The organism is Ruegeria sp. CDSA236, assembly GCF_059611285.1.
In genome coordinates, this window is record NZ_JBXWPG010000015.1 from 57,672 (window position 1) to 113,231 (window position 55,560).

52 protein-coding genes, 1 tRNA gene and 1 pseudogene (1 of these 54 cut by a window edge) are annotated in these 55,560 nt (G+C 56.4%); 30 read left to right on the forward strand and 24 right to left on the reverse strand.

The annotated features are described in order from the left end of the window. The 5 genes from AC2FLB_RS18890 to AC2FLB_RS18910 form a co-directional block, all read right to left on the reverse strand. Nucleotides 1–1,531: the 5' portion of a relaxase family protein gene (locus AC2FLB_RS18890; RefSeq protein WP_496677021.1), read on the reverse strand. It extends 44 nt beyond the left edge of the window; the window shows 1,531 of its 1,575 coding nt (coding positions 1–1,531); it begins with the start codon at nucleotides 1,529–1,531; the stop codon falls past the left edge of the window. Next, on the reverse strand, nucleotides 1,525–1,953 hold the full coding sequence (locus AC2FLB_RS18895; RefSeq protein WP_082643591.1) for a plasmid mobilization protein: 429 nt from the start codon (nucleotides 1,951–1,953) through the stop codon (nucleotides 1,525–1,527). The genes AC2FLB_RS18890 and AC2FLB_RS18895 overlap by 7 nt, the downstream gene beginning before the upstream one ends. Nucleotides 1,954–1,972: 19 nt before the next feature. Continuing rightward, the gene (locus AC2FLB_RS18900; RefSeq protein WP_496677025.1) at nucleotides 1,973–2,893 is read right to left on the reverse strand and encodes a hypothetical protein; all 921 of its coding nucleotides are present in this window, start codon (nucleotides 2,891–2,893) and stop codon (nucleotides 1,973–1,975) included. Between the two features lie 24 nt (nucleotides 2,894–2,917). Then, nucleotides 2,918–2,994: transfer RNA gene (locus AC2FLB_RS18905), tRNA-Pro, on the reverse strand. 115 nt (nucleotides 2,995–3,109) lie between these two features. After that, on the reverse strand, nucleotides 3,110–4,225 hold the full coding sequence (locus AC2FLB_RS18910; protein ID WP_496709844.1) for a THUMP domain-containing class I SAM-dependent RNA methyltransferase: 1,116 nt from the start codon (nucleotides 4,223–4,225) through the stop codon (nucleotides 3,110–3,112). Between the two features lie 276 nt (nucleotides 4,226–4,501). Between AC2FLB_RS18910 and AC2FLB_RS18915 the strand changes: the two genes are divergently transcribed. Genes AC2FLB_RS18915 through nqrF form a run of 6 tightly spaced genes read left to right on the forward strand, consistent with a single transcriptional unit; the run spans nucleotide 4,502 to nucleotide 10,362 of the window. Further along, nucleotides 4,502–5,845: a Na(+)-translocating NADH-quinone reductase subunit A gene (locus AC2FLB_RS18915; RefSeq protein WP_496709845.1), complete on the forward strand. Its 1,344-nt coding sequence runs from the start codon at nucleotides 4,502–4,504 to the stop codon at nucleotides 5,843–5,845. A gap of 5 nt (nucleotides 5,846–5,850) precedes the next feature. Beyond that, nucleotides 5,851–7,059: an NADH:ubiquinone reductase (Na(+)-transporting) subunit B gene (locus AC2FLB_RS18920; protein WP_271948924.1), complete on the forward strand. Its 1,209-nt coding sequence runs from the start codon at nucleotides 5,851–5,853 to the stop codon at nucleotides 7,057–7,059. Further along, nucleotides 7,052–7,867, forward strand: coding sequence for a Na(+)-translocating NADH-quinone reductase subunit C (locus AC2FLB_RS18925; protein ID WP_496691579.1), 816 nt, complete (start codon nucleotides 7,052–7,054; stop codon nucleotides 7,865–7,867). The genes AC2FLB_RS18920 and AC2FLB_RS18925 overlap by 8 nt, the downstream gene beginning before the upstream one ends. After that, nucleotides 7,867–8,520, forward strand: coding sequence for an NADH:ubiquinone reductase (Na(+)-transporting) subunit D (locus AC2FLB_RS18930; RefSeq protein WP_142636378.1), 654 nt, complete (start codon nucleotides 7,867–7,869; stop codon nucleotides 8,518–8,520). The genes AC2FLB_RS18925 and AC2FLB_RS18930 overlap by 1 nt, the downstream gene beginning before the upstream one ends. Next, nucleotides 8,520–9,128: an NADH:ubiquinone reductase (Na(+)-transporting) subunit E gene (gene nqrE / locus AC2FLB_RS18935; protein WP_142636377.1), complete on the forward strand. Its 609-nt coding sequence runs from the start codon at nucleotides 8,520–8,522 to the stop codon at nucleotides 9,126–9,128. The genes AC2FLB_RS18930 and nqrE overlap by 1 nt, the downstream gene beginning before the upstream one ends. Nucleotides 9,129–9,138: 10 nt before the next feature. Next, nucleotides 9,139–10,362 carry an NADH:ubiquinone reductase (Na(+)-transporting) subunit F gene (nqrF, locus tag AC2FLB_RS18940; protein ID WP_282021772.1) on the forward strand — a complete coding sequence of 408 codons (1,224 nt, stop codon included), beginning with the start codon at nucleotides 9,139–9,141 and terminating at the stop codon, nucleotides 10,360–10,362. Nucleotides 10,363–10,415: 53 nt separating this feature from the next. Here the strand turns inward: nqrF and tviB are convergent, their stop codons facing one another. Together tviB and AC2FLB_RS18950 are read right to left on the reverse strand one after the other, a co-directional pair. Continuing rightward, nucleotides 10,416–11,699 carry a Vi polysaccharide biosynthesis UDP-N-acetylglucosamine C-6 dehydrogenase TviB gene (tviB, locus tag AC2FLB_RS18945; protein WP_496709846.1) on the reverse strand — a complete coding sequence of 428 codons (1,284 nt, stop codon included), beginning with the start codon at nucleotides 11,697–11,699 and terminating at the stop codon, nucleotides 10,416–10,418. Nucleotides 11,700–11,704: 5 nt separating this feature from the next. Beyond that, a complete protein-coding gene (locus AC2FLB_RS18950) occupies nucleotides 11,705–12,718 on the reverse strand; it encodes a GDP-mannose 4,6-dehydratase (protein ID WP_281995105.1) in 1,014 nt (337 codons plus the stop codon). Between the two features lie 159 nt (nucleotides 12,719–12,877). On the opposite strand from AC2FLB_RS18950, the gene AC2FLB_RS18955 reads away from it, so the two are divergent. Next, nucleotides 12,878–13,648, forward strand: a complete 771-nt coding sequence (locus AC2FLB_RS18955; RefSeq protein WP_496709847.1) for a metallophosphoesterase family protein — start codon at nucleotides 12,878–12,880, stop codon at nucleotides 13,646–13,648. 3 nt (nucleotides 13,649–13,651) lie between these two features. Here AC2FLB_RS18955 and AC2FLB_RS18960 read toward each other — a convergent pair whose 3' ends face one another. After that, complete coding sequence (locus AC2FLB_RS18960; protein WP_496709848.1) at nucleotides 13,652–14,176, reverse strand: CBS domain-containing protein; 525 nt, start codon at nucleotides 14,174–14,176, stop codon at nucleotides 13,652–13,654. 363 nt (nucleotides 14,177–14,539) lie between these two features. On the opposite strand from AC2FLB_RS18960, the gene AC2FLB_RS18965 reads away from it, so the two are divergent. The 6 genes from AC2FLB_RS18965 to AC2FLB_RS18990 all read left to right on the forward strand — a co-directional run bounded on the left by AC2FLB_RS18965 (nucleotide 14,540) and on the right by AC2FLB_RS18990 (nucleotide 21,652). Continuing rightward, complete coding sequence (locus AC2FLB_RS18965) at nucleotides 14,540–15,565, forward strand: FAD:protein FMN transferase (protein WP_496677047.1); 1,026 nt, start codon at nucleotides 14,540–14,542, stop codon at nucleotides 15,563–15,565. Nucleotides 15,566–15,579: 14 nt separating this feature from the next. Then, nucleotides 15,580–15,816, forward strand: a complete 237-nt coding sequence (gene nqrM, locus AC2FLB_RS18970) for a (Na+)-NQR maturation NqrM (protein ID WP_271948901.1) — start codon at nucleotides 15,580–15,582, stop codon at nucleotides 15,814–15,816. 66 nt (nucleotides 15,817–15,882) lie between these two features. Beyond that, nucleotides 15,883–17,556, forward strand: a complete 1,674-nt coding sequence (locus AC2FLB_RS18975; RefSeq protein ID WP_496709849.1) for a sulfatase-like hydrolase/transferase — start codon at nucleotides 15,883–15,885, stop codon at nucleotides 17,554–17,556. A 104-nt stretch (nucleotides 17,557–17,660) separates the two neighbouring features. Then, nucleotides 17,661–19,178, forward strand: a complete 1,518-nt coding sequence (gpmI, locus tag AC2FLB_RS18980; protein ID WP_496709850.1) for a 2,3-bisphosphoglycerate-independent phosphoglycerate mutase — start codon at nucleotides 17,661–17,663, stop codon at nucleotides 19,176–19,178. After that, a complete protein-coding gene (locus AC2FLB_RS18985; RefSeq protein ID WP_281995101.1) occupies nucleotides 19,175–20,305 on the forward strand; it encodes a murein hydrolase activator EnvC family protein in 1,131 nt (376 codons plus the stop codon). The genes gpmI and AC2FLB_RS18985 overlap by 4 nt, the downstream gene beginning before the upstream one ends. 6 nt (nucleotides 20,306–20,311) lie before the next feature. Then, nucleotides 20,312–21,652 (forward strand): S41 family peptidase, encoded by a 1,341-nt coding sequence (locus AC2FLB_RS18990; RefSeq protein ID WP_496709851.1) that lies wholly within the window; start codon nucleotides 20,312–20,314, stop codon nucleotides 21,650–21,652. A gap of 125 nt (nucleotides 21,653–21,777) precedes the next feature. Here AC2FLB_RS18990 and AC2FLB_RS18995 read toward each other — a convergent pair whose 3' ends face one another. Beyond that, entirely contained in the window at nucleotides 21,778–22,134 is a 357-nt protein-coding gene (locus tag AC2FLB_RS18995; RefSeq protein ID WP_271948890.1) for a VOC family protein, read from the reverse strand. A gap of 97 nt (nucleotides 22,135–22,231) precedes the next feature. Between AC2FLB_RS18995 and AC2FLB_RS19000 the strand changes: the two genes are divergently transcribed. Beyond that, nucleotides 22,232–22,966, forward strand: coding sequence for a helix-turn-helix transcriptional regulator (locus AC2FLB_RS19000; protein WP_496709852.1), 735 nt, complete (start codon nucleotides 22,232–22,234; stop codon nucleotides 22,964–22,966). A 74-nt stretch (nucleotides 22,967–23,040) separates the two neighbouring features. Here the strand turns inward: AC2FLB_RS19000 and AC2FLB_RS19005 are convergent, their stop codons facing one another. Continuing rightward, complete coding sequence (locus tag AC2FLB_RS19005) at nucleotides 23,041–23,388, reverse strand: hypothetical protein (protein WP_496709853.1); 348 nt, start codon at nucleotides 23,386–23,388, stop codon at nucleotides 23,041–23,043. 10 nt (nucleotides 23,389–23,398) lie between these two features. Next, nucleotides 23,399–24,160 carry a DUF6478 family protein gene (locus tag AC2FLB_RS19010; protein WP_496709854.1) on the reverse strand — a complete coding sequence of 254 codons (762 nt, stop codon included), beginning with the start codon at nucleotides 24,158–24,160 and terminating at the stop codon, nucleotides 23,399–23,401. A gap of 246 nt (nucleotides 24,161–24,406) precedes the next feature. Between AC2FLB_RS19010 and AC2FLB_RS19015 the strand changes: the two genes are divergently transcribed. Genes AC2FLB_RS19015 through AC2FLB_RS19030 form a run of 4 tightly spaced genes read left to right on the forward strand, consistent with a single transcriptional unit; the run spans nucleotide 24,407 to nucleotide 30,642 of the window. Next, nucleotides 24,407–27,505: an ABC transporter transmembrane domain-containing protein gene (locus AC2FLB_RS19015; protein ID WP_496709855.1), complete on the forward strand. Its 3,099-nt coding sequence runs from the start codon at nucleotides 24,407–24,409 to the stop codon at nucleotides 27,503–27,505. Further along, nucleotides 27,498–28,394, forward strand: a complete 897-nt coding sequence (locus tag AC2FLB_RS19020; protein ID WP_496703213.1) for a CPBP family intramembrane glutamic endopeptidase — start codon at nucleotides 27,498–27,500, stop codon at nucleotides 28,392–28,394. The genes AC2FLB_RS19015 and AC2FLB_RS19020 overlap by 8 nt, the downstream gene beginning before the upstream one ends. Before the next feature lie 59 nt (nucleotides 28,395–28,453). Continuing rightward, nucleotides 28,454–29,371, forward strand: coding sequence for an acetyl-CoA carboxylase, carboxyltransferase subunit beta (gene accD / locus AC2FLB_RS19025; protein ID WP_496689318.1), 918 nt, complete (start codon nucleotides 28,454–28,456; stop codon nucleotides 29,369–29,371). Beyond that, complete coding sequence (locus AC2FLB_RS19030; RefSeq protein ID WP_496705094.1) at nucleotides 29,368–30,642, forward strand: bifunctional folylpolyglutamate synthase/dihydrofolate synthase; 1,275 nt, start codon at nucleotides 29,368–29,370, stop codon at nucleotides 30,640–30,642. Before accD ends, AC2FLB_RS19030 begins: the two co-directional genes overlap by 4 nt. A gap of 59 nt (nucleotides 30,643–30,701) precedes the next feature. Here the strand turns inward: AC2FLB_RS19030 and zapE are convergent, their stop codons facing one another. Further along, on the reverse strand, nucleotides 30,702–31,760 hold the full coding sequence (gene zapE / locus AC2FLB_RS19035; RefSeq protein WP_496691592.1) for a cell division protein ZapE: 1,059 nt from the start codon (nucleotides 31,758–31,760) through the stop codon (nucleotides 30,702–30,704). 145 nt (nucleotides 31,761–31,905) lie between these two features. Between zapE and AC2FLB_RS19040 the strand changes: the two genes are divergently transcribed. Further along, nucleotides 31,906–33,144, forward strand: a complete 1,239-nt coding sequence (locus AC2FLB_RS19040) for an MFS transporter (protein WP_496709856.1) — start codon at nucleotides 31,906–31,908, stop codon at nucleotides 33,142–33,144. Nucleotide 33,145: 1 nt separating this feature from the next. Here AC2FLB_RS19040 and AC2FLB_RS19045 read toward each other — a convergent pair whose 3' ends face one another. The 5 genes from AC2FLB_RS19045 to AC2FLB_RS19065 all read right to left on the reverse strand — a co-directional run bounded on the left by AC2FLB_RS19045 (nucleotide 33,146) and on the right by AC2FLB_RS19065 (nucleotide 37,679). Further along, entirely contained in the window at nucleotides 33,146–33,766 is a 621-nt protein-coding gene (locus AC2FLB_RS19045; RefSeq protein ID WP_496709857.1) for an HAD family hydrolase, read from the reverse strand. A 142-nt stretch (nucleotides 33,767–33,908) separates the two neighbouring features. Further along, a complete protein-coding gene (locus AC2FLB_RS19050; RefSeq protein WP_281972917.1) occupies nucleotides 33,909–34,364 on the reverse strand; it encodes a YaiI/YqxD family protein in 456 nt (151 codons plus the stop codon). Then, nucleotides 34,361–35,809 (reverse strand): Si-specific NAD(P)(+) transhydrogenase, encoded by a 1,449-nt coding sequence (gene sthA / locus AC2FLB_RS19055; protein ID WP_496709858.1) that lies wholly within the window; start codon nucleotides 35,807–35,809, stop codon nucleotides 34,361–34,363. Before sthA ends, AC2FLB_RS19050 begins: the two co-directional genes overlap by 4 nt. A gap of 3 nt (nucleotides 35,810–35,812) precedes the next feature. After that, nucleotides 35,813–36,646, reverse strand: coding sequence for an S-formylglutathione hydrolase (gene fghA / locus AC2FLB_RS19060; RefSeq protein WP_496705098.1), 834 nt, complete (start codon nucleotides 36,644–36,646; stop codon nucleotides 35,813–35,815). A 103-nt stretch (nucleotides 36,647–36,749) separates the two neighbouring features. Beyond that, entirely contained in the window at nucleotides 36,750–37,679 is a 930-nt protein-coding gene (locus tag AC2FLB_RS19065) for an AEC family transporter (protein ID WP_142636323.1), read from the reverse strand. A gap of 193 nt (nucleotides 37,680–37,872) precedes the next feature. Here AC2FLB_RS19065 and AC2FLB_RS19070 point away from each other — a divergent pair, with 193 nt between their 5' ends. The 7 genes from AC2FLB_RS19070 to AC2FLB_RS19100 all read left to right on the forward strand — a co-directional run bounded on the left by AC2FLB_RS19070 (nucleotide 37,873) and on the right by AC2FLB_RS19100 (nucleotide 45,446). Then, nucleotides 37,873–38,490 carry a TetR/AcrR family transcriptional regulator gene (locus tag AC2FLB_RS19070; protein ID WP_142636321.1) on the forward strand — a complete coding sequence of 206 codons (618 nt, stop codon included), beginning with the start codon at nucleotides 37,873–37,875 and terminating at the stop codon, nucleotides 38,488–38,490. Nucleotides 38,491–38,858: 368 nt separating this feature from the next. Beyond that, on the forward strand, nucleotides 38,859–40,442 hold the full coding sequence (locus AC2FLB_RS19075) for an ABC transporter substrate-binding protein (RefSeq protein WP_496709859.1): 1,584 nt from the start codon (nucleotides 38,859–38,861) through the stop codon (nucleotides 40,440–40,442). A gap of 65 nt (nucleotides 40,443–40,507) precedes the next feature. Beyond that, the gene (locus AC2FLB_RS19080; RefSeq protein ID WP_496709860.1) at nucleotides 40,508–41,602 is read left to right on the forward strand and encodes a M24 family metallopeptidase; all 1,095 of its coding nucleotides are present in this window, start codon (nucleotides 40,508–40,510) and stop codon (nucleotides 41,600–41,602) included. Then, the gene (locus AC2FLB_RS19085) at nucleotides 41,602–42,609 is read left to right on the forward strand and encodes an ABC transporter permease subunit (protein WP_142636316.1); all 1,008 of its coding nucleotides are present in this window, start codon (nucleotides 41,602–41,604) and stop codon (nucleotides 42,607–42,609) included. The genes AC2FLB_RS19080 and AC2FLB_RS19085 overlap by 1 nt, the downstream gene beginning before the upstream one ends. After that, complete coding sequence (locus AC2FLB_RS19090) at nucleotides 42,609–43,511, forward strand: ABC transporter permease subunit (protein ID WP_185956667.1); 903 nt, start codon at nucleotides 42,609–42,611, stop codon at nucleotides 43,509–43,511. The genes AC2FLB_RS19085 and AC2FLB_RS19090 overlap by 1 nt, the downstream gene beginning before the upstream one ends. Before the next feature lie 4 nt (nucleotides 43,512–43,515). Next, nucleotides 43,516–44,493, forward strand: a complete 978-nt coding sequence (locus tag AC2FLB_RS19095; RefSeq protein ID WP_142636312.1) for an ABC transporter ATP-binding protein — start codon at nucleotides 43,516–43,518, stop codon at nucleotides 44,491–44,493. After that, nucleotides 44,490–45,446 carry an ABC transporter ATP-binding protein gene (locus AC2FLB_RS19100; RefSeq protein WP_496691600.1) on the forward strand — a complete coding sequence of 319 codons (957 nt, stop codon included), beginning with the start codon at nucleotides 44,490–44,492 and terminating at the stop codon, nucleotides 45,444–45,446. Before AC2FLB_RS19095 ends, AC2FLB_RS19100 begins: the two co-directional genes overlap by 4 nt. Before the next feature lies 1 nt (nucleotide 45,447). Here AC2FLB_RS19100 and AC2FLB_RS19105 read toward each other — a convergent pair whose 3' ends face one another. Beyond that, nucleotides 45,448–46,125, reverse strand: a complete 678-nt coding sequence (locus tag AC2FLB_RS19105) for a GntR family transcriptional regulator (RefSeq protein ID WP_496691601.1) — start codon at nucleotides 46,123–46,125, stop codon at nucleotides 45,448–45,450. A gap of 157 nt (nucleotides 46,126–46,282) precedes the next feature. Here AC2FLB_RS19105 and AC2FLB_RS19110 point away from each other — a divergent pair, with 157 nt between their 5' ends. Then, nucleotides 46,283–47,320 carry a GlxA family transcriptional regulator gene (locus AC2FLB_RS19110; RefSeq protein ID WP_246097212.1) on the forward strand — a complete coding sequence of 346 codons (1,038 nt, stop codon included), beginning with the start codon at nucleotides 46,283–46,285 and terminating at the stop codon, nucleotides 47,318–47,320. 32 nt (nucleotides 47,321–47,352) lie between these two features. On the opposite strand, the gene AC2FLB_RS19115 is transcribed toward AC2FLB_RS19110, so the two are convergent. The 6 genes from AC2FLB_RS19115 to AC2FLB_RS19140 form a co-directional block, all read right to left on the reverse strand. After that, on the reverse strand, nucleotides 47,353–48,195 hold the full coding sequence (locus AC2FLB_RS19115; protein WP_496691602.1) for a fumarylacetoacetate hydrolase family protein: 843 nt from the start codon (nucleotides 48,193–48,195) through the stop codon (nucleotides 47,353–47,355). A 19-nt stretch (nucleotides 48,196–48,214) separates the two neighbouring features. Continuing rightward, a complete protein-coding gene (locus AC2FLB_RS19120; protein ID WP_496709861.1) occupies nucleotides 48,215–48,970 on the reverse strand; it encodes an SDR family oxidoreductase in 756 nt (251 codons plus the stop codon). 86 nt (nucleotides 48,971–49,056) lie between these two features. Next, entirely contained in the window at nucleotides 49,057–49,887 is an 831-nt protein-coding gene (locus AC2FLB_RS19125) for an amidohydrolase family protein (RefSeq protein ID WP_496691604.1), read from the reverse strand. After that, nucleotides 49,884–50,312, reverse strand: a complete 429-nt coding sequence (locus AC2FLB_RS19130; RefSeq protein WP_496697009.1) for an RbsD/FucU family protein — start codon at nucleotides 50,310–50,312, stop codon at nucleotides 49,884–49,886. Before AC2FLB_RS19130 ends, AC2FLB_RS19125 begins: the two co-directional genes overlap by 4 nt. Then, complete coding sequence (locus tag AC2FLB_RS19135) at nucleotides 50,302–51,354, reverse strand: aldo/keto reductase (protein ID WP_496691606.1); 1,053 nt, start codon at nucleotides 51,352–51,354, stop codon at nucleotides 50,302–50,304. Before AC2FLB_RS19135 ends, AC2FLB_RS19130 begins: the two co-directional genes overlap by 11 nt. Continuing rightward, entirely contained in the window at nucleotides 51,351–52,088 is a 738-nt protein-coding gene (locus AC2FLB_RS19140; protein WP_281995093.1) for a GntR family transcriptional regulator, read from the reverse strand. The genes AC2FLB_RS19135 and AC2FLB_RS19140 overlap by 4 nt, the downstream gene beginning before the upstream one ends. An 83-nt stretch (nucleotides 52,089–52,171) precedes the next feature. Between AC2FLB_RS19140 and AC2FLB_RS19145 the strand changes: the two genes are divergently transcribed. The 3 genes and pseudogenes from AC2FLB_RS19145 to AC2FLB_RS19155 form a co-directional block, all read left to right on the forward strand. Next, complete coding sequence (locus tag AC2FLB_RS19145; RefSeq protein WP_496691634.1) at nucleotides 52,172–53,725, forward strand: UxaA family hydrolase; 1,554 nt, start codon at nucleotides 52,172–52,174, stop codon at nucleotides 53,723–53,725. 28 nt (nucleotides 53,726–53,753) lie between these two features. Next, nucleotides 53,754–55,292 (forward strand): sugar ABC transporter ATP-binding protein, encoded by a 1,539-nt coding sequence (locus tag AC2FLB_RS19150; protein ID WP_496691607.1) that lies wholly within the window; start codon nucleotides 53,754–53,756, stop codon nucleotides 55,290–55,292. Next, nucleotides 55,289–55,560, forward strand: a pseudogene (locus AC2FLB_RS19155) (ABC transporter permease); the annotation flags it as partial. The gene AC2FLB_RS19150 and the pseudogene AC2FLB_RS19155, both read left to right, overlap by 4 nt.

Genomic DNA, 55,560 nt, shown 5'->3' on the forward strand with positions numbered 1-55,560 from the left:
GATTCAGCTCTCTTGCAGCAGAGTTTCGGCGGCTCTCGCTAGCTTCAAACTCGTCTGCAAGTTCTCTTCCAGCGTGGTGTAGTTCTGTTCTTCGGTCAGCAAGTCGGCCAATGTAGCTACGGACTTGAGATGTGATTTCATCAGCAGCTCGATGCACTGCGTTAAGCCATTTAGCCTGGCCTCGATCCCGGTCGTCGAGCGTTCTTCCAAATTGCGCAATTCCGAGGCGGAGGTCTCGCAAGCCGTCACCAACTGCTCGACGCACGCGAGCAAATCTCGCTCCAAGGCTGTCAGGGATTGGTCCATCTAGTTTGGCTCCACTCTGATGCAAGAAACCAATCGGCTCGCCACCGAACAGGTGCGCATGCTTGATGTTTCTGGCGGCAGGATCAAATAAGTCGCTCCCTCGTGAAGTACCGCCTGGATGCCCAACCTCTCTAGCTGCGTCGAGGCGGCTATCGTTGAGAGTTTCCAGCTCCACAGAAAAGTCAGTCCTAAGGTTGCTGCGATCAACACCATACAGGCCGTTATCACCGCCCAAGGTGAGATCTGAATCAGGAATTTGATCTTGTCGATGTGACTCTGCCAGGTCGTCCCGCTCCAATCCAAAAACGTGCGGGTATCGGCTTCGATTGTATTCCGCGCGAGTGTTACACATGCTTGAATATCGCTCCTGAAGCTCTGCAATTGAGAATCCATCAAGGCGGCGTGCTCTTTTCGGATCTTGTCCAAGTCCGCGTTCAATTTCTCGCTCAGCCGGGTCGGCTTGCCAGTCGTCATGGAAAATCTCTCCTTTCAATCGCCAGCGTTCGCCTGTGTCGGGGTCTTTGGCCGTGATGTAATTTTTGCTTACGCGGGGGATATCGAAACCTGCGTCGGTCAGGGCATCGACCATGCTTGCGCGGTCGGTGATGGTGCCGATGCTGATCTGGTCTAAGATCCATTCGTGGAGTTCTTCGCGGCCCTGTGCCCTAGTTGGGGCCTCAACGGTGGCTTGAACCTCCTGTGTGCGTTCCAGATCCATCGGATCGGCCCAGTCGTGCGTCTTGTTCATTAAGTCGCGCAGACTGTCATAGGCTGTCCGATAGCCAGGTGGTGCGATGTTGAGGCTTTTACCGGTTGTCAGCTCCAAACGCGGTGTACAGAAATGCAGCTCAACTCGGTCTTCGTGGCTGTGCCGGACCCAGAGCAAGTCGAATTGCTCACTGTCCATACCAGCGAATGCCAGTGCCTCGAAGGCGTTCATGACTTCGACCTGCTGGGCTACGGTGGGTGCGTCCTCGCTGGCAAAGCTGATGACGCCCGCGCGGTAGGTCCACTGATTGCGACTGGCGTCGATCAGGGCCTCGGTGCGGGTGGAATCGCCGCGCAGCACTTCAGGCAAAGGATCGCGTATGACCGTCATGGGCTGGCCATCAGCATCGCGGATTAGATCGCGATTGGAGTCATAGGCCAAGACCTCACGCGTGACGAGATAGCCAACTGGACCAGCACCCGCGCCTTTGCCATTGGGAAAGAACTTGATCAGCATTGTCGTGCCTCATCAAGGATCTTGGTAAGCTGGCGTTCAATCACAACCAGTTGTCGGGCGACGGCCAGCGTATCCATGTCAACCCGACCAATCAGAAGCGCCCGATTCACAACCCGCGCAACCTGGTTGAGGTTACCGCCAATGCGCCCTAGTGCCAGGACCAGAGCGGGGTCGACGCGAGGCGCAGGCTTGCGACGACGTGCTTCCGTCAGACCCAAGGCTTCGCGCAAGAGGGTCGCGGCAGACACTCCGGCAGCTTCGGCTTTGGCGCGAAGCTCAGCCTTCTCAGCAACGCTACATCGAAAGACGAAGGTCTCGGTGAGCGGCGCTTTGGCGGGCGGCGTGCCTCCGCCGGTGGGGTTCGAAGGGGAGGCTTGCCACCCCTCGCAAGGTCCCGTGTCAGCAGCGCCAGCGTATGACATGGGTCGCCTTGCTCTTTGCTCAGACCGCATGGCACAGTTCCTGCTTCGATGGTGCAAACAGGGTCCAGCCTTCGGTGATGAGCCAGCTGCGCAACACGGGCCACTCGTTCTTGTTCGTTGGAGGGAACCTGCCGGGGAGCCAGTAGCCGCGCTCGTTGTTTTCGATGGCTTCAGGAAGTACCCGGTCGATCCAAGCACCAAACATTCGTTCGGTGAACTGCTCCCATTGGCGGCAGCCGAAAGATTGGCGCGAGACGAATTCGGGTTGCGCACTGCCCACGCGCGCCGAGTCGGATGGCCCACCATTCGGCAGATCCGGCTCAAGCGCGAGGTTTTGTTCTATGGATTGTTCTTTCTTTATATAGGAAAGATCACCCATGCGCCCTTTGTCTCTCACGGGCGAACCCTTTCGCCCTTCTGAAAGGCTCATCGGTGCATCCTTTTTCCTCCGGCGAAACGGGATGATTTTTGTTGGGGAGCGAAGGTCGTATTCTGTGTGATTGCCTGCGCCACGCCCTTCAGTTCGAAACAGCCAACCGAACTCGACAAGCTGTTTGAGGCAGCGTTTGATGGTTGCTAGCGACATTCCGACCAGGAACTCATCAAGCGTTTTTAGTGAGGGATTGAGTTGGCCGGTCCTGTCGTTGGCGAACTGTACCGAAAGCGCTGAGGCAACTACCTTAGTTGACGAGTTGAGGTCAGCGCATTGCAGAACGGCCTTGAGCCATTCAAAGCGATTGAGCCTAGACATATGCGCCTCCCGCGATTGCGGACCGGCTGCGAATTTGGTATTCTGTTCGTGCGGATAAATTTGCATTACCGTTGAGGTGGGTGGCCGCCCCCTCAGCGGTTTTTCTTTCACTTTTCTTCGGAAACCAGACCCTGAAAACAGAATAATCCGGACAAAATCCGGGTATGCTGCGGTGGCGGCGCAGTTCATTCGTATTTAACTGATTGATTTTATTGGTCGGAGTGAGAGGATTCGAACCTCCGACCCCTGCCTCCCGAAGACAGTGCTCTACCAGGCTGAGCTACACTCCGACCGTGGCGGGTGATTTATACCTGAGGGTTTGGATGTGCAAGAGGGATTCTGGGTCTGGTTTGTGATTAGTAACAGGCTTTGGACAGGCTCAAAATCCCTGTGATTAGCCCCATGTCAGATCAGGCGGTCAGTGCGATAAAGTCGGATTTTTGTGCCGCCGTGATCCACTACCGGCCCTGCCGGAAGCAAAGGAAGGCGTGTGGCATGGGCCAGGGATGGGGTGCTTGTTACGATGCCAACGCGCCAGCCTTTGAAGCGTGACATCAGAACCTTGCCGAAACTCCCATACAAGGATCGCAGACGTTTTTCATCGCCTATCCTGGTGCCATAAGGGGGGTTTACGATCACTAACCCCTCAGTACCTTGCGGGGGCTTCAGATCGCTGACGGAGTGGCAATGAAATGTTGTATTGGTCGAAACACCGGCTTGTTCCGCATTGGCTTTTGCGGCCTCGATCGCGCCTGCATTCCTGTCGGAGCCGAAGAACTGAACCTCGGGGGCAGGGGAGGGTGACCCGGCGCGCATGTCGGACCAGATGTCGGGATCAAAACTCCTTAGGCTTTCGAATGCAAAATTACGCGTGCGACCGGGAAGCAGGCCCAACGAGATCTCGGCAGCCTCGATGACGAAAGTGCCCGACCCGCACATGGGATCCAGCACCGGTTCGGTCCCGTGATAGCCACATTCGCGCAGGAACATGGCCGCCATTGTCTCGCGCATGGGGGCCTTGGCGACGGAAGTCTTGTGACCTCGCTTGTGCAGGGGATCTCCGGAGGTGTCGATCGAGAATGTGCAGATGTCTTTCTCAATCCGCAAAAGCACGCGCAGGGCTGCATCTGTCGAGATTGGAGCCCCCAGTGTCTCGGCCAGCGCTCGTTCGATCCTTTGGCGCGCGGCACCCGCATGATAGATGCGCGATTTGCGGCTTGTCGCCTCGACTTTTACCGGCACTTCCGGACGCAGGAAATCTGACCACGGAAATTTTCTGGCGCGTTTGTCCAGTTGTGCAAGATGGACAGCGGGAAAGCTGCCAATCCGAACCAGAACTTTATTTGCGCCCCGAAGGCAAAGGTTGGCACGCCAGACTTCGGGCCACCCGCCCCGACAAACCACGCCACCAGCAATGACCTTGGCATCGGCGAATCCCTGTTCGGTGGCCTCGGCATGCAGCGGCGCCTCTAGTCCGGGCGTTGCTACCAGAAAAATTTCCAGATCGTTCGTTTGTTCCATCAAGGGTGCTTACACCGGACATGATCGGGGCGCGACAGGCAATTTCAGCGAAAGTGATACAAGAAAGTGAATACCGTGAGGGAATTTTGACGGTTACAGGTTTGCTTTTGGTATCATCCCCGCGTAAAGGGGCCACAATCAGAGGGACGGCCGCGGATTTCAGTCGCAATTCGACGCTTTTGCGACGACTGCTTGGAATTCTCGCGTTATTGTCTGACACTAGATAGGTGTTGGCTCAGCCGGCACAGGTAAAGAGGCTTGGAAGACCGTAGCGACATGCAAACTTTCAAACTGAAAAAAGGGTTGGAGTTGCCGGTGCAAGGCGCACCGGAGCAAACCATCCATCCGGGTCCAGAATTCAAGACTGTTGGGGTTTTGGGGGGCGATTACCTTGGCTTGAAACCGCGAATGCTGGTTCAGGAGGGGGATGACGTTCAACGTGGCACTCCGTTATTCTGTCACAAGGACGCACCCGAGGCGATGATGGTCGCCCCGCTAAGTGGTAAGATCGTTGCCATCAACCGTGGTGCGCGCCGGGTTTTGCAGAGCGTTGTGATTGAGGTTGCGGATGCCAACGACACGGGTATCGATTTCTCGGGTGTTGGTGATGCGGACAGCACCGAGGGTGTCACCGCCAAGCTATGCGCCGCGGGGTTGTGGACCGCTTTCCGTACGCGTCCCTATTCCAAGATGCCAGTTCCGGGCACCAAGCCAGCAGCGATTTTCGTCACAGCCATGGATAGCGAACCACTGGCCGGAGATGCAGAACTCATCATCAATGACGCGGGCAAAGCATTTGCGGATGGTCTGGTAGCCGTATCCAAGTTGACCGAGGGCAAAACCTATTTGTGCCAGCAGGACGGTGCTTCAGTTCCGGGTAGCGATCTGCCAGACGTTGAGGCGGCGGCATTCTCTGGTCCGCATCCTGCGGGTTTGGCCGGAACCCACATCCATTTCCTCGAACCGCTTGCGGGCGAAAAGCAGGTCTGGACCATCGGGTATCAGGATGTCATCGCCATTGGCCGCCTGATGCAGACGGGCCATCTGGACCCTAATCTGGTGATCGCCCTGACTGGCCCGGGTGCCCGTCAGCCGCGCCTGATCCGTACGGTGATGGGAGCGTCGACCGAAGACCTGACCCGGGATGAGGTTGATGTGGACGGCACGGCACGGATCATTTCGGGCTCGATCCTATCTGGTCAGCATGCGGATGGCCCAACGGCCTATCTGGGGCGTTTTGCAAGGCAGATCAGCATCATCCGCGAGGACCACGACCAGATTCCGATGGGTTGGATCCGCCCGATGCCTTCGAAATTTGCGGTTCAGCCGGTGCTGGGTTCTGCTTTCGCCAAAAAGCTGTACGCGCTCAGTTCGAATCTGAATGGGGGGCGCCGCGCCATGGTGCCCACGGGTACGTTCGAAGAGCTGATGCCGCAGGACTATCTGCCGACGCAACTGCTGCGGGCACTACTGGTGATGGACACCGATACTGCGCAAGCTCTGGGCGCGCTAGAGCTGGACGAAGAGGATCTGGGCCTTGTCGGCTTTGCCTGTCCGGCAAAATATGAATACGGGCTGGCGCTGCGCGACTGCCTGAACAAGATTGAAAAGGAGGGCTGATCCAAATGGGTTTGCGCAGCTTCTTCGATCGGATCGAGCCGAACTTTACCAAGGGCGGCAAGTACGAAAAGTATTTCCCCATCTACGAGATGGTCGAAAGCTTTATCTACACTCCGAAAACCGTGACCTCAGTGGCCCCGCATGCGCGGTCTTACGTGGATATGAAGCGGATCATGACCTATGTCGTGATCGCGACCATTCCCTGTATCCTTTGGGGGATGTGGAACACCGGCTATCAGGCCAACTCGGCCATCGCCAGCCTCGGGCCGGACTCTGCCACCGGTTGGCGCATCGCTCTGCTCCAGATGTTTGGTCTCTCGCTGGACCCCAGCAGTGTCTTTGCAAATGTGATGCACGGGTTGATGTATTTTCTGCCTATCTACATCGTCACACTGGTCGCAGGCGGTATATTCGAGGTCATCTTTGCCACCGTGCGCCGCCATGAGGTGAACGAAGGTTTCCTTGTAACATCAATGCTTTATACACTGATTATGCCGGCCACTACACCCTTGTGGCAGGTGGCTTTGGGCATCATCTTCGGTGTGGTGATCGGCAAAGAGGTATTTGGCGGCACTGGCAAGAACTTCCTTAACCCCGCGCTGGTTGGTCGTGCGTTCCTGTACTTCGCTTATCCTGCGCAGATGTCGGGTGACTCGGTCTGGACCCCGGTTGACGGGTTCTCGGGTGCAACCGCGCTGGCGGTGTCAGCGGCCGAGGGCGTACAGGCTCTTGCTGCCGAAGGGATCACATGGTCCAGCGCTTTTTACGGCACCATTCAGGGCAGCTTTGGCGAGACCTCGACCTTGGCCTGCTTGATCGGTATGGCCTTCCTGCTGATGACCAAGATTGCCAATTACCGCCTGATCGTTGGCTGTCTGGCCGGGACCATCGGTTTTACTCTGCTGCTGAACCTGATCGGGTCGGATACCAACCCGATGTTCGCGATGCCGTGGTATTGGCATGTGGTTCTGGGTGGGTATGCATTTGGCCTGGCCTTCATGGTGACCGAACCGGTTTCCGCCAGCCACACCAACCTGGGCCGCTATATCTATGGCGCCTTGATCGGTGTGATGGTTGTGATGATACGCGTGATCAATCCGGCCTTCCCCGAAGGCATGATGCTGGCCATCCTGTTCGGCAATGTCTTTGCACCGCTGATCGACTATTTCGTCGTGCAGGCCAATATCAAACGGAGGGCGCGTCGCCATGTCTGATCCGCAACCTCAAGAACCCAAGGGCGCATTGGCTCGCTTTCTGGCCGCCTCGCCGGATTCGGTTGGCAAGACGATCTTCGTCGCCGTTGCCGTCTGTCTTGTTGCCTCGATGGTGGTCTCCGCCGCTGCGGTCAGCCTGCGCCCGGTGCAAGAAGCCAACGCGCTGAAGGACAAACAGGTTAACGTTTTGCAGGTGGCTGGTGTCTTCGAGCCGGGCATAGACGTGACCGAAGCCTTCGCTGCGTTCGAGCCGCATGTGCTCGAGCTTGCCACCGGCGAATTTGTCGACGATCAGTTCGATCCGGCAACCTTTGATGACCAGGCTGCTGCAAGTGATCCTGAACTCAGCGTAGCATTGGACACTGACCCGGCGGGTATTGGTCGTCAGGCCAAGTACCGAGTGATCTATCTGTTGCGCGATGATGCGGGCGATTTAGACAAAGTGATCCTGCCGCTGCATGGTTATGGCCTGTGGTCGACGCTCTATGGTTTTATCGCTCTAGAAAATAACGGCAACGACATCTACGGCCTGCAGTTCTATCAGCATGGTGAGACCCCCGGCCTTGGCGCCGAGGTGGACAACCCGCGATGGAAAGGTCTGTGGAATGGCAAGAAATTGCGCGACGATGCAGGCGAGCTGCAGATTACCGTCGCCAAGTCGCAACCCGCCGCCGGTCCCGATTTCTATGTCGACGCGCTGGCTGGGGCTACTCTGACCTCAGTTGGTGTCGATAACCTGGTGAAATTCTGGATGGGTGACGCGGGCTACGCCCGGTTCCTGGCCAAACTGCAAGCAGGAGAGTTTTGATGTCTCAGACCAAGAAAGAGATGCTGGTCGACCCGCTTGTCGACAATAACCCGATCACGCTGCAGGTCCTGGGCATCTGTTCCGCGCTGGCCGTGACATCTTCGTTGCAGGTGGCCTTTGTAATGGCGCTGGCTGTGACCTTCGTGACCGCATTCTCGTCCATGTTCATCTCGATGTTGCGCAACCAGATACCCGGCTCAATCCGGATCATCGTCCAGATGGTGATCATCGCATCGCTGGTGATCCTGGTGGATCAGGTTCTCAAGGCCTATGCTTTTCAGATTTCGAAGACCCTGTCGGTTTTCGTCGGGCTGATCATCACAAACTGTATCGTGATGGGCCGTGCCGAGGCATTTGCGATGAAGAACCCCCCGATCGCGTCTTTTATCGACGGTGTTGGCAACGGCATGGGCTATGGGCTGATCCTGTTGCTAGTCGGTTTTATCCGCGAGCTGTTGGGGGCCGGGTCGCTGTTCGGTGTCACCATCTTGCAGACTGTGAACAATGGCGGCTGGTACGTACCTAACGGTATGCTGCTGTTGCCGCCTTCGGCGTTCTTTATCATCGGCCTGATCATCTGGGCCTTCCGAACATGGAAGCCGAACCAGGTCGAAGAACGTGAATACAAAATCCAGCAGGTAGAGGCGCACTGATGGAAGGGCTTATCTCACTGGCCGTAAAGGCCATCTTTGTCGAAAACCTTGCGCTTAGCTTCTTTCTTGGCATGTGTACCTTCATCGCCGTGTCCAAGAAGATCTCGACCGCGCTGGGTCTGGGGATCTCGGTCATGGTCGTGCAGGCGATCACTGTTCCCGCCAACAACCTGCTGCTGACCTATCTGTTGAAGCCCGGCGCATTGGCCTGGGCTGGGTTCCCGGATGTGGACCTGACCTTCCTTGGCCTGATCTCGTATATCGGTGTGATCGCGGCCATGGTTCAGATCCTTGAGATGGTCTTGGACAAGTATTTTCCGCCGCTCTACAACGCGCTGGGGATTTTCCTGCCTTTGATCACGGTGAACTGTGCCATCCTGGGCGGGTCGCTGTTCATGGTCGAGCGGGATTATAACTTTGCAGAGGCGACGACCTATGGTCTGTCCTCGGGCTTTGGCTGGGCGCTGGCGATAACTGCAATGGCGGGCGTGCGCGAAAAGCTGAAATACTCGGACATTCCCGACGGCCTTCAAGGTCTGGGGATCACCTTTATCACCGCGGGACTGATGGCGATGGCCTTCATGTCCTTCTCGGGCGTGAAACTGTAAGGGGGCGGCAATGGAAACCTTTAGCCTTGGCGTCATTCTTTTCACTCTGATCGTTCTGGCGCTTGTCGCCCTTATCATGGCCGCCCGGTCGCGGTTGGTGTCGACAGGCAATGTCAACATCACCATCAATGGTGAGAAAACCGTGTCCGTGCCCGCCGGCGGCAAATTGCTGCAAACGTTGGCGGCCGAGAAACTGTTCGTGCCATCGGCCTGTGGCGGCGGCGGGACCTGCGCACAATGCCGCGTACGCGTCCATTCCGGCGGTGGCTCGATCCTGCCGACCGAAGAAAGCCATATCACCAAGCGCGAGGCCGCTTGTGGCGACCGTCTGTCTTGTCAGGTTGCAGTTAAACAAGACATGGATATCGAGGTCCCCGAAGAGGTCTTTGGCGTCAAGAAATGGGAATGCACGGTTCGGTCGAACGAAAACGTTGCCACCTTTATCAAAGCGCTGACGCTGGACCTGCCCGAAGGTGAGGATGTGAATTTCCGCGCTGGTGGCTATATCCAGATCGAAGCCCCCGCCCATGCGCTGAAATACACTGATTTCGATGTCGAGGAGGAATATCGCGAAGATTGGGATCGCTTCAATCTGTGGCAATACGACTCGGTCGTTGCCGAACCCATCGAACGCGCCTATTCCATGGCCAACTATCCGGACGAAAAGGGCATGATCATGCTGAACGTCCGGGTTGCCTCACCGCCTCCGGGTTCCGAAGGGATACCGGCGGGCCAGATGTCGTCGTATATCTTCAACCTGAAACCGGGTGACAAGGTAACGATCTCGGGTCCATTCGGTGAATTCTTCGCCCGCGAGACCGGAAGAGAGATGGTGTTCATCGGTGGCGGTGCTGGTATGGCGCCCATGCGCAGCCATATTTTCGACCAGCTCAAACGGCTTGAGAATCGCGACCGCAAGATCACCTTCTGGTACGGTGCCCGGTCCAAGAAAGAGATGTTCTTTGTCGAGGATTTCGACAGCCTCGCGGAAGAGTTCGACAATTTCGAATGGCATGTCGCCCTGTCGGATGCCCAGCCCGAGGATGACTGGAAAGGCTATACCGGCTTTATCCATAACGTGCTGTTCGACGAATACCTCAAGAACCACCCGGCACCCGAGGATTGCGAGTTCTACATGTGCGGACCGCCGATCATGAACCAGTCGGTCATCAACATGCTGCTGGATCTGGGTGTGGACCGCGAAGATATCATGCTCGACGATTTCGGCGGGTAATCAGTTATCCGGCGCCCTGTGGCGCCGGTTTCATTTTAGGTCCTTTGGTTCGATTACAGGCGCAGGTCGCTTGCCTCGCGTGGCAGGCAGGATTTGATGTCGAAGACTACGCTGTTTTCTTTGCCATAGGCTCGAAACTGCAAAGGATCGAGTGCCCGATATTCCGCATGCGCGACGGCCAGGACGACCCCGTCATAGAGCCCTGGCTCAGGTTGGTCGATCAGGCCCAGGTCGTATTCTTCTTGCGCAGCTTTGGGGTCGGCATGAGGGTCGTGGACATCGACGCTGATGCCATAGCTTTGCAATTCTTCGATAATGTCGACGACACGGGTGTTGCGCAGGTCGGGGCAGTTTTCCTTGAACGTCAGGCCCATCACCAGAACACGGGCGGCGCCAACATTGATACCGCAACGGGTCATACGTTTGACCAGTTGCGACACTACATAGCTGCCCATCCTGTCATTCAGGCGCCGCCCTGCAAGGATGATCTGCGGGTGATGGCCCACGGCCTCGGCCTTGTGCGTCAGGTAGTAAGGATCCACGCCGATGCAATGCCCGCCGACCAGACCGGGGCGGAAGGGCAGGAAATTCCACTTGGTTCCGGCTGCGCGCAGCACAGCCTCGGTATCGATGCCCATGCGACCGAAGATCATCGCCAACTCGTTCACCAGAGCGATATTCAGGTCGCGCTGGGTGTTTTCGATCACCTTCGCGGCCTCAGCCACGCGGATGCTTTCGGCCTTGTGGGTTCCGGCGGTGATGATCCGGGCATAGAGCGCGTCAACCAGATCAGCGACCTGCGGGGTTGAACCAGCGGTGACTTTGCAGATGTCCGCGATGCGGTGGGTCTTGTCACCGGGGTTGATCCGCTCGGGGCTGTAGCCTGCAAAGAAATCCGTGTTGAAGGTCAGGCCCGAGGCGCGTTCCAGCACCGGAACGCAATCTTCTTCGGTTGCGCCGGGATAGACGGTGGATTCGTAGATCACCAAATCACCGGGTTTCAATACGTGGCCAACTGTTTCCGACGCGGCCAGAAGGGGGGCTAAATCAGGCTGCTTACCTGCGGTGATCGGCGTGGGGACGGTTACGACATAGGTATCGCAATCGGCAATCTCCGAGGGGTTGGTTGTGAATTTCAGGCCGCCCGCCGCGCTCAGATCATGTGGCTCAACCTCATGCGTTGCATCTACGCCAGCGCGTAGTGCCTCGACCCGCGCCGCATTGATGTCAAATCCGATCACCTTGCCAGTTTTGCCGAAGGCCACGGCCAGGGGCAGGCCGACATAACCCAGCCCGATCACAGCAATCTTTCGGGAATTGGGGTCGGTTTCAAGCATATGCGTCACTTACCATGATAGTCGCGGAACCATTCGACAAACTGGGCGATTCCATCTTTGAAATTTGTCTGCGGACGATAGCCGGTCAGCTTTTGCAGCAGATCACTATTCGCCCAAGTGGCAGGAACATCACCCATCTGCATAGGCATGTAATTGCGGATGGCTTTCTTGCCGATAGCTTCCTCAATGGCTTCGATAAAATCCATCAGCCGCACTTTGTCGCCATTGCCGATATTCACCACGCGCCAGGGCGCCGCCGGCGACAGGCTGTCACCTTCTTCAATCTCATCTGCGCTGTCCGGCCGCACCGGAGGGACGTCGATCAGCAGTCGGATACCGCGGACAAGGTCTTCGACATTGGTGAAATCCCGATACATGTCGCCGTGGTTATAGATATCGATCGGGCGGTCATCCAGGATGGCGTCCACAAATTTGTAGAGCGCAAGATCGGGTCGCCCCCAGGTTCCATACACGGTGAAGAACCGAAACATGGTCGTGGGCAGGTTCCACAAATGGGCATAGGAATGGCCCATCGCCTCGTTTGCCTTTTTGGTTGCGGCGTAAATCGTCAGCGGTGTGTCGGCCTTTTCGACCTCAGTAAAGGGCATGACCTCGTTGGCGCCATAAACCGAGGATGTCGAAGCCATCAGAAGGTGGTCTACCTTATGCTCGCGCGCGATTTCCATGACGTTGAACGTGCCGACCACGTTGGAATTGATATAGCTGCGCGGGTCCTCAAGGCTATAGCGGACACCAGCCTGCGCCGCGAGATGCACGATCACCTCGGGCTGGAACTCCTCAGCGACCTTTGCAAGCTGCTCGTAGTTTTCCAAAAGATCCTCGGTTGCGGAAAACCCAGGGGATTGCAAGAGCATCTGATGGCGGCGCTGCTTGAGCGAGACGTCGTAATAATCCGTCATCCCATCGTAGCCGTGAACCTGAAACCCCTCGGCCAGTAGTAGTTTTGCCAGGTGAAAACCGATGAACCCTGCTGTGCCTGTGACTAATACGCGCTTCATTTAACCCTCGACCCAAACCAAAACCGTTTGAAACATCAGGGATACTTTCAGCCCCTCAAGGTCAAGGGGATTTTCCCACAAACCGCGCCATTGGGGCAATCCGGAACCCTAATTCACTTGCGGATTGTTGTTGCCCGCCAGTCAGGGTAGGAAATTGCGATGGTGTGGGATTGGATCAAAACCAGGTGGAAAAAACCTCAGACGGCACAGAATTCAGTTTCTGACATCGCGCCTGACCAGAGGTTTTATGCCGTTGGGGATATCCACGGGCGATTGGATCTGTTGCAGACTTTGCTGGCAAGGCTGGATCCAGATTGCCCCACAATCTTTGTCGGGGACTACATTGATCGTGGCAATTACAGCGCCCAGGTGCTGCACCAGTTACGGCACCTTAGCCGGGTCCGAGGCAATGATTTCATTTGCCTGCTGGGTAATCACGAGGAGATGCTGTTGCGGTTCACCGATGACCCAAAACGGGTCGGCAGGCTTTGGCTGCAAAACGGTGGCCTACAAACGCTCGCCTCATTTGGAATTACCGGTGTGGATGAAGACACGGTTGGTGCGGATGCTGTCTCGGTGGCTGACAGATTGCGACGCGCAATGGGCGATGATTTGCTGTCTTGGCTGCACGACCGTCCCCTGACCTGGACCAGCGGAAACGTTACCGTGGTGCACGCAGGTCTGGACCCGGGCAAGGCTTTGGACGACCAAACACGCCAGGTTTGCCTGTGGGGCCACCCAAATTTTTCACGGCAGATGCGCGAAGATGGTCAGTGGGTTGTCCATGGTCATACGATCACGTCAGAGCCCCGCGCTGAGAATGGTGTTGTTTCGATCGACACCGGCGCCTTCTTCAGTGGCAGGCTGACCGCCACTAATGTTCGCGCCGGCGAGGTCCGGTTCATCGCAACCGACGAGCAGCCGGAATAGCTGTCAACCGACGATCATCTGCTTCATGCGAAGGGCTTCATACTCCAGCTCTTTGAGGCGGAAATGCACGACATCACCGATCGTGATCACGCCACGAAGATGGCCATCGCTGAGGACGGGCATGTGGCGAAAGCGCCCCTCCGTCATGGTTTTCAGCACATCGTTCAACAGATCCTCGGGCGCGCAGGTCTGTACGCTGCGGGTCATCAGATCTTCGACAGATTGGGGCAGGGTCTGGCCCGGAGTATCGGCCATACGGCGCACAATATCACGCTCGGACAGGATACCCTGAAGCGTACCATTCTGATCTGTCACCACCACAGCGCCAATCCGCTTTTCCTTGAGGATATTCACCACCGAATGAATTGTATCTTTCGGGCGCACGGAAAAAACCGCGTCCCCTTTGCCAATAAGCAGCTTTTCGACTGTTGTCTGTGTATGAGAAAGGTTCGATTCAACCGACTGGCTATGCGAGGCAGCCGCGGCCTTGTCGCCGCGTGTCGGTGGCTGGTAAGAGCTTGGGGCCATGGGCAATCTCCTCTTGCTTTGCTTTTCACCTTACCGCAGCCATATGACCTGTATAGGGTACAAATGCCCAAACCGGGGAAAACTGCCAAAAACCAAGGAAATCCGGCCCGTTGTCCAACTTTTATCTGACCCCCCCTGTTGCCGCGCTGATATTTTTTGCGGTTGTCGTTTGTGGCCATAATTTTCGCATGACCTGGAAACAGCAGGCTCCAGGATGGCAGAAGAAAGCATGGCTGTTCGGGGTTCCCGCCGGAATCGGTTTGTTGGCGCTAGGCTTCCTGCCGCTGAAAGCCTGATGCAGGTTTGACTCTGATTGGGGCCGCTGTCATACGCCGGGCACGCTTTTCCTCAGGAGGGACCCACATGCGTTTCTTGCCAGTCCTGGCTGTCGCCACACTTATTTCCGGCTGCTTGTTCGACAAAGAGCCCGAGGTGGTACGCCTGTCAGGCGAAACGATGGGGACGACCTTCAACATCACGGCCATCGGTGTCGATGTTGATGAAGAAGCGCTGGCGGGTGCGGTCGAACAGACACTGGCCGAAGTTAATGCAAAGATGTCGAACTGGGACCCGAATTCCGAGGTTTCGACCTTCTCGGACTCGGGCAGCACTGAACCTGTTGCCGTTTCGAATGAATTTGCGCTGGTGCTTGATGCCGCGAATGATGTGCACGAGAAATCCGGGGGTACATTCGACGTGACTCTCGGCCCGCTGATTGAGCTTTGGGGCTTTGGTCCGCGCAAACCGGAAGATCCGGTGCCCGCAGATGCTGACATCCAGGCGGCTTTGGGCAAGGTCGGACAGGCCAGATTGCTGCAACTGGATCGCGATGCCGGAACTTTGGCGAAGGCCGATGCCGGAGTCGGCATTAACCTGTCCGCCATTGCCAAGGGGTATGGCATCGACGCCGTGGCCGAAACGCTGCGCACGGCTGGGATTGAAGACTATATGGTCGAGATAGGCGGCGATCTGGTCACAAGAGGCGAAAACGACAAGGGTGAGACTTGGCGGATCGGGATCGAAAAACCCCAGGCCGATGCGCAGAATCTGCAGTTGATCGTACAACTTGATGATCTGGGTATGGCGACATCCGGCGATTACAAGAATTTCTTTGAACAAGATGGTGTGCGGTATTCGCATATCATTGACCCAACTACTGGCCGCCCGATCACGCATCGGACCACTTCGGTCACGGTACTGGCCGAAAATGCTATGATGGCAGATGCTTGGGCGACAGCGATGTTGGCCTTGGGTCAGGAAAAGGGTTTGAAACTTGCCGAGACGCATAAACTTGCCGTGTATTTCATCTCGCGGGATGTGACAGGCGGTGAGGATGCCTATATCACGGTACACAGCACAGCGTTCAAAGAGGCGTTGGGCACCAACTGACGGGTTGAGCTGAGATGAGCACTTTTATTCTGGCCTTCATTCTGCTGCTGATCATCATGGTTGGCATGTCGCTGGGTGTAATGTTGATGGGTAAGACCATCAAGGGCAGCTGCGGTGGCCTGAATGCGATCTCGGGTGCGGATAAATGTGTGGTCTGCCAAAAGGACGTGGACCCTAACAGCCCCTTGCGCGACAAGCTTCAGTGCAAACGCGCCCAAAAGATGCTTGAGCAGATGGAACGGCAGGCCTAATAACTTAGCGCTTCGTTTGGCGGTTGGAATTGGCTAAGCAGGTCCCTGAATAACGGGGGCGCAGATTTGGCCAAAGCAAGAAACATCCTGTTCATCATGTTCGACCAGCTGCGCTGGGACTATCTGAGCTGTTACGGACATCCGCATCTGCACACCCCCAACATAGACCGCCTGGCAGCGCGTGGTGTGCGGTTCGACAGGGCCTATATCCAGTCTCCTATTTGCGGTTCCTCCCGTATGTCGACCTATACCGGGCGCTATGTGCATTCGCATGGGGCTTCTTGGAATGGAATCCCGCTGAAAGTGGGTGAGATGACCATGGGTGATCATCTGCGCAAGGCTGGGATGGACTGTTGGCTGGTGGGCAAGACCCATATGCGTGCGGATGCCGAGGGATTGGCGCGATTGGGGCTGGAACCGGACAGTCTGATTGGTGCACGCGTGGCCGAATGCGGGTTCGACGTGTTCGAGCGTGATGACGGAATGCTGCCCGAAGGGCCGGATGGGTATTATGACCCGGACGGGGCCAAAGAATACAACAAATACCTATCGGCCAAAGGATATGACAGCGACAACCCCTGGCATGACTTCGCCAATTCAGGTCTCGACGCTGAGGGCAATGTTCTGTCGGGCTGGTTTCTCAAGAACTCTTCCCAGCCGGCGAATATTGCCGAGGAAGACAGCGAAACGCCCTATCTGACCGGGCGCGGGATCGAATTCATGGAAACCCATGACGGCCCCTGGTGCTGCCACCTGAGCTTTATCAAACCGCATTGGCCCTATGTCGTGCCGGAACCCTATGCCTCAATGTACGGACCGGAACATATCCTGCCCGTGGTCCGGTCTGAGGCGGAACGCCGGAATGCCCATCCGGTGCTCCGGGCATTCATGGACACCAAGGTTGGCGAGGCGTTCTCGCGGCAGGATGTGCGCGACGCCGTGATCCCCGCTTATATGGGTCTGATCAAGCAGGCCGACGACCAGATGGGCCGGCTGTTCGCATGGCTGGAAAAGACGGGTCGGATGGAGGACACGATGATCGTGTTAACCTCGGACCACGGGGATTTTCTGGGCGATCACTGGATGGGTGAGAAGACCTTTTTCCAGGACGCATCGGTCAAGGTGCCGTTGATCATCTATGACCCATCCCCCGAGGCTGAGGCGACCCGTGGCACTGTGAGCGACGCGCTGGTCGAGTCCATCGACCTCGCCCCAACATTCTTGGACATAGCCGGAGGCGAAGCGTCGGGTCACATTCTGGAAGGTCACTCCTTGTTGCCGATCTTGCGTGGCCATCAGGTCGAGACACCTCGGGATGTGGTAGTCAGTGAGTATGACTATTCCGCCTCGCCCATGGCGGAAAAGCTGAATGCCTCGGTTCGGGATGCAGTGATGTTCATGGTGGCCAACAAGAATTGGAAGCTGATCCATTGCGAAGGCGGGCATCGGCCACTGCTGTTCGATCTTGAAAACGACCCGAATGAACTAACCGACCTTGGCAACAGTGCTGAACACGCGGATATCATCGCCAAGATGTATGACCATCTGTTCACTTGGGCGCGTCGCCCGTCGCAGCGCACAACACGTTCCGAACAGCAACTGATCGATATGCGCACCAATAGTCGGGGCAGAGGGGTGGTTATTGGAATCTATGACGAAAACGACGCGCCGCTGGAGCTGACGGTAAAATACCGGGGCCGCAAGGCGCGCCCCTATCTGGACCATACCGGCAAGGAATAGCCTTTGTAACATGAATTCTGACCTGATCAGGGCAAAAGGCGGTTCACCCTGCGCGGGGCAGGCGATACAAGACCAACCAAGAGCAGCAAACCCGGAGAGCCGAAATGACCGCCCCGAAACCCGTCGTCCTGTGTATTCTTGATGGCTGGGGCCTGTCCGAGGACACCGAGGCCAATGCGCCTTACCTTGCCGACACGCCAACATTTGATGCGATCATGGCCAAGGGCCCACACGCCAAGCTGATCACCCATGGTCCGGACGTTGGTCTGCCAAGTGGTCAGATGGGCAATTCCGAAGTCGGTCACACAAATATTGGGGCTGGCCGCGTTGTTGCGATGGATTTGGGCCAGATTGATCTGGCGATTGAGGACGGTTCTTTCTTTGCCAACTCCGCGCTGCAGAACTTTATCGGTAGGGTAAAGGCTGCAGGTGGCACAGCACATCTGTTGGGGGTGGTCTCGGACGGGGGAGTGCATGGCCACCTGAACCATATCATTGCTGCGGCAAAGGCGATAACGGATGCTGGTGTGCCCCTTGCCTTGCACGCGGTTACGGATGGCCGGGATGTGGCCCCGAAATCAGCGCCGACCTATATCACAGAGCTTGAGGAACGCTTGCCCGACGGCGCCCGTGTTGCCTCGGTCTGCGGGCGCTATTTTGCCATGGACCGCGACAACCGATGGGAACGTGTCAGCGAAGCCTATGGTGCAATGATCAAAGGGCAGGGGCGCAGCGCTGTTTCGGCGCGCAATGCCGTGGATCAGGCCTATCAGCAGTCGGAAACGGACGAATTTATCGTCCCGACAGTTCTCACCGGGTATGACGGCATATCAGACGGAGACGGTTTCTTCTGCCTCAACTTCCGCGCCGACCGGGCTCGTGAAATCCTGCGGGCGATTGGCGAACCCGGCTTTGACGATTTCGACACCGGCCCGCGCCCGCAGCTTTCAGCCCTGCTGGGCATGGTCGAATACTCCGACGGGCACAGCGCCTATATGACCACGGTGTTCCCCAAGCGCGAAATCGTGAATACCCTGGGTGAATGGGTGGCGAAACATGGGCTCAGCCAATTCCGTCTGGCCGAGACCGAGAAATACCCGCATGTGACCTTCTTCCTCAATGGCGGCAAGGAAACGCCCGAGGCGCACGAAGACCGCTTTATGCCGAAATCGCCCAAAGTGGCGACCTATGACCTACAGCCCGAGATGTCGTCAGCTGAAGTCACCGCTAAATTCGTCGAAGCCATCGGGGCGGGCTATGATTTGATCATTACCAACTATGCCAACCCGGATATGGTTGGGCATACCGGCGATCTGCAGGCGGCAATCCGCGCCTGCGAGGCTGTGGATCAAGGGCTGGCGCAAGTGGTTGCCGCGTTGGAAAACGCAGGCGGCGCAATGATCATTACCGCCGATCACGGAAATTGCGAGATGATGGTCGACCCCGAAACCGGCGGGCCGCATACGGCCCATACGCTGAACCCCGTGCCCGTCGCCTTGGTAGGGGGACCCGCTGGGGCATCCCTGCACGATGGGCGCCTGTCTGATCTGGCACCCACATTGCTGGACCTGATGGGGCTGGATCAGCCCCCTGAAATGACTGGAAAGAGCCTGCTTTCATGACGCTTCGTGCGCTGCTTCTGGCGATCTTCTTTGCATCCAGGGCGGTTGCCCAGACCGACCCCGCGACCGCCGCATTGAATGCAGCGCAGATGCTTGAGCAGGCATCAGTATCGTTGACCGAGGCCGAAAGCGCCCGCGACCGGGTCCGTGCCCTGACCGAAACCATACAGGCGTATGAGGCGGGTCTGTCGGCCATGCGCGATGGCCTACGACGGGCGGCAACACGCGAAGCCCAGCTAACAGCCGAATTGCGCAGTCGGGAAAAGGATGTGGCACAGCTGTTGGGCGTATTGCAAACGATCGAAACCACGGCGCCTCCGGTTCTGATGCTACACCCGTCAGGGCCGTTGGGCTCGGCCCGGGCCGGTATGATGCTGTCCGAGGTTACGCCGGGCCTGAACGCAAAAGCGCAGTCTCTTGCGCGTGATCTTCAGGAAGTGCGCACGCTTCGATTGCTGCAGCAAAGCGCCTCGGAAACCTTGGTCGAGGGCTTGACAGGCGTTCAGAATGCCCGCACCCAGCTCAGCACCGCCATCGCAGACCGAACGGATTTGCCGCGGCGCTTTGTCGAGGACCCGATCCGCACTGCTATCCTGATCTCATCGACTGAAACGCTTGACGGTTTTGCCAGCGGGCTTTCCCAGATCTCCGAAGGGCAAATCGCCGAAACGGATGCGGATATATCAAGTATCAAGGGTCAGATTGCGCTACCGACGCAGGGCATCATCTTGCACCGGGCAAATGAAACTGATGCGGCCGGTGTCAAACGCCCTGGTATCGTATTGGGCACCCGACCGCGCGCAATAGTCACCTCGCCAACGGCGGCCACGATACGGTATCGCGGGCCGCTACTGGAGTTGGGGAATCTGGTGATCCTCGAGCCGCAACCGGGGCTTCTATTTGTCTTTTCCGGGCTACAAGAGGTCTACGGAGAAGCCGGTCAGGTGATTCCCCGGGGGACGCCAGTCGGATTGATGCCTGCAGAATCGAAGGAAATCGGCGCAATTTTGTCAACAAGCGGTGATGGCACTGGAACTGACCGATCAGAAACGCTCTATATAGAGGTAAGACAGGATAACAGCCCCGTGGACCCGGAATCGTGGTTTCGGACCGACAAGGATGGATAAACGAGTATGAAGAAATTTGTGATGGCCGGTTTGGCTGGAACTATAGCAGGCCTGATTGTAACGACGCAGATCGCCGGTCCGTTGCTTGCCCAAGAAGCCGAAAACAAGGCCAGTGTCTATGAACAGCTGGATCTGTTTGGCGATATTTTCGAACGCATCCGCGCGCAATATGTCGAAGAGGTTGAGCCCGAAGACCTGATTGAGGCGGCCATTGACGGTATGCTGACCTCGCTGGATCCGCATTCCAGCTATCTGTCGCCGGATGATGCCGAACAAATGCGGGTCCAGACCCGTGGCGAGTTTGGCGGTCTGGGTATCGAAGTCACGCAGGAAGAGGGCTTTGTCAAAGTTGTCTCGCCGATCGACGATACGCCTGCGGATGAGGCCGGGATCGAAGCCGGAGATTTCATCACCCATGTCGATGGCGAAAGCATACTGGGCCTGACCCTGGACAAGGCGGTCGATCTGATGCGCGGGCCGGTGGGCTCGGAAATCGTGATCACCGTTGTCCGCGAGGGTGAACAGGAACCTTTTGACGTGCCTATCATCCGCGACACAATCAAACTGACGGCAGTACGCGCGCGCACCGAAGGGACCAGTGTGGTTCTGCGTGTGACCACCTTTAACGACCAAACCTATCCCAACTTGCAGGAAGGTCTGGCCGAGCAAATCGAAGAGGCCGGAGGGATCGACAAGGTGAATGGTGTCGTTCTGGACCTGCGCAACAATCCCGGTGGTCTGCTGACACAGGCAATCAAGGTTTCGGACGCATTCCTAAACGAGGGTGAGATCGTATCAACCCGTGGCCGCGATCCAAGCGATGGTGAGCGTTTCAACGCAACTGTGGGTGATCTGGCAAAAGGAAAGCCGATTGTGGTGCTGATCAATGGCGGGTCCGCCTCAGCATCCGAGATTGTAGCCGGCGCGCTGCAGGATCATCGCCGCGCAATCGTTGTTGGAACCAAAAGTTTCGGCAAAGGCTCGGTCCAGACTGTCATGCCACTGCGGAGCGATGGCGCGATGCGTTTGACCACGTCGCGCTACTACACGCCGTCGGGCCGGTCTATTCAGGCGCTTGGTGTCAGCCCCGACATCATCGTTGAACAGCCCCGCCCAGCCCCGGAGACCGAGGAAGAAGAGGCCAATGGGAACACCCGTTCCGAGGCTGATCTGCGTGGCAGTCTGAACAATGACAGCCTGAGCGAGGATGAAATCCGCCAGATCGAAGAAGATAGGGCCAAGGCCGAAGCCACCGCCGAATTGCGGGAAGAGGATTACCAGCTGGCCTATGCCATCGACATCCTCAAGGGGCTGTCAGCCTTCAACCCGGACGGGCCATCGCAATAAAGAAACCGGGCCGCCTGACAGGCGGCCCTTTTCCTGATGGGGCCGCTGCCGATCGAGGTAGGGTGGCTGATTAGAGCCCGATGCCACCTATGTTGTCTCCCAACCAACGTCCGCTCTGTGAAAAGCTAGTCAGAAAAACACATCTTGTTTCCATCCAGGTCTCGAACGTATGCAGAGAACTTTGGCCCGCGTTGGTTGGGGGCCCCCTCACAATCACCCCCGAGATCTGTAGCTAAAGCGTGCAGCCTTCTGACTTCTGCGTGGCCACCAACGCAAAATCCAACCATCGTTCCATTACCGTTGGTGGCCGGCAACGTGTCGAAGGGTTTGGCCACGGCGAAGGCAAAATCCTTTCCAAGCCAGTAAGTCATTCTTTCTGAAGGCGACATGCTTTGGAGACCCGATTGCGAAAACAGTGTGTCGTAGAAGGTTCTTGCAGCTGCCATGTCATTCGTTCCGACAACAAAGTAATTCATTTTCATCGATTTAGCTCCTGCAAGTGAGTGGCCTGCGTCAGGCATTGGTTTCAGTGATCCAAGCTATATCGACTAATGTGCCATTTTATGTCTTATTTGATTCATGGCACGGGCTAATACACACAACAGACTGAGGCGATTGGAATTGCTTGCGGTTCAACTCAAGCAAGATGCCCATTGTACGGTTAGAGACTTGGCGCAACAGCATGGTGTCAGTATGCGCACGATAGCCCGCGACCTTGTGCTTATGCGGGACCAAGGCATGCAGATAGACGCTGATCGCGGTCGTGGAGGAGGTGTGCGCCTCGACCGCAACTGGGGCGTTGGTCGCATGAACCTGACATACGCTGAGGCGGTCGATCTGCTAATCAGCATTGCTGTCGCAGAGCAGATGAAATCACCAATGTTGCTTGCGAACTTGGCTTCGGTAAGGCGGCAGCTTGTGGCCTCGTTTTCACCCGAGAAACGCAACAAGGTGAACCAGCTCAAGTCCCGTATTATCATAGGCGTCACGGCTTCGACTTATGTTCAAGCCAGCGCGAGCGCCCCACCAAAAAGGATTGTGCAAGCGGTTCATCAGGCTTTCGTCGATCAGAAGGTCTTGGAGCTGCGATATCAAAGAGAAGACGGTGTCATTTCCAGCCGGCAAATTGAGCCTCAGTATCTCTTGTTGAAGTATCCCATTTGGTACGTCGTTGCGATCGACCGTCTGAGAAACGAACCAAGGACATTTCGGTGCGACCGGATGCTTGGGGCCTCAATGGGCGAAACGCGCTTCAAGCTCCTGCCGAAAGAAAAATTTCAACCCTCATTGGTAATTGATGATTCTTCGATGTGATCGGGTCATGGCCAACCGTATGTGGACAATGACGCCTGAATAATAGGCACGCACTTCGTCCGCCCTTCTACCGCCTACTGAGACCGGCGAAAGACTCGTTTTAGCATATCAAGCTCTGCTCGCATCAGGTCCAGTTCGGCGCGCAGGTCATCGGCGGCGGCGTTTCCTGCAATGATCGAGAACCCGCCCAGTTTAAGCCCTGAAACGGAATCTGAGATTACAAAACTGTGGACCCCGTCAGACAGGGCCACATCAGGCACCTGTACACGAAGCTCCCACCCGGTGTCTGCTGGCGACAGGTAAACCTCATCCAGCGCGTCACCACGGTAGGACACGCTGATCTCGGGCTGCGTATCGGCCTGCAGGTGGCCCATCCAGGTGCCATTTTCCAGGCCCAGTGATGTGAGTATCAGATCGGTCATGGCAAGGTTCTCATAAATCGGCGCGATGGTGGCGACAGACGGTCAGGTCCTGCAACACTATCCGGTTCATCCGAGGATTATCCAGAATGATATCCAGCCAGACTTTGTCCATGCGGCGTTCATTCAGTTGTAAATGTGCAAGATCAAAATCCACGCTGTTTGAAGGACCAGTGGGATCAAGTTTGCGCAGAACCTGTTCGGCGTTTGGGCCGTGTCGAATATTGAGCCGCGCGAACAATTCCTGTGGGCGTTCGGCCTCAATATGGCAATCGACTCGGATCAGATGCTGCCGCGTCAGCTCTTGCACAGCCTCTTGTGGAAGCTCGATAGAGAGAGAGAGAAATGATCCCTCGAACCCAAAAACCTCGACCGCCAAGCTGAACGGTGACAGATCATGCTTGCGCGTGTTCCTGATCTGGCGCGTGCTGATTTCCTGGCGCGGACAGTCGTGAAACAGCGTTGCCTCATCGTTGATACGTGCTTTACGCGGGGCCGAGGCGACACCGGGGCGGGGCTGAGGATAGCGCCATAGCTCGGGCCTCCAGCTCCAGTCGGTGCCCAACGGTTTCGGAAAATGGGCTGATCCCGCCACAGGCCGTGTAAGGCGGCTGTTGGCCTGGAGAATCAGCGCATCGAGCTCGGATCGCAAGCGACGTGCATCATCACGCTGCAGCCGCAATTCAGAAAGCACAGCTTCAGGCGCTGCCCGGGCGTCCCGCTGCCAGCGCGTAAGTGCTTTGCGGTGAATATAGCGATCCAGTAGCTTGCCCATGATCCCAATCTATTGCTCCACACATCTTTTGTCGGATATCCACCCGAGGATAAAGCCGATTTGCATCATAGCGTCGGTAAATTACCGAAAATGTGAACACGCTTTTGGCTAGGCAGCAAAGTTGTGACCTGTTACGGAGGGCGCCGTTCTTGCAATCGACCCGGTCAGTGCGTACCGTCTGACACCTGATTGCAGTGGACCATCCGTTACAACCCTATAGCAATATTTCCGAGGCAAAGACGGGGCATGGAACCCACTCTATTCGCATTCATCTGGAAGCATTCCAAGAAACAGCAACTGGTATTGTTGCTGCTGACATTGTTTTCTTTTCCCTTCCTCTATGCATCATTGGAGCTGCCCAAGCAGATCATTAACGATGCGATTGGTGCTCCAGGCAGCTCGGTAACTTTCTTAGGAGTTACGGTGACGCAGGTGCAGTATTTGTTGATTCTGTGTCTGGCCTTTCTGGCGACGGTCATCGCCAGCGGTCTGATGAAAATGCGGATCAACACGATGAAAGGTGTGTTGGCCGAACGCATGTTACGCCGACTGAGGTACACGCTGATCCACCGAACTCTGCGGTTCCCGAAATCCTATTTTGCCACCACCAGTCAGGGCGAGTTGGTGTCAATGATCACGTCCGAAGCTGAACCGATGGGCGGCCTGATGGGGGATGCGATCGCACAACCTGTATTCCAGTTTGGTCAGATGATGACCATTGTGACGTTTCTGTTCATGCAAAGCGTGTGGTTTGGTCTTGCAAGTATTGCGCTGATCCCGCTGCAGGCTTGGTTGATTCCAAAATTGCAGCGCCAGATCAACCTGTTGAACAAAGACCGAATCCAGGAAGTTAGGCGCTTGAGCTCAGAAATCGGCGAAAGCGCAGCCGGGATCAGTGATCTGCGCACCAACGGAGGCTGGCGGCACAGATTGGCCCAGTTCAGCCATCGTTTGGGAACTTTGTTCGAGATCCGATTCAAGATCTATAACAAAAAGTTCTTCATGAAGTTTCTCAACAATCTGATCACTCAGATGACCCCGTTTCTGTTTTATTCGGTGGGCGGATACCTGGCGATCACGGGCGAGGTAACAGTGGGCGCGCTGGTGGCGGCACTGGGAGCATATAAGGATCTTAGCGGACCTTGGAAGGATCTGCTGACCTATTACAATCAGGTTCAGGACATGTCGTTGCGGTGGGAAATCGTGACCGAACGCTTCGCACCCGACAACATGGTGCCCGAAGAGCTGTTCGAGGGCGAGCCTGATTCCATTCCGCATCTGACTGGCGAGATCAAGCTGCAGAATATTACCGTTCGGGATAACGATGGGAAAACTGTTCTCGAGGATATAGACCTCGTCATACCCAAAGGGGCCCGCGTGGCCATCAAATCCTCGAATGCGGCCGAAAGAGGGGCATTGGCTCAGCTGCTGACCCGCGAATTGCTGCCGGTTCAGGGCGACGTCACGATTGCCGGACATGACATCCAATCTTTGCACCAATCCGTCATCGCGGCGCGGATCGGATATGCCTATTCTCGACCATATCTGTTTGATGGGTCGATTGGGGACAACTTGATGATGCCCCTGAAAACACGCCCTCAGCATGAAGCCGACGCCGCCAGGGCCCCTAGCCGCCGCCAGATCGAGGCCGCGCGAGCGGGGAACTCGGTGGATTCGCTGTCAGATGAATGGATTGATCCCGGTCTGGCCGGGCTCAACAACACTGACGACATCCAGGATTGGTGGTTCAAGCTGGTCGAGGCGATGGGAACGGATGAATTCATGTTCCGCCGCACCCTGCGCAGCCAGTTGAATCCGGATCAGCATCCCGGGTTTGTGCAAAATATCATCGACCTCCGTGGCCCCATCCATGACAAGTTGGTGGAAAAAGATCTGGACCGCTTTGTCTACCGGTTCGATCCGGACAGGTTCAACCCAACTGTGCCTTTGGGCGGCAACCTTCTTTATGCAGCACCGTCGCAGGAAATCTCGCCGGACATTCTGGCCGGCGATAATCGGTTCATGCAAATGCTGCGTACACATGAGCTTGATGACGACGCGCTGAGTATCTCAAGCGCTGTTCTGGAAACGCTGAGCCATGCTTTTGGGCGGGACGGAACCGACCATCCGCTGTTCCTGCGCCTGGGCTTGAGCAAGGATATGTTCCACCGGCTGCTGGCAATCGAAGACAAGCGCAAGGCAAAAGGAGTGGACGAGCTATCGCAGCGCGAACACGCCTTTCTTCTGACCGTTCCGTTCCTGCTGACCGCCGAACAGATTGGCCCTGATTTCCCGGATGAATACAAACAGAAGATTCTGAAAATCCGCACTGAACAGGGCGAAAGGTTACGTGGAAGCCTGCAGGAGATATTTGTACCGGTCACACCGGACACATACATCGCGCGTATGACGGTTATGGAAAATGCGCTTTTCGGGCGGGTGTCTGTGACGGCAGGAGCTCATGCTGACGAGATAGAGGATGTGGTTGCCGAAGTGATCAATGCCGCAGGTCTGCGCAGACAGGCAGCGGCCATCGTCTATGATCTGTCCGCAGGGCTGGGTGGGAACAATCTGACAACCGTCTTTCAGGAACGAATTGCCTTCTCGCGCGCCGGGATTAAACGGCCGGATTTGCTAATCCTGGATAAAGCGTTGGCCAGCCATGACTCTGAGAGCCGTTTACGCACCCGGTTGAAACTGCGCGAACTGCTGCCCGATTCCATCATGATTTTCATGGAGGACAGTTTCGCCCATCCCGAGGCCTATGATCTGTTTGTTGAAATCAAGGATGGCCGCATTGACGGTGTCTCGAAAACGCAGCTCGAACAAGAATCCGGCACCACCGCTGACCTCAGCCGCAAGCTGAAGATTATCTCGTCAACTCCGCTTTTTGCCAATATCGACGGTCGCAACCAGAGATTGCTGGCGTTTTCGGCGCAGTGGTATGATGCTGCCGCTGGTCAGGTCATTTTCTCTCGTGGGCAGGCGCCGGATGCGGCCTATCTGTGCATTTCGGGTCATGCGAAGCTGATGTGGCACGAAGAAGACGGTTCGACCCGGTCCATATCTGTCATTGAACCCGGGCGCCTGATCGGTGACCTGTCTGTTATCACCGGTGAGACCAGGCAGTTGGATCTTGTGGCAGGCGAAAACTGTTCATTCCTGCGGATTGGTGCAGTGGAACTGCGCGCGGTGATCGAAAGCGATGCAAGCGTTGCGGTTCAGTTGCTTGAAACAGTTGCCGGATACCTGACAACCATTTCGGAAAAGATCAACGCCACCAAAGCATCGACCTTGTTCTTCGATGATGAGGACCAGACCGAAAGTTCCCACCAGAATGTCTGAAATCCGCGCGCCCTCTTACGCCCCGCATGAGCAACTGGTCGCCGACGCACGCGACAAACCACAGCTGTGGCGTCTGCTGGCCGGCCTGGCAACAATTGTGGTCGTTGCAACCGTCTTCAATCTGATCCTGTTTGCAGTCGTAACCGTGGCCGGACCGCAGGAATGGGCCAGCGGGTTGATGAACGGCTCGACCCCGATCTCGATGGTGATCCTGCTGTCAAGCTTTGGGTTTGTCACATTTGGTGTGTGGACCGCAGCGCGACAGTTTCAGAAGCGATCCCTGGGTTCTATTTTAGGGACTCGGGGCAAAGCGGCCAGACAGTTCTGGCTTGTGCTGCGCGCCCTGATGGTGCTTGGCGTGGTTATCGTAACCGTGCCGCACCTCATTATGGGCGCGCCGCTTGTTCAAAACCTGTCCTTTTCGGTTTGGCTGGTATTCCTGCCTCTGTCGCTATTGGCTGTGTTTGTCCAAATCAGTGCGGAGGAGCTGCTTTTCCGCGGATATATGCAGCAAAGCCTGGCGGCGCGATTCCGTTCTCCGATCATCTGGATGGGGGTACCGTCGCTTCTATTCGCGGTGGGGCACTATTCGCCCGATGCGGCGGGCGGCAATGCAGAGTTGCTGGTGCTGTGGACTGGTCTGTTTGGACTTTTGGCTGCGGATTTGACCGCGCGGGCGGGAACCCTGGGCCCGGCCATAGCGCTGCATTTTTTCAACAATGTCATAGCGCTCTTGTTTGTCTCGCTCCCTGACACCCTCAGCGGTCTTGCCTTATTTGTACTGCCCTTTGATATGACCGATACTCTGACATTGCGGCAATGGTTATATGTGGATTTTGCCGTGATGATTGTCAGCTGGTTTATCGCGCGCCTTGCGCTCAGGCGCTGATTGCAATTCTTTCCGTAGCGTCTTATGTGACGTCAACGCCGTACTAGCAAGGTTCCGACATGAACTGGATCACAAACTACGTCCGTCCCCGGATTAATTCGATCTTCTCACGCCGGGAAGTCCCGGAAAACCTTTGGCACAAGTGTGACGAATGCGGCACGATGCTGTTCCACCGCGAATTGGCGGAAAACCAGAATGTCTGCACCCAATGTGATCATCATATGGCGATCACTCCGCGCGACCGGTTCGGGCACCTGTTTGACGGTGGTATATTTACCGAGGTCGATGTTCCCGCTCCCAAAGATGATCCGCTACAGTTCCGGGACCAGAAGAGATACCCCGACCGGATGAAAGCAGCGCAGAAGAAAACTGGCGAGCAAGAGGCGATGCTGGTCGCCAAAGGTGATATCGGACGTACGCCGGTCGTGGCAGCGGCCCAGGATTTCTCGTTCATGGGCGGCTCGATGGGTATGTATGTCGGCAATGCCATCATTGCGGCCGCGCAAGAGGCAGTTAAGTTGAAACGCCCGCTGATCCTGTTCTCGGCAGCGGGTGGCGCGCGAATGCAGGAAGGCATCCTGAGCTTGATGCAGATGCCGCGAACCACCGTGGCGGTTGAGATGCTGAAAGAGGCAAAACTGCCCTATATCGTTGTACTCACCCATCCTACCACCGGAGGCGTGACCGCTTCTTATGCGATGCTGGGCGACGTCCATATCTCGGAACCCAATGCGCTAATCTGCTTTGCAGGCCCGCGCGTGATCGAACAGACCATTCGGGAAAAGCTGCCCGAAGGATTTCAGCGCGCAGAATACTTGCTGGACCACGGAATGCTGGACCGGGTAACGAAGCGTACCGAAATGCGTGACGAATTGATCACGATTACCCGCATGCTGATGAATCAGCCTCCTGCGGTCAAAGGTGATTTGCCCGCGCCCACCCCCGAAGCCCCAGAGAAAGACGCGGATCAGGAATGACTTCGCCATCGTCAGACGTCATCCTTGATCGGATGATGGCGCTGCATCCCAAGATCATTGACCTGACGCTGGATCGGGTGTGGCGTTTGCTTGCCGCACTGGAAAGCCCTCAGACCAAATTGCCTCCGGTCGTTCATATCGCAGGGACAAATGGCAAGGGGTCTACGCAGGCTATGATCCGCGCCGGTATGGAAGGGGCGGGGAAAACGGTTCACGCCTATACCTCTCCGCATCTTGCCCGGTTTCACGAGCGTATTCGGCTGGCAGGTGAGTTGATTTCGGAAGCCGAACTGACAAACGTCCTTGATGAGTGCTATGCCGCCAATGGTGGTGAGAACATCACCTATTTCGAGATTACGACCTGTGCGGCCCTCCTGGCCTTTGCCCGCAAACAGGCTGATTATACCTTGCTTGAGGTCGGCCTTGGCGGGCGCCTGGATGCAACAAACGTGGTGCACGAACCCGCCGTGACGGTTATCACGCCGGTTTCCATCGACCATGAACAGTTTCTAGGCGACACGTTGGGCAAGATCGCTGCCGAAAAAGCCGGGATCATCAAGCCGGGCGTCCCTTGTATCGTCGGCCCACAGCAGGACGAAGCGCTTGAGGTCATCGAATATACAGCGGCCCGTCTGGGTGCCCCATTGCTGGTACACGGTCAGCACTGGCATGTGACCGAGGAAAACGGACGTCTTGTGTATCAGGACGAAATCGGGCTGCGGGATCTGCCGCTGCCCAACTTGCTTGGCGCACATCAAATTCAGAATGCGGGTGCGGCAATAGCGGTATTGCGCCATCTCGAACTTGGTGATCAGGCCTATGAGGCCGCCGTTACCAAGGCCGAGTGGCCAGCACGGATGCAGCGTCTGAAATCCGGCCCGCTTGTTGAACAGGCCGCACAGGCCGAGCTGTGGCTGGATGGTGGGCACAATGCCGCCGCGGGAATTGCACTTGCTGAAGTGCTGAAAAAATTACCGCAATCTCCGACACATTTGATCTGCGGAATGCTCAACACCAAAGATGTCGCTGGCTATCTTGCACCGCTTGCCACGCAGGCTCAAAGCCTGACCGCAGTGTCGATACCGGGTGAGGCCGCGACGCTTAGCGCTGAAGATACGGCGCAGGCTGCTGACCAGGTTGGCTTGAAAGCCGACACTGCAGAGAGTGTATCCGCGGCCCTGCAGAAAATCACAGACCAAGACCCTCAGGCCCGTATCCTGATTTGCGGGTCACTCTATTTGGCGGGCAACATCCTACGCGAAAATGGATAGGTCTTCACCTGGCCGAAATACCTTGAGGGAGGCGCGCAAAACGTGACAGGGCAGCGCCCCTATGCCCCCCAATCTTCGGCTTGCATCTCGCGCAGTCGCGAGGCAGTGCGTTCGAACTCGAACGTCCCTTCACCCTCGACATACAACATCTCGGGCTCTGCGGCCGCCGAACAGATCAGGCGAACCCGCGCCTCATACAAGGCGTCAATCAACGTCACAAAACGCTTGGCCTCATTGAAGTTATTCCGGGACAGGCGCGGGATGTCCTCCAGAACCAGAACTTTGACCGCCTCGGCAACGGCCAGATAATCTGCAGGGCCCAGCATCCGTCCGCACAGGTCATAAAAGCTTGCTCGGGCTATCCCGTTCCGAAAGGCCGGCAATTCGACAGCACGGCCATTTACCTGCAACATCAGCGGTTCCGCCGCACCGCCCGCGAGATCGTTCCAGACGGATCGGATATTCTGTCGAGCCTCGGGGCCGATCGGCGTGAAATAGACTGGCGCACCTTCAAGACGGTTCTGTCGGTAATCAGTAGGCGAGACCAGTTCCCATATCTGAAGCTGTTCCTTGATATGCGCGATGAATGGCAAAAAGAGCTGGCGGTTCAAGCCGTTCTTGTACAATTCGTCCGGGTGCCGGTTGGATGTGGTGATGACCACGACCCCGCCAGCATGCAAAAGATCAAACAGCCGCCCGACGATCATCGCATCGGTGATATCGGTGATCTGCATCTCGTCAAATGCCAGCAGTTTTACGGATTTGACAACCGAGTCCGCGACCGGTGCAAGCGCATCCTCAACTCCGTCCTTACGAGCTTTGTGCATTCCCGCGTGGATTTCCTGCATGAAAGCATGAAAATGGACGCGACGGGCAGGGATGTCGCCAAGCGCGTCGACAAACATATCCATCAACATCGACTTGCCACGACCAACTCCGCCCCACAGATAAAGTCCCTGGGGCGGCGGGGGTGTCTTGCGAAAGAAACCACGCTTGACCGGGGTAGCCAAGGCCGCGCGAATGCGTTCGAAATGCGGAAGGACAGCCTCTTGCGCATCGTCCCGCGTCAAAGTGCCATCGGCGATGCGTGTCTCGTAAAGCGATATCAAATCTGACATATCCCGAGGGATACCTTCACCTCTGGGCGTTGAAAAGCAGGCATTTTGAAGATGCATCAATTTTACTTATCCGCAACGTCAAAACTCCTGAATTGACCACGGTACAAATTTGGCTACCGTCGCGGCTCGGACATTCGAGGATCCTATGCCACAGCACGCACGCCTGCTAAATCCGATCTTGATCGTCGGCTGTATAATTATCGCCGTCAGTTTTGCCGTGCGGGCATCCTTTGGCGTATTCCAGATCCCCATTGCGACTGAATTCGGCTGGCTGCGCACCGATTTTTCGATGGCGATTGCGATCCAGAACCTCGCTTGGGGAATTGGACAACCCATTTTTGCCGCCATCGCCGAGAAGGTGGGGGATCGCCGTGCGATTGTGCTCGGGGCATTGACCTATGCATCGGGCATGGTGTTGTCGGCGTGGTCCGTTACCCCGTTCGAGCATCAGATGTACGCCTGGCTTGTGGGCTTTGGGATTGCCGGCACGGGGTTTGGTGTCGTGCTTGCCGTAGTTGGACGGGCGTCCTCTGATCATAACCGCTCTATGTCTCTGGCCGTCGTGACAGCGGCAGGAAGCTTTGGCCAGGTTTTGGGTGCTCCAACGGCGGAATGGCTTTTGTCTTTTATGCCCTGGCAACAGGTTTTCATCGTGTTTGCCGTTGCCATCCTGGCACTGGTCATGACTCTGCCCTTCATGCGCGCCCCCCACGCCGCAACCAAAGCCGAAATCGAAGAGAGCATGGGCCAGATTCTGGGTAAGGCCTTCCGGGACCCGTCTTATACCCTGATTTTCCTGGGATTTTTCAGCTGTGGTTATCAGCTTGGCTTTATCACAGCGCATTTTCCCGCTTTCGTTACCGAAATGTGCGGCCCGATTCAGCCGGGTGGAATACTGCATTCCATTGGTATAACGACAACTTCCGCATTAGGGGCTGTGTCGATTTCATTGATCGGGTTGGCCAATATCGGAGGGACATTGCTGGCGGGGTGGGCCGGAATGCACTTTCCCAAGAAATACCTTCTGGCCTCCATTTATGCCGCCCGCACGCTTACAGCGGCGGCTTTCATAATCCTGCCGATCACGCCAATCACGGTCGTTGTATTCTCATTGGTCATGGGTTCGCTCTGGCTGGCAACGGTTCCACTGACCTCGGGGCTCGTCGCACATTTGTACGGGTTGCGCTACATGGGTACGCTTTACGGCATCATCTTCTTCAGCCATCAGGTCGGCAGTTTTCTTGGCGTCTGGCTAGGCGGCCGCATGTATGACCAGTACGGAGATTACACCTTTGTCTGGTGGATCGGCGTGGCCATCGGCGCCTTCAGCGCCATCGTTCACCTGCCCATCCGCGAGAACCGCGCACAACCCGTCGCGGCCTGATCTATCGCGCTTCTTCGCGGGTCAAAAGCCCCTCAGCCACCAACCGGTCGGCCCATCCTTGCGGGCCCTCAAAATGATGCGTTTGCCAGCCTCGCGCCTGCGCCGTTTCGATATTGTCGATCCGGTCGTCGGTGAACAACAACGTCTCGGGCGCCAGACCACAATCGGCTTCGACCATCTCGTAAATCGGGACATGCGGTTTCACTGTCTGCATGCGACCTGAAACATACAGCCGGTCGAACTCGTTGAGGAATGGATAGACCGTGGTTGCATACTCAAAATTCTGCACCCCGAAATTTGTGAGCGCAAAGACCGAGATGCCTTTGGCGCGCAGCGCACGTTGCAGTCGTACCGAGTGGGGAATTTCTGGCGTGGCCAATTCGATCCATTTGTCGTGCCACATCCGAATTTCATCCCGCCATTGGGGATATTTATCAGCCCAGCCATAGATGGTGTCCGTGAAGTGATGCCCCTGATCAACCAGATCATTCATTCCATGCAGGTCAACCTCGGCAAACATGGCCCGGCGACGGTCTTCACCAATAACCGCGTCGTAGTACCGTTCTGGCTGCCATTCTATCAGGACATTCCCGATGTCGAAAACCACCGCTTCTATTGGCATGAACAAACCTTCTTAGAATCTCTGCTGGGGCTGACTGAATCAATCCTTGCTGCGCTTTTCAAGACAGGAACTGCAGCGCGCAGCGCTGCCCGGCCCAACCGGAGGGGACGCATCTCTGATGCGTCTGTGACGGGCGGGAGGGTCACGCCCTTAGTGCCGCCCGCAATTCCCGTTCCAACGCATCCAAAAACCGGGACCTATCGGCCTTGCCAAAAGGCTTGCCACCGCCCCCGGCGCCCAGAGGGTTTGCCGAACGCAGGTCTGCCATCAGGTCGCGCATCGCCAGTTGCTGACCAATATTGGCGGCGGTAAAGGCCTCGCCGTTGTGACGTAATACACGCGCACCTGCTTCAACACATTTCGCGGCTAAAGGAATGTCTGAGGTCACAACCACGTCCCCTGTACCACAACGCTCTGCGATCCATTTATCGGCCTCATCCGCACCTGCGGACACGATCACAACCTGTACCAGAGGATTGGCCGAAGGCCTCAGGCCACCGTTCGAAACCAGAGCCATCGGAATCTTATGTCGGGTCGCTACACGCTCGGCCTCGGCCTTCACTGGACAGGCATCTGCGTCTATGTACAGGGTTGTCACGCTTTCTTTGCCTGTTTCTCGGCAGGCTTCTTCTTGACCTTGAATTCCTCGGGGATGGGCATCCGGTTGAACGCATCCAGACCAGCGATCTTATAAGCCTCGGCCAAGGTCGGGTAGTTGAATGTGTTTTGAACGAAATAATCCACTGTGCCTTTCAGGTTCAATACAGCCTGTGCGATATGGATCAGCTCAGTCGCGCCTTCGCCTACGATCTGCACACCAAGAACCCGGCGGGTTTTCAGCGAAAACAGCATCTTCAACATGCCATGTTCCAACCCCATGATATGCCCGCGAGAAGTTTCGCGGAATCGCGCGACGCCAACCTCGTAAGGGATATCGCGCTCCTGTAACTCTTCTTCGGACATGCCGCAGGTGGATATCTCGGGCACCGAATAGATGCCGTAAGGGTACCAGGGGCTTTCCGGCAGGGTCGGGGTCTCCAACGCGTGACATGCCGCCACGCGCCCCTGCTGCAGCGAGGTTGACGCCAGCGAGGGGTGCCCGATCACATCCCCGGTCGCATAGATATGCGGCACCGCTGTCTGATAGGTCTTGCGATCGACCTCAATCCGGTTGCGGTGATCGGTTTCCAATCCGACCGAATCCAGGTTCAGGGCCGAGGTCGCGCCCATCCGCCCGGCGGCGAACAGCAACATCTCGGCCCGCACGTGGCGACCATTTTCCAATGTCGCTTCAACATGGCTACCGGCATCTTCGATCTTTTTAACGGCCGAACCCAACCGCAAATCCACGCCGTTTTCACGAATTTGATGGGTGAAGTCGTGGATCAGGCGGCTGTCGATGAAATCCAGAAAGGTCTCACGTGGTTCGATCAGAGTGACCCGCACATCCAGGGCTGAAAACATCGTGGCATATTCCACACCGATCACACCGGCCCCGATCACACAAAGCGACCGCGGTATCTCGGCCATTTCAAGAAAATCATCGCCATCCACGACGGTCTTGCCGTTGAAAGGCACGTAATCGGGCCGATAGGTCTTGGTCCCGGTGGCGATCAGGAACTTTGCGGCGGTGAGGCGTGTGGCTTCCCCTGCATCGGTCGCAACCTCAACCTCATGCGGGCCAACAAACTTTGCCAGACCGTTCAGCGTTTCCACGTGGTTCCGGTTGAACTGATGCTCCAGCACGTCGACCTCGTGGTCCAGCGTCATATGCAGCCGGGCCTTGAGGTCTTCGGCCCGGATCTGATCCTTGACCCTGTATGAGCGCCCGTAAAAGCTGCGCTCGCGCCAGCCGGACAGGTTAAGCACCGTCTCGCGCAGGGTCTTTGACGGGATTGTGCCGGTATGGACCGAGACACCGCCCAGCCGATCCTTGCGGTCGATGACCAGCACCCGCCGTTTCAGCTTGCCTGCCTGAATCGCCGCCGAACGCCCCGAGGGGCCAGACCCGATGATGATCAGGTCATAATCGTATTTGCTCATGCCTCAGTCTCCGTACAGTGCCTCGGCGTGGAAGGTGATGTGGTCTTCCATGAAGGTCGACACAAAGAAGTAAGAATGGTCATAGCCGGGCTGCAGACGGAAAACTGCCTGTTGGCGACGTTCGGCTATCGCCTGGGCCAGCGCCTCGGGGCGCAACAGGTCGATGAACTGGTCATTGTCGCCGGTGTCGATCAGGACAGGGCCGTCGAAACCGGTGTTCTTCATCATCAGCGATGCGTCGTGCTTGGCCCATTTGGCCGCGTCATCGCCCAGATATGCCTTCAGTTGTTTGCGGCCCCAATCGGCGCTTGTTGGGTTTGAAATCGGTGCAAATGCCGAAACCGATCGGAACCGGCCCGGTAGGTTCATTGCCAATGTCAGGGCGCCATGGCCGCCCATGGAATGGCCGGTAATGGCCTGGCGGTCTGCGTCGATTGCAAAGGTTTCAACCAGCAGAGCCGGCAATTCCTCGGCCACATAGTCCCACATGTTGAAGTGCGGTGCCCAGGGTGATTGCGTGGCATTCACATAAAACCCCGCGCCCTGGCCCAGATCGTAGTCCTCGTGATCGGCAACGCCTTCGCCGCGCGGGGATGTGTCAGGGAAAACAAGGGCGATACCCTGTTCCGCGGCCCAGGCCTGCGCCCCGGCCTTGGTCATGGCGTTTTCATGGGTACAGGTCAGACCAGACAGATACCATAGAACCGGAACCGGGCCGTCCTTTGCCTCGGCGGGCAGGAACAGTCCAAAAGTCATGTCGCATTGGCAGGCAGCCGAGGCGTGGCGATAGACGCCCTGGACGCCTCCGAAACAAGCGTTTTCCGAAAGGGTTTCCATTTGGTTCCGTCCTTACGTTAGGTTCGCGCCATGGCTATCGTTACTCGGTCCGTGCGTAAAGTCTGTGTTCCTGTGGCCAGCGAGTATTTTCCCTATCTGTGGCTTAGAATGTTCCGGCTATGGCAATCACCAGCGGCAGTGTCAGGATGCTGACCACGGTAGACAAGAGAATTGCGGCCGAAGCCCGATGGGGTGCGACCCCGTAATAGGCCGCCAGCATATAGACATTCCCAGCGACCGGCAGTGCTGCCGCTGCAATGGCAACCGAAGCCGAGAAGCTTTCCGCCGGGATCAACCAGATTACGAAAACAGCAACGCAGAGCGGATGAATGATCAGCTTGCAAAAACTCAGCCAGGCGGCGATCTGCACACGCTCGGCGGATTTGCTGGCGAGCGATGCCCCTATCGCAAACAAGGCTCCCGGAGTGGCTGCCCCGCCCAGGATTGTCAGAAAATCGTTCAGTGGAACGGGCACGGGAATTTGGAAGGCTGACCACAAAAGCCCCGCTGAAATAGATACGATCATCGGGTTTTTCAGCAAACCGAGGCCAATCAACCGAAATGTTGCCGGCGTCAGCCGCCCATCGCGTCCGGCATTGATCAAAATCACGATCAGCGAGGAAAACACCACAAGGTCGACAGTCAATACCAGCATGACCGGGCCGATTGCTGCTTCGGTGAACAAAAGCGCAAGCATCGGCAGCCCCAGAAAGCCCACATTGCCGATCGCAGCGCATTGGGCTTCGACGGCAGAGGTTGGTATGTCAAGGCCGCGCATCCACGCGATCAGACTGGCCAGAGCATAAACCGTAAGCGTTCCCAGCAGATAGCCCGCGACCAATCTGCCGTCGAATATCTCGGCAAAGGGCAGGGTGGCGGCAAAGCGGAACAACATTGCCGAAAGTGCGAAATAGAACACGAATTTCGTCAGATAGGCCGTGGCTTCTTCCGAGAAGAACCGACTGCGCCCAGCCCAATACCCCAGGCCGATAATCGCAAAGAACGGCAGCGTACGCAGAAAAATATCAGCCATGGCCAGAGTGTTAGCACGGTTTTCTCTGGCGGCAACCCCTGGCCAATCAGGCCCCGCCGAACGAACTTCGCGGACTGACCTAACGGAAAAATTACCATAATCCCGCCTGCCCATGGCCGAAATCCTATGCGAATCGTTGTATCTGAACTGATCAGTTTATAGATTCGACGAATCCACCCCTGAAGGAGAGCGCATGTCCGAAGCAACTGCCATTTTGCGAACAGGCCGAAAATTTGATCAGGTCCTGCAAGGAGCCCGATCAGTGTTCATGGCAGATGGTTTCGAAGGAGCTAGTGTAGATGACATTGCGCGCGCGGCGGGTGTTTCCAAGGCGACTTTGTACAGCTATTTCCCGGATAAGCGTCTTCTTTTCATGGAGGTCGCTCAGAACGAATGCTGCCGTATGGCCGAGAATGTCGTTTCGATGGTTGACGATACAAAACCCGCGCGCGAGGTGCTGACCATCGCTGCGACCCAGCTGGCCGCATTTCTGGTGTCGGATTTTGCGCAGCAGGTGTTCCGCATCTGCGTGGCCGAGCAAGATCGGTTCCCCGAACTTGGCCGCGCCTTCTATGAGGCGGGGCCGCAAAATGGCACCCGGCAACTTGCAGAATATCTGCAAAAAGCGGTGAATAAAGGCGAATTGGTTATCGAGGACCTTCAATTTGCCGCTGAACAGTTTTCGGAATTGTGCAAGGTCCGCCTTTGGCCCCGATCCACATTCGGCATTCAAAGCAGCTTTTCAGAGGCTGAGATTGAAGAGGTCGCGCTGCAGGCTGTCGACATGTTCATGGCCCGTTACGGCGCCTGACATTTGGGTCGGATCGACTCGATTCAAGGCATGGATGTGGAGGTCGATCCCTGAAGCCCGCGGCATTTAGGATTGATGGCATTCAAGAGTTCGGACGCTCCTGCCCGGTGGCTTCGCCACTGCTTGGCTCTAATCGCCAAAGAACCGAAATCAGTTAGAAAACAGGCCCGACCAGGCAAATCGTAACGCTGTACCTGCCCTCTTTTTTACTTCCTGATCGCTGGGCGGTGAACTCAGTTGACAATGGATTTTGTATTTTGGATACATTGGGCAGGGATTTCGCGGCGGTGACAGTCATCAAAGATTGTTCTGACTAGAAATTAGAACAACGCGAAAATCTGAAGAAAAAACATTTCTGGGAGAAACTCATGAAACTTAGATTGATGGCCGCAACTGCAGCGATTGCGTTGTCCAGTGCTGCGGCCCAAGCAAATACTTTGGTATATTGCTCGGAAGGATCACCCGAAGGCTTTGACCCGGCGCTATTTACCGCAGGGACAACCTTTGATGCCTCGTCACACCCGATTTACAACCGTCTGCTCGAGTTTGAGACCGGTACTACCAATGTTATCCCCGGTCTGGCGGAAAGCGTTGAGGCCAGCGATGATGGTCTGGAATATACCTTCAAATTGCGTCAGGGCGTCAAATTCCATTCGAATGACGAATTCACGCCGACGCGTGATTTCAATGCTGATGACGTGATCTTCTCGTTCATGCGCCAGAAGGATGAAGGCCATGCCTATAATCAGGTATCTGGTGGTACCTGGGAATATTTCCAGGGCATGGGTATGCCGGACCTGGTCGAGTCGATTGAAAAAGTCGACGACTACACAGTGAAGTTCACCCTGTCCAAGCCTGAAGCGCCTTTTGTGGCCAACATGGCGATGGACTTCGCCTCGATCCTGTCTGCGGAATATGCGGATGCGATGATGGCCGCGGGTACGCCTGAGAAGCTGAACACAGCACCGATCGGGACTGGTCCGTTCTCGTTTGTAGCCTACCAGAAAGACGCGGTGATCCGCTATGCGCAGAATGCCGACTACTGGAAGGCCCCTGCGGATGTGGAGAACCTGATCTTCGCTATCACGCCGGATGCATCGGTTCGCTATCAAAAGCTGAAAGCGGGCGAATGTCATATCATGCCTTATCCGAACCCGGCCGACATTCAAGCGATGCAGGACGATGCAGATATCAACATGTTGGAGCAGGAAGGCCTGAACGTCGGCTACCTCGCCTACAACACCACCATGGCACCGTTCGACAATCCGAAGGTCCGCAAGGCGCTGAACATGGCGATCGACAAGAATGCGATCATCGACGTCGTGTTCCAAGGCTCGGGCCAAGTTGCCAAGAACCCGATCCCGCCAACCATGTGGGGCTATAACGACGCCATCACCGATGACGCGTATGATCCCGAAGCGGCCAAGGCGATGCTGGAAGCCGAAGGCGTATCCGACCTGTCGATGAAGGTTTGGGCTATGCCGGTACAGCGTCCCTATAACCCGAATGCACGCCGTATGGCCGAGCTGATCCAAGCGGATTTTGCCAAGGTTGGTGTCAACGTCGAAATCGTGTCCTATGAATGGGGTGAATACCTGTCGCGTTCGAAAGATCTGGACCGTGACGGAGCCGTTCTGCTGGGTTGGACCGGTGACAATGGCGATCCAGACAACTTCTTGGCGGTTCTGCTGGGTTGTGACGGACGCGAAGCCTCGAACCGGGCGCAGTGGTGCCACGAGCCCTTCGAAGAGCTGATCCTCAAGGCCAAGCAGTCCACCGATCAGGCCGAACGCACCAAGCTGTACGAAGACGCTCAGGTGGTCTTCAAAGAGCAGGCGCCTTGGGCAACGATCGCACACTCGGTGGTCTTTATGCCGATGCGCAACGAAGTGCAGGGCTATAAAGTGCACCCGCTGGGCGGCCACATCTTCTACGGTGTGAGCGTCGAATAATTCATCACTTACCGACCGGAGCCGCCCGCGTGGCGGCTCCGGTTTCTTATTGGAGGTCGGCCCTGATGCCGAATTTGTCCGAGTACCGTCAACTGGCAAAGGACATGTCAGTTGATGCCGTGGCCCTTGTGCCCGGCCCGAATTTCACCCGTGCATTGGGAAAACCTTTCATGAGCCACGAACGGCCCTTTGTGGTCGTGGTCCCCGGCGAAGGTTCTCCTGCGGCCATCGTTCCCAACCTTGAGCTCGGCAGTTGGGACCTGGTTGGATTTGAAGGCGCCGTTTTCGACTGGTTCGACCAGACCGGGTATGATGACGCCTTTGCAGCCCTCGCCAAGCATATGCCGCTGACATCGCTGGCTGTGGAAGGGCAGGTGATGCGAGTCTTTGTGTCGAAGGCGTTTACCAACGCGTTACCGGACCTGCAGATTGTCGATGCCGAGCGTGAAATTTCTGGCTTGCGCATTATCAAGACAGAAGACGATATCGCAGCGCTTCAAGCCGCGATCGACATCTCTGAACGCGCGTTAGAGCGCGTGATTGCGGATGTGCGCGTCGGGCAGACCGAATTGCAGATTGAACAAGCCTTGATTCAGGCACTGTTTGCGGAAGGCGCCGCCTCGCTGGCATTTTCGCCGATTGTTGCCGCCGGGGACAACTCGGCGCGGCCCCATGGCAAGGCGCGGGCGGATTACCAGATCAAACCGGGCGATGCGCTTTTGTTTGATTTCGGAGCCCGCAAACATGGGTTTGCCGCCGACATCACCCGGACATTCTTTGTCGAAGAGGTCTCGGACGAGGGCAGGGCGGTCTATGACACCGTTCTGCGCGCCAATCTGGCAGGGTTCAAAGCCTGCCGTCCCGGTGTCACGGCGCATGATATCGACGATGCCGTGATCGGCGTGCTCGAAGCGTCACCCTATGCCGACCGGATCCGCACTAAAACGGGCCACGGGCTGGGCCGCGACGTTCACGAAGCGCCGTATATCATGCGTGGAAACGACCAGAAAATCCTGCCGGGCATGGTTTGGACAAACGAGCCGGGCCTTTACGCGCTGGACAATTTCGGCGTGCGCATAGAAGATGACGTGCTTGTTACACGGGATGGTTGTCGGTCGCTGACCCACTTTCCCAAAGATCTCACAATCATAGGTCGCTGATGTTTGGCTACTTTCTTTCTCGTCTCGGTATGTTCATTCCGACATTCCTGGGTGTAACGCTTATCTCCTTCATGTTCATTCGGGTTTTGCCCGGTGATCCGATCATCGTCATGGCCGGTGAACGCGGAATGTCCGAGGAACGCTATCAGGAAATGGTGGTCAAACTGGGCTTCGACAAGCCGGTCCTCCAACAATATTGGGACTATCTGACCGGCGTTATGCAGGGCGATCTGGGCGAAAGCTTTGTCACCAAGAAACCGGTCTGGGACGAGTTTTTTGCCCTGTTCCCAGCGACGCTGGAATTGTCGATCTGCGCGATGATCTTCGCGGTGGCCCTTGGGTTGCCCGCCGGTGTCATTGCCGCAGTCAACCGGGGCAAATTCTTTGATCGGGCGCTGATGTCATCTGCGCTGGTGGGATATTCGATGCCGATCTTCTGGTGGGCGCTGCTGCTGATCATCGTGTTCTCGGGCAACCTGGGCTGGACGCCTGTTTCGGGTCGGATCGACCTTCTGTATTACTTCCCCAGCGTGACCGGCTTTATGCTGATCGACAGTCTTTTGTCGGGGCAACCCGGGGCATTCACGTCGGCTGTTCGGCATTTGATTCTGCCAACGATTGTTCTGGGGACGATCCCGCTGGCTGTCATTGCGCGTCAGACGCGCTCGGCGATGCTTGAGGTTCTGGGCGAGGACTACATTCGTACCGCGCGGGCAAAAGGCCTGTCACCCACTCGGATCAACGGGCTGCATGCTCTGCGTAATGCGTTGATCCCCGTGATTACGGTGATCGGCCTGTCGGTTGGAACTTTGCTGGCTGGTGCAATTCTGACCGAGACGATCTTTAGCTGGCCGGGCATCGGCAAGTGGATGGTCGACAGCATCTTCCGGCGCGATTACCCGGTGGTGCAGGGCGGTCTTCTGATGATCGCCGTGATCGTGATGCTGGTGAACCTACTGGTCGATGTCCTTTATGGCATCATCAATCCAAAAATCCGGAGGCGGTGATGGCTGAACTATCCGCAAACGCACCCAAAACCGAAGACCGCCCAAGCGCCTTGCGCGAATTCTGGTTTTATTTCAGTGAAAACCGCGGCGCGGTGATTGGCCTGTGGGTATTCGCCGCCTTTGTCTTTTGCGCTGCCTTCGCACCTTTGCTGGCCCCCTACGATCCAACCGAACAGTTCCGCGAGCATATCCTGCAGCCTCCGGCATGGCAGGAAGGCGGCAGTTGGGCCTTCCCGCTGGGGACTGATCCACTGGGCCGGGATATGCTGTCGCGGCTGATTATGGGATCTCGCTATTCCTTCTTTGTCGGGATCGTCGTGGTTTGTGTGGCCGTGTCAGGCGGTGTGGTTCTTGGCCTGCTTTCCGGGTTTGCACCCAAATGGGTCGATACGATGATCATGCGCGTGATGGATATTATCTTGTCCTTTCCGTCGCTGCTGCTGGCACTGGTTCTGGTCGCCATTCTGGGCCCGTCTCTGACCAATGCAATGATCGCCATCGCCATTGTGTTTCAACCACATTACGTGCGCCTCACCCGCGCCTCGGTTCTGGCCGAACGGCAAAAGGATTATGTGACCTCGGCTCGTGTGGCCGGTGCAAGCAAGGCACGCCTGATGTTCAAAACCGTGCTGCCGAACTGTCTGGCGCCGATCATTGTCCAGGCGGCGCTGTCCTTCTCGACCGCGATTCTGGATGCTGCGGCACTTGGCTTTCTGGGCATGGGGGCGCAGCCGCCAACGCCCGAATGGGGCACGATGCTGGCCGAAGCGCGCGAATTCATTCTGCGCGCCTGGTGGGTGGTAACTTTCCCGGGCCTGGCCATTCTGGTCACGGTGCTGGCAATCAACCTGATGGGCGACGGTCTGCGCGACGCGCTGGACCCCAAGCTGAAACGGAGCTGACGACATGAGCCTGTTGGAAATCCGAAATCTTTCGGTCGAGTTTGCTACAGCGTCGGGTGAGTTCCGCGCTGTGGATGGCGTTGATCTGTCTGTCAACAAGGGCGAGTTGATGGCCATTGTCGGGGAAAGCGGCTCGGGGAAATCCGTGTCAATGCTGGCGCTGATGGGGTTGCTGCCATGGACGGCGACGATCACGGCAGATGAAATGAGCTTTGAGGGTCGCGACCTGACCAAAATCTCGGCACGGGATCGGCGCAAGATCATCGGCAAAGATATTGCCATGATCTTTCAAGAGCCGATGTCTTCGCTAAACCCCTGTTTCACGGTCGGTTTCCAGATCAAAGAAGCACTGCGTATCCATCTTGGGCTCAACCGCAAAGACCGTCATCAGCGCGCGATTGAGCTGTTTGACCTGGTGGGTATCCCGGCACCCGAGAGCCGTCTGAATACGTTTCCTCACCAGATGTCGGGCGGCATGAATCAGCGGGTCATGATCGCGATGGCGATTGCCTGCACCCCGAAACTTCTGATCGCGGACGAACCCACTACCGCGCTTGATGTAACAATTCAGGCGCAGATTCTGGATCTGTTGGTCCGATTGCGCGATGAGCAGGGGATGGGCCTTGTTCTGATTACCCATGACATGGGTGTTGTGGCAGAAACCGCCGAGCGGGTTCAGGTCCAATATGCCGGTCAAAAGGTCGAGGAACAGCCGGTACGCGATCTGTTCCGCACACCGCGCCATCCTTATACCTCAGCTTTGCTGAACGCTTTGCCTGAACGGGCAACTTCGAAATTGCTGCCGACGATTCCAGGTGTTGTTCCTGGTCAATTTGACCGTCCCAAAGGTTGCTTGTTCAGCCCGCGATGCCAATTCGCCGATGACTTGTGCCGGAACACACCACCCGCTCCGCATGGAGCAGATTTCGGCAAGGCCCGCTGTCACCACGTCAAGGAAATCACCGCTGGAGAATTGGCATGACCGCCCCGATCGTTCAGGCAAACGCGTTGGCCCGGCACTATGAGGTCAAAGGGGGATTGCTGTCGAAATCGGCAACGGTCAAAGCCCTTTCCGGTGTGGATTTTGCCCTAGAGCCTGGTAAGACGCTGGCCATTGTAGGAGAGTCCGGGTGCGGTAAATCCACCCTCGCTCGCGTCGTAACGATGATTGAAGAGCCCACTTCGGGAACACTGACCATCGACGGCGTCGAAATCACCCCGTCAAAATGGGCTGAGATGCGCGAAAACGTGCAGATCGTGTTTCAAGATCCTTATGGTTCGCTTAATCCGCGACAACGGATCGGTCAGATCCTGCAGGAACCTCTGATCATCAACCGGCCCGATATGACCGCTGCGGAACGGGAAACTCGCGCACGCGAAATGATTGATCTTGTCGGTCTGCGCCCCGAGCATTATGATCGCTACCCCCACATGTTTTCGGGTGGCCAACGGCAGCGGATTGCGATTGCCCGAGCCCTGATGCTGAACCCCAAGGTTCTGGTTTTGGATGAGCCGGTATCGGCGCTGGATGTTTCGATCCAGTCTCAAATCCTGAACCTGCTGGTTGAACTGCAAGAGCGTCTGAACCTGGCCTACCTGTTCATCTCGCATGACCTGTCTGTGGTGAAGCATTTCGCTGATGACGTAATTGTCATGTATCTGGGACGCGCAGTCGAGAAAGCTCCGAAAGAACAGTTGTTCGCGGCGCCCCGGCATCCTTATTCCAAAGCGTTGTTGTCGACGACACCGCGTGCCGACCCCGAGGCGCGTAAGGAACGGATCAAGCTGGAAGGTGAGTTGCCCTCACCGATGAATATCCCCAAGGGATGTGCCTTTGCTCAGCGATGCTGGCTGGCAACTGACGAATGCCGTGCGGCACCACCCGATCTGCAAGGAACAACCCATCAGGCTGCATGCCTGCATCCGCTGGGTTAGGTTAGCTCTCGGAACTGCGCGTTGCGGTGACCATCGCAAGCAAATGGTCTTTTGTACGCCCAATATGTTGGGTCAACAGCGCGCAGGCTTCCTCAACTTGCCCATTCTCGGCCAGCGTCAGCAGTTGGCGATGGTCCTTTTTCGCGGGCTCGCGTTGTTCCATAACGCTCAGGTGCATACGGACATAGCGATCGGACTGTAGATTGATCCGTTGTAGTATATCATTGGTGATCCCACGGTCTGCTGCAGCGTAAAGCGCATTGTGGTATTCGTAGTTCAAACCACCCCACCGCCCGACATCATAGGCTTCGTAGGACGTTTCCATTTCGTCCAGAAACCTTTCGCATTCGGAAAAATTTGCCTCGGTCATCTGTGGAATTGCACGCCTGAACAGATCGACCTCCAACATTATCCGGAGGTCAAATATCTCACCGATTTCTGACAGCGAATGTCTTGTCACCGCAGCGCCGCGATTGTTGGTCAGCTGCACAAGACCCTCTGCATCAAGCCGTTTTAACGCTTCTCGTATGGGCATGCGTGACACGTCATAGTCTTCTGCCAGGGCTTCTTGACGGATGGCTTCACCTTCTGCCATCTCTCCGCTTAGAATCCGCTCGCGCAGGTCATTTGTGATGACATCGGGCAAACTTTGCCTGGGAATTGCGCGGGTTCTTGGCATTGTTACAGTCTCTGCTGGTGTAATTTTGTATCCAAAATACAAAATAGACACCGGTTTTCCAAGAGCCTTGCATTCACTAATGAATATAAAGTGTTGATTGATTTCAAGCCGCCTCGGCTGCCACAGTAAAAATGGTCACGTTCTATAAGGATTAAACATGAAAGAGGATCGTATGGATAATCCGCGCTTTTTGCCAAAAGGCGCAATTTCCGTGGACGTTTCCTATGACGGGCCGCCCAAGGCCTTCTATTTTCTGCTTTTACCCAACACGACGATGCTGGCTTTCAGTGCCGCGATTGAGCCTCTGCGCATATCAAATCAACTTTCCAGAAAGCAGCTGTTCGAGTGGTACGTGCTCTCCACCGACGGAGAACCCGTGACCTGTTCCAACGGCATACGTGTTCAGGCGGATCACTCGGTTCATGACCTGGAGAAGGGAGCGTTTGTCTTTGTGTGTTCCGGAACGCAACCGATGAGGTCTTTCAACACAAATGTCCTGAACTGGATTCGGCGACAAAAGGCGCATGGATGTGAGTTCGGTGGGATTTGTACCGGTGCATTTGCTTTAGCAAAGGCGGGCGTGATCGGAACCAGAAACTTTACCGTCCATTGGGAAAACCGGCCTGGCTTTTGTGAGAACTTCCCGACAATGGAGCCGACCCAGAACCTCTATGAAATTGACGGGAAACTTAGAACATGCGGGGGCGGGCACGCCAGCACTGACATGATGCTTGAAGTTATCGAGGAATTGTTTGGAAACGCCTTGGCGAACAACGTTTCGGAAATGTGCCTGCACAGAAGGCTGGGAGAAGGCGGCAGCAAACAGGTATCGCCGGTTTCGGCGCTTTTGGGCACGCGAAATGCCAAATTGATCGAAGCGGTGCAAATCATGCGCGAGAATATTGAAACTCAGCTTAGCCTCGAGGCAATAGCGGATCAGGCGTCCCTGTCCCGGCGGCATATGGAGCGGCTGTTCAGGCAGCACACTAACATGTCGCCGGGACGGTTCTACAATGAACTCAGGCTGGACCGCGCTTTTGCCCTGTTGAATGAAACAAACCTGAGCGTTTCTGAGATAGCCTTTGCATCCGGGTTTTCCAGTACGGATAGGCTTTCTGTGCATTTCCGGAACCGATTCAGAATATCACCGCATAATTTCCGGCGATCCTGGTCCGAGGAAACCCACCCAGAATGACTGGATGAGCACCACTTGATAGGTCCCAGGGACTACCCCTGTATGACGTTCTGACGTTGAACCCCCAGACCTTCGATCCCCAGTTCCATCTTGTCACCAGGTTTGAGGTAAACCTGCGGATTTTGCCCCAGACCCACACCGGGGGGTGTCCCGGTCGAGATCACGTCGCCGGGTTGCAGTGACATGAACTGCGACAGGTGCGAGATCACCGCTGTGACACTGAAATGCATCGTTCTGGTCGAGCCATCCTGATACCGATGCCCGTTCACCTCAAGATACATTGGCAGGTCTTGGGGATCAGGGATTTCGTCCCGTGTTACCAGCCAGGGACCGATTGGGCCGAACGTATCTGCGGATTTACCTTTGACCCACTGACCTGAACGGTGCAGTTGAAAATCCCGTTCTGACAGGTCATTGATCACACAATACCCTGCCACATGGGCCAGTGCTTCATCCTCCGAGATGTATTTTGCTTCTTTTCCGATGACGACGCCCAGTTCCACCTCCCAGTCGGTCTTGACTGACCCGCGGGGGATTTCAACCGTGTCATCGGGGCCTATGATGGCGGATGTCGCTTTGAAAAAGACCACCGGCTCAGCAGGTAGGTCCATGCCGCTTTCGGCCGCGTGATCGGCAAAGTTTAAACCGATGCAGATGAACTTTCCGACACGTCCAACACAGGCGCCGATACGGCTGTCGGCATCGACGGGTGGCATGGTTTCAAGATCCAGCGCGCGCAGCCGTGCGAGGGTTTCATCGCTAAGCGCTTCCCCAGCAATGTCGGCGACGACCCCCGACAGGTCCCGGATAGTGCCGTCTTTATCAACGATGCCCGGCTTTTCCGCGCCTGCTGGGCCGTATCGTAGCAATTTCATTTCACATTCCTCATTTGCTTCAGATCGTCCAGCCGCCATCAATGGCAAAGGGCTGTCCGGTTGTGTATTTGCTGGCATCGCTGGCCAGATAGAGCGCAAGTTCCGCGATCTCATCTGCGGTTCCGATGCGGCCCATGGGTTGCCGCGCAATAAAATCAGCCATTGCTTTCTCGTAATCCCCAGTTGCGCGCAACCGGTCGTGCAAGCTGGGGCTATCGACAGTGCCGGGGCAGATCGCATTGCACCGGATGCCTTGTGTGACGAAATCGGCTGCGATCGATTTCGTCAGTCCGATTACGGCGGCTTTCGAGGCGCAGTATGCAAACCTGTTTGGAACGCCCTTCAACGAAGAGGCGACCGAAGACATGTTGATGATAGACCCGCCACCATGTTCCAGCATGGTTGGCAGGGCACATTGGATCAGCCGGTACATCGATTTGACGTTCAGCTCAAAACTGAAAACCCAGTCACGTTCATCACATTCCAGAATGGACCCGCCAGCCACATATCCTGCGCAGTTGAACAAAACATCCAACGGGGGCGTGTCCGCGACGAAGGCCTGCACTGCCGCCGCATCGGTTACGTCAAGTTTTACCGACGTAACGCCTTGGATATTTTGCAACTCTGCCAGAGAGGTATCATTGATGTCGCTGGCAAAAACCTGTGCACCTTCGGCGGCGAACAATTCGGCTGTTGCACGCCCGATGCCCTGTCCCGCGGCGGTGATCAGAGCAGTTTTTCCAGCCAGACGGCCAAGGTTTTCGGATGATATCATATCTATTTCACTCTCCTTCTAAAATCCAAGCTTCGGGGAACCACGACGGCAAAATCCGATCGGCATACAGCCTCGGAAAGATCAATCTAGTCCCTGAGGTCATAGGCTTGGGCAGCATTACCGCCCCGTATCGCCTGATGCTCGTGTGGTGCCAGACCGGTTAACAGCGTATCGGTCGCCTCAAGCCATCTTTCATAACTGCTGTTTAATGTGCAAACCGGCCAGTCGCTGCCCCAGATCAGGCGATAGGGCCCGAATGTGTTCAGCAGGTGATCCACATAGGGCTTCAAATCTTCTACCGTCCAATTCGCCCCGGCCTCGGTCACCAACCCGGAAAGTTTGCACCAGGCATTTGTATTTCGGGCCAATGTCGACATGTCTTCTTGCCAGTCCTCCATGACTCCCTCCCGGATCAGGGGCTTGGCACCGTGATCAATTACCGTGCGCATATGTGGGTGCCGTTCCAGCAGCTGTTGAAGCGGCCCCAGATGTCGCGGCAGGGTCAGCGCATCAAAGGTAAGGTTTGCCTGTTGCAGAGAGTCAAAAGCCGGTGTCAGCCCATCCCTGAGCATCCATAATGGGTCGGGAATGTCCTGAACCATGGGGCGCAAACCGACAAAAACCGGGTGGGCAGCCAGTCGTGCGATTTGTTCCGGTGCGTCGGCGGCCTCAAAATCAACCCATCCGACAACGCCTTTTATGAACGGGGCCTGCTCGGCGAGTGACAGCAGATACTCGGTCTCAGCAGCTGTCGGCGCAGCCTGTACTAAGACCGTACCGTCAATTCCCGCTCCTTTCAGCAATGGGGCCAGATCCGCGGGCGCGAAATCCGCGTAAATCGGCCCCAGATCCGGTGTCAGCCAGCCATAGTCTTCGCGCGCCAATGTCCAAAAATGCTGATGGGCGTCGATCTTCATCCAAGAACACCCTTTTTCAGGATGATGTTGCCATACAGCCGACGTTCGCCGGTTTGCACGATCGAAAAAGCTGTGGCCGCCCGGTCGTAAAAGGCGAAACGTTCAAGGCCCTGTATCGTGGCCGGGTGGTCCGCTATTTCGCTGATAATGGTCTGAAAATCGGCGATGGCCTCAGGTATAGCATCCGGATCGCCAACAACCTGCATGGTCAGGGCCGGGTCAGGGACAAATGTGTCCAACGGCATGACAGACAAAATAGCTCTTAGGATTTCGCTGGCGCTTGACCCGTCGGCACGTATGCAGCCCGGCCCAGAGCTGGAGCCGGGGAAATTCGCATCCGCAATCACGATTTCATCACCATGCCCCATAGCGCGCAGGGTGTACAACAGGTCAGGCGACAGGATGGGATCAATATTACGCAGCATAGGCAGCCTCTCCGGGAAGGGGGGCGTCGGAACGGATCAATCCTTCCGAACACAGATCAGACCAAAGCGCAGCGGGGATTTGACGTTCGAGCAGGGCCGCATTGGCCTGCACCTCGGCAGCATTCACCGCGCCGGGGACAACGGTTTTGACGCAGGGATGGCCAAGGACAAATTGTAAGGCAGCAGCGATCAGTGGTGTATCATGGGCTGAGCAGACAGCCTCGATCTGGCGAACTCGGGCAAGGATGTCTTCGGGTGCATCAGCATAATTGTATTTCGCACCGGGAACAGCGCCGGTTGCCAGGATACCCGAGTTGTACGGCCCGCCAAGAATTATGCCCACGTCCCGCTTTTCGCAAAGGGGTAGAAAGCTGTCTAAAGCGTCTTGTTCCAAGAGGGTATAACGGCCTGCCAGAAGAAACCCGTCAAAGTCGCCCAAGCCCAATAATCTTTCGCAGACCTGCCATTCATTTACACCGGCTCCAATGGCGGCAATTTCACCGGCTTCACGAAGTTCGACCAGAGCTTTGTATCCGCCGCCATCGAACAGTTCCCGGATCTTGGCATCAGATGCCTCCTGACTGCCCTGACTGAACGCACAGACGTCATGCACAAGCAGGATATCGGCGCATGAGACACCCAACCGGTCGCGGCTGGCGTCGTAGGATCGCATGACCCCGTCATAGGTATAGTCGAAAACGATACGTTTCTGCGGCACATCAACAAAGGCTTCGGGTGTGACATGATGCGGTGCGCAATCCAGCAGCAGACGCCCGATCTTGGTCGAAAGTTGAATCTCTTCGCGTCCGAACCGGGCAATAGCCTGGCCAAATCGTTGCTCGGAGCGGCCCAACCCATATTGCGGTGCGGTGTCAAAAAATCGGATACCCAAATCAAAGGCTGCCTGCAGCGCAGCCTGCGCATCCTCGTCTGATACTTTGCGATAGAGATTCCCCAAAGGCGCGCCACCAAATCCCATCCGAGTCAGCGGAACGGGTCGCGCCGTGCGGCCATTTAGAAGCTCTGTTGCGGTAACTGTCATCCTGCCTCGCGTATTGGATGAGGGGAGTCCGTGAAAAGGTGGGACTGTTCCTGCTGCAAGCGTTGAATCCGAGGCATCAACTGCCCCAGATGACGTTGCATGGCGTCCTGTGCAGCTTTTTCATCTCTCTCAAGAACCGCGTTGAAAATGGCGCGGTGTTCGGCCAGCGTTTCCACCACCCGGCCCGGGGTAGGCAGCAGCAGCATTCGCGCTCTGGTCACTTGCAGTGAAACGGTTTGCGCGACGTCGCTTAACCTGTTGAATCCTGTGAATTTCATCAGCAGGCCGTGGAATTCTTCATCCGCCTCGTAAAAGCCGGGGACATCTTCATCTTCGATCAGCAGCTCTTGCAGACGCATGTTGCGGCCCAGTATCTTGCGCTGATCCTCGGTCAAATCGCGCGCGACTTTGGCGACCGTCGCAAGTTCAAGTGCTTCACGCAGGAACATACCCTCGCGAATTTCGGACATCGAGAAATAGGATACGCGCGTGCCGGATTGGGGCACTACATCCACCAGACCCTCGGAAGCAAGTCGGGCAATCGCCTCGGTCACGGGCGCACGCGAAACGCCAAGGCGTTCGCATATCGGCGCCTTCCTGAGGTTGTCGCCCGGCGCGAAGTCCAGCGACAGGATTGCATGCTTGATTGAGAGGTAAACGCGCTGAGACAAAGAGCCCTCAGACGTAGAAATATCGCGCAGGTGCAGAGCGTTTATGTCCTGTGGTTTATTCATATCTAGCGACCTAGCATACTAACATGTTAGTTGACAAGTGCGTGCCCGACGATTAGCAGTCGGGATCAGCAAACAGGAAAATGATGCAACCAGATCAGAAAATAAAGGCTTCTCAGCCCGCAGCGCGCGATACAGTCAGGTTGAACCCGGACGACAATATCGTCATTGCACTCCGAGATCTGAAGATCGGCACGCAGCCTTCCGGGCTGAATGTCCCGCTTCGGGATCAGGTTCTGCGTGGGCACAAGATTGCTATTACCCCAATTTCTGCCGGAAAAAACGTCATTCGCTATGGTCAGATCATTGGTCAGGCAAAGGCAGATATCGCAGCCGGAGATCACGTCCATGTCCACAATCTTGGTATGGGTGCCCATCAGCAGGACTATGCCCATGCGACCACAAATACCCCTTTGCCGCATATCGACGAAGAGCGGAGTTTTCTTGGGTATCACCGGTCCGATGGGAAGGTTGGCACGCGCAATTATATCGGAATTCTGACGACAGTGAATTGTTCGGGTTCAGTAGCCCGGTTCATCGCCGAAGCGGCCTCAAAAAGCGGGTTGCTTGATCCATATCCCAACGTGGACGGGGTGGTGCCCATCGTGCATGGCACGGGCTGCGGTATGTCGGCCAAGGATGACGGCTATGCTACGTTGATGCGCACCCTGGCCGGGTACGCCCAGCACCCGAACTTTGCCGGCATTCTGCTGATCGGGCTGGGATGTGAGGTCATGCAAGTGGCCAGTCTGGTTGATGGCCGCCCCATCCGCGAGGACGGTGCCTTGCGCTATATGACCATCCAAAACGAAGGCGGTACGCGCCGCACGATCGAGCGCGGGCTTGCCGAGCTGGAGGGGATCGCGCGGCTGGCCAATCAGGCGGTGCGCAAGCCCGCTCGGATCAGTGCGATTACGGTCGGGATGCAATGCGGAGGTTCGGATGGTTATTCCGGCATCACCGCCAATCCGGCGCTTGGATATGCCTCTGATCTGCTTGTGCGCCATGGCGGAACAACAATCCTATCGGAAACCTCTGAAATTTATGGCGCCGAGCATCTTTTGACCCGGCGCGCAGAAACGCCGGAAATCGGCGAAAAACTGATCGACCGTATTCATTGGTGGGAAGATTACACCAAGCGCAATGGCGGCGAGATGGACAACAATCCAAGCCCCGGAAACAAGCGCGGTGGACTGACGACCATTCTTGAAAAGTCTCTGGGTGCGGTGGCCAAGGGGGGCACGGCCCCGATGCGCGACGTCTACAGATTTGGCGAAATTATCGACAAAAAGGGCTTTGTCTTCATGGACAGTCCCGGGTTCGATCCTTGCTCAGTCACTGGTCAGGTGGCGGCCGGTGCCAATTTGATCGTGTTTACCACAGGCAGGGGGTCGGTCTCCGGATATCAACCCACGCCCTGCATCAAGCTGGCGACGAATTCGGAAATGTACGCCCGCATGTCCGAAGACATGGATCTGAATTGTGGCGACATCGTCACTGACGGGGTCAGCATCGAGGCCAAAGGCGAAGAGTTGTTCGAAATGTTGATCCGTGTCGCATCGGGCGAACAAACAAAAAGCGAAGAGCTTGGTTTTGGGGGTGTTGAATTCGTCCCCTGGCAAATCGGCGCTGTGATGTAGCCGCAGTTTCGCCCGAGGGAGGGGCAAAATGGCAGGAGAGATGGAAAAACTGGTCGAAATGACGGGGATTGAAAAGTATTTCCCCGGGGTGCACGCGCTGAAATCCGTGCAGTTCGATCTGTTTTCGGGCGAAGTCCACGCGCTTATGGGGGAAAACGGGGCGGGTAAGAGTACGTTGATGAAAATCCTGTCCGGGATCTATCAGCGCGATGGCGGCGACTTGGCCATTCAAGGCCAATCAGCCAGCCCCACCTCCCCGCGCGAAGCTCAGAATCTTGGCATCGGGATCATCCATCAGGAATTGAGCCTGATGAATGATCTGACCGTAGCGCAGAACATCTTTATCGGACGCGAGCCCCGGAAACGTTTTGGTCGCCTGGACGAGGCTGCGCTGAACGCTCAAACCGCCGAAATCTTCGGGGCGATGAACCTGAACCTTGATCCCAAAGCACTGGTCGGCGGGCTGACCATTGCCAAGCAGCAGATGGTCGAAATTGCCAAGGCGCTGTCCTATCGCTCCAAGGTTCTGGTCATGGACGAACCGACCGCAGCCCTGAACGACGCTGAGATTGCCGAGCTGTTCGTCATCATCCGCCGCCTGAGGGCCGAGGGGGTGGGGATTGTTTATATCAGCCACAAAATGGACGAGCTGAAACAAATCGCCGACCGTGTGACTGTCATGCGCGACGGTGAATATGTTGGCACTGTCGGTGCCAGTGACACGCCGATCAGCAAAATCATTGCGATGATGGTTGGGCGCGAAGTATCCGAAGACCCTCTGGATGTGCCGGACCTGAGCGATGCCGAGGTTTCTCTGGAAGTCGCAGGACTGACGCGGGGCACGGATCTGAAAGATGTCAGCTTTTCGGTCCGGAAGGGTGAAATCTTGGGCTTTGCTGGGCTGATGGGGGCAGGGCGGACCGAAGTTGCGCGGGCAATCTTTGGGGCTGACACTATTGATGGCGGTGAAATCCGGGTACATGGGCAGATCGTGCCCATCCGTTCCCCTGTGGATGCCGTGCGTGCCGGGATCGGGTACCTGTCCGAGGATCGCAAGCATTTCGGCCTCGCCACGGGAATGAACGTCCGCGACAATATCGCTCTGGCTTCGATGGATAGGTTTACCAGTGCCACCGGTGTTCTGAACGACGGCGAAATCAGCACTACGGCCAAAGGCTATATCGCCCAGCTTGGCATTCGCACACCCTCGGATGTGCAAGAGGTGCGCCTGTTGTCCGGCGGCAATCAGCAAAAGGTAGTCATCGCAAAATGGCTTTTGCGAGATTGCGACATCCTTATCTTTGACGAACCCACGCGCGGTATTGATGTCGGTGCAAAATCGGAAATCTACAAACTGCTCGAAGAACTGGCCGCGCAGGGAAAGACGATCATCGTGATCTCATCCGAATTGCCGGAAATCATGCGCCTCAGCCACCGCATCGCCGTCATGTGCGAAGGCCGGCTGACCGGAATTCTGCCCGGCGGAAACAACACCACTCAGGAAGACATCATGCATCTGGCCACCCAACGCACGGCGGCGATGCAGGTCACAGGGACAGCAACATGACCACAGCAACGGAAATAGACAAGAAAAAGCCCCTGGCGGGCCTGTCGGAAAGCGGCGCGTATCAAAAGCTGCTGGCCTTTGCCAGTCTCATCGCCCTGTTGATCGGCTTTTCGATCGCATCGCCGAACTTCATGCAAACCTCGAACATGATTGCCATTCTGCAGGCAACTTCGGTCAACGGCGTACTGGCCGTTGCCGCAACTCTGGTGATCATCACGGGCGGAATCGACCTGTCGGTTGGCACTTTGATGACCTTCTGCGCCGTGAT

What these genes read in the sequence shown, in the direction of transcription:
- gpmI (WP_496709850.1), top strand. Translation starts at nt 17,661, where the DNA reads ATGACCGCCCCGAAACCCGTCGTCCTGTGTATTCTTGATGGCTGGGGC.
- AC2FLB_RS19045 (WP_496709857.1), bottom strand. Translation starts at nt 33,766, where the DNA reads ATGCCAATAGAAGCGGTGGTTTTCGACATCGGGAATGTCCTGATAGAA.
- AC2FLB_RS19015 (WP_496709855.1), top strand. Translation starts at nt 24,407, where the DNA reads ATGGAACCCACTCTATTCGCATTCATCTGGAAGCATTCCAAGAAACAG.
- AC2FLB_RS19090 (WP_185956667.1), top strand. Translation starts at nt 42,609, where the DNA reads ATGGCTGAACTATCCGCAAACGCACCCAAAACCGAAGACCGCCCAAGC.
- AC2FLB_RS19100 (WP_496691600.1), top strand. Translation starts at nt 44,490, where the DNA reads ATGACCGCCCCGATCGTTCAGGCAAACGCGTTGGCCCGGCACTATGAG.
- AC2FLB_RS19005 (WP_496709853.1), bottom strand. Translation starts at nt 23,388, where the DNA reads ATGACCGATCTGATACTCACATCACTGGGCCTGGAAAATGGCACCTGG.
- nqrM (WP_271948901.1), top strand. Translation starts at nt 15,580, where the DNA reads ATGAGCACTTTTATTCTGGCCTTCATTCTGCTGCTGATCATCATGGTT.
- AC2FLB_RS18960 (WP_496709848.1), bottom strand. Translation starts at nt 14,176, where the DNA reads ATGGCCCCAAGCTCTTACCAGCCACCGACACGCGGCGACAAGGCCGCG.
- nqrF (WP_282021772.1), top strand. Translation starts at nt 9,139, where the DNA reads ATGGAAACCTTTAGCCTTGGCGTCATTCTTTTCACTCTGATCGTTCTG.
- AC2FLB_RS19145 (WP_496691634.1), top strand. Translation starts at nt 52,172, where the DNA reads ATGCAACCAGATCAGAAAATAAAGGCTTCTCAGCCCGCAGCGCGCGAT.
- AC2FLB_RS19130 (WP_496697009.1), bottom strand. Translation starts at nt 50,312, where the DNA reads ATGCTGCGTAATATTGATCCCATCCTGTCGCCTGACCTGTTGTACACC.
- AC2FLB_RS19140 (WP_281995093.1), bottom strand. Translation starts at nt 52,088, where the DNA reads ATGAATAAACCACAGGACATAAACGCTCTGCACCTGCGCGATATTTCT.
- sthA (WP_496709858.1), bottom strand. Translation starts at nt 35,809, where the DNA reads ATGAGCAAATACGATTATGACCTGATCATCATCGGGTCTGGCCCCTCG.
- AC2FLB_RS19105 (WP_496691601.1), bottom strand. Translation starts at nt 46,125, where the DNA reads ATGCCAAGAACCCGCGCAATTCCCAGGCAAAGTTTGCCCGATGTCATC.
- AC2FLB_RS19125 (WP_496691604.1), bottom strand. Translation starts at nt 49,887, where the DNA reads ATGAAGATCGACGCCCATCAGCATTTTTGGACATTGGCGCGCGAAGAC.
- AC2FLB_RS19000 (WP_496709852.1), top strand. Translation starts at nt 22,232, where the DNA reads ATGGCACGGGCTAATACACACAACAGACTGAGGCGATTGGAATTGCTT.
- AC2FLB_RS19095 (WP_142636312.1), top strand. Translation starts at nt 43,516, where the DNA reads ATGAGCCTGTTGGAAATCCGAAATCTTTCGGTCGAGTTTGCTACAGCG.
- AC2FLB_RS18985 (WP_281995101.1), top strand. Translation starts at nt 19,175, where the DNA reads ATGACGCTTCGTGCGCTGCTTCTGGCGATCTTCTTTGCATCCAGGGCG.
- AC2FLB_RS18995 (WP_271948890.1), bottom strand. Translation starts at nt 22,134, where the DNA reads ATGAAAATGAATTACTTTGTTGTCGGAACGAATGACATGGCAGCTGCA.
- AC2FLB_RS19040 (WP_496709856.1), top strand. Translation starts at nt 31,906, where the DNA reads ATGCCACAGCACGCACGCCTGCTAAATCCGATCTTGATCGTCGGCTGT.
- AC2FLB_RS19075 (WP_496709859.1), top strand. Translation starts at nt 38,859, where the DNA reads ATGAAACTTAGATTGATGGCCGCAACTGCAGCGATTGCGTTGTCCAGT.
- AC2FLB_RS18955 (WP_496709847.1), top strand. Translation starts at nt 12,878, where the DNA reads ATGGTGTGGGATTGGATCAAAACCAGGTGGAAAAAACCTCAGACGGCA.
- AC2FLB_RS19020 (WP_496703213.1), top strand. Translation starts at nt 27,498, where the DNA reads ATGTCTGAAATCCGCGCGCCCTCTTACGCCCCGCATGAGCAACTGGTC.
- AC2FLB_RS18925 (WP_496691579.1), top strand. Translation starts at nt 7,052, where the DNA reads ATGTCTGATCCGCAACCTCAAGAACCCAAGGGCGCATTGGCTCGCTTT.
- AC2FLB_RS18965 (WP_496677047.1), top strand. Translation starts at nt 14,540, where the DNA reads ATGCGTTTCTTGCCAGTCCTGGCTGTCGCCACACTTATTTCCGGCTGC.
- AC2FLB_RS18950 (WP_281995105.1), bottom strand. Translation starts at nt 12,718, where the DNA reads ATGAAGCGCGTATTAGTCACAGGCACAGCAGGGTTCATCGGTTTTCAC.
- AC2FLB_RS18930 (WP_142636378.1), top strand. Translation starts at nt 7,867, where the DNA reads ATGTCTCAGACCAAGAAAGAGATGCTGGTCGACCCGCTTGTCGACAAT.
- nqrE (WP_142636377.1), top strand. Translation starts at nt 8,520, where the DNA reads ATGGAAGGGCTTATCTCACTGGCCGTAAAGGCCATCTTTGTCGAAAAC.
- AC2FLB_RS19065 (WP_142636323.1), bottom strand. Translation starts at nt 37,679, where the DNA reads ATGGCTGATATTTTTCTGCGTACGCTGCCGTTCTTTGCGATTATCGGC.
- AC2FLB_RS18900 (WP_496677025.1), bottom strand. Translation starts at nt 2,893, where the DNA reads ATGAACTGCGCCGCCACCGCAGCATACCCGGATTTTGTCCGGATTATT.
- AC2FLB_RS19030 (WP_496705094.1), top strand. Translation starts at nt 29,368, where the DNA reads ATGACTTCGCCATCGTCAGACGTCATCCTTGATCGGATGATGGCGCTG.
- AC2FLB_RS19080 (WP_496709860.1), top strand. Translation starts at nt 40,508, where the DNA reads ATGCCGAATTTGTCCGAGTACCGTCAACTGGCAAAGGACATGTCAGTT.
- AC2FLB_RS19120 (WP_496709861.1), bottom strand. Translation starts at nt 48,970, where the DNA reads ATGATATCATCCGAAAACCTTGGCCGTCTGGCTGGAAAAACTGCTCTG.
- AC2FLB_RS18910 (WP_496709844.1), bottom strand. Translation starts at nt 4,225, where the DNA reads ATGGAACAAACGAACGATCTGGAAATTTTTCTGGTAGCAACGCCCGGA.
- AC2FLB_RS19135 (WP_496691606.1), bottom strand. Translation starts at nt 51,354, where the DNA reads ATGACAGTTACCGCAACAGAGCTTCTAAATGGCCGCACGGCGCGACCC.
- AC2FLB_RS19010 (WP_496709854.1), bottom strand. Translation starts at nt 24,160, where the DNA reads ATGGGCAAGCTACTGGATCGCTATATTCACCGCAAAGCACTTACGCGC.
- AC2FLB_RS18895 (WP_082643591.1), bottom strand. Translation starts at nt 1,953, where the DNA reads ATGTCATACGCTGGCGCTGCTGACACGGGACCTTGCGAGGGGTGGCAA.
- AC2FLB_RS19115 (WP_496691602.1), bottom strand. Translation starts at nt 48,195, where the DNA reads ATGAAATTGCTACGATACGGCCCAGCAGGCGCGGAAAAGCCGGGCATC.
- accD (WP_496689318.1), top strand. Translation starts at nt 28,454, where the DNA reads ATGAACTGGATCACAAACTACGTCCGTCCCCGGATTAATTCGATCTTC.
- tviB (WP_496709846.1), bottom strand. Translation starts at nt 11,699, where the DNA reads ATGCTTGAAACCGACCCCAATTCCCGAAAGATTGCTGTGATCGGGCTG.
- fghA (WP_496705098.1), bottom strand. Translation starts at nt 36,646, where the DNA reads ATGGAAACCCTTTCGGAAAACGCTTGTTTCGGAGGCGTCCAGGGCGTC.
- AC2FLB_RS18915 (WP_496709845.1), top strand. Translation starts at nt 4,502, where the DNA reads ATGCAAACTTTCAAACTGAAAAAAGGGTTGGAGTTGCCGGTGCAAGGC.
- AC2FLB_RS19150 (WP_496691607.1), top strand. Translation starts at nt 53,754, where the DNA reads ATGGCAGGAGAGATGGAAAAACTGGTCGAAATGACGGGGATTGAAAAG.
- AC2FLB_RS19085 (WP_142636316.1), top strand. Translation starts at nt 41,602, where the DNA reads ATGTTTGGCTACTTTCTTTCTCGTCTCGGTATGTTCATTCCGACATTC.
- AC2FLB_RS19070 (WP_142636321.1), top strand. Translation starts at nt 37,873, where the DNA reads ATGTCCGAAGCAACTGCCATTTTGCGAACAGGCCGAAAATTTGATCAG.
- AC2FLB_RS18920 (WP_271948924.1), top strand. Translation starts at nt 5,851, where the DNA reads ATGGGTTTGCGCAGCTTCTTCGATCGGATCGAGCCGAACTTTACCAAG.
- AC2FLB_RS18990 (WP_496709851.1), top strand. Translation starts at nt 20,312, where the DNA reads ATGAAGAAATTTGTGATGGCCGGTTTGGCTGGAACTATAGCAGGCCTG.
- zapE (WP_496691592.1), bottom strand. Translation starts at nt 31,760, where the DNA reads ATGTCAGATTTGATATCGCTTTACGAGACACGCATCGCCGATGGCACT.
- AC2FLB_RS19110 (WP_246097212.1), top strand. Translation starts at nt 46,283, where the DNA reads ATGAAAGAGGATCGTATGGATAATCCGCGCTTTTTGCCAAAAGGCGCA.